53 protein-coding genes (1 of these 53 running past the window's edge) are annotated in these 57,671 nt (G+C 59.1%); 24 read left to right on the top strand and 29 right to left on the bottom strand.

All coding sequences use genetic code 11. The features are described from left to right. The 3 genes from ACA051_RS00265 to ACA051_RS00255 form a co-directional block, all read left to right on the top strand. A protein-coding gene (locus ACA051_RS00265; protein ID WP_497306746.1) for a diguanylate cyclase crosses the window boundary here: on the top strand, positions 1-1,742 show its 3' portion. Its footprint begins 289 nt before the window's first position; 1,742 of the gene's 2,031 nt are visible here — the last part of the coding sequence; its start codon lies off the left edge, out of view; it ends in the stop codon at positions 1,740-1,742. 103 nt (positions 1,743-1,845) lie between these two features. Then, a complete protein-coding gene (locus tag ACA051_RS00260; protein ID WP_497306745.1) occupies positions 1,846-2,625 on the top strand; it encodes an N-acetylmuramoyl-L-alanine amidase in 780 nt (259 codons plus the stop codon). Between the two features lie 75 nt (positions 2,626-2,700). Beyond that, complete coding sequence (locus ACA051_RS00255; protein ID WP_497306744.1) at positions 2,701-4,314, top strand: EAL domain-containing protein; 1,614 nt, start codon at positions 2,701-2,703, stop codon at positions 4,312-4,314. 15 nt (positions 4,315-4,329) lie between these two features. Here the strand turns inward: ACA051_RS00255 and ACA051_RS00250 are convergent, their stop codons facing one another. Next, a complete protein-coding gene (locus ACA051_RS00250) occupies positions 4,330-6,117 on the bottom strand; it encodes an ATP-binding protein (RefSeq protein WP_497306743.1) in 1,788 nt (595 codons plus the stop codon). 7 nt (positions 6,118-6,124) lie between these two features. Then, on the bottom strand, positions 6,125-7,471 hold the full coding sequence (algB, locus tag ACA051_RS00245; protein WP_497306742.1) for a sigma-54-dependent response regulator transcription factor AlgB: 1,347 nt from the start codon (positions 7,469-7,471) through the stop codon (positions 6,125-6,127). 441 nt (positions 7,472-7,912) lie between these two features. On the opposite strand from algB, the gene ACA051_RS00240 reads away from it, so the two are divergent. From ACA051_RS00240 to ACA051_RS00220, 5 genes are all read left to right on the top strand, one after another. Continuing rightward, the gene (locus ACA051_RS00240) at positions 7,913-8,200 is read left to right on the top strand and encodes a hypothetical protein (protein WP_497373038.1); all 288 of its coding nucleotides are present in this window, start codon (positions 7,913-7,915) and stop codon (positions 8,198-8,200) included. 82 nt (positions 8,201-8,282) lie between these two features. Then, entirely contained in the window at positions 8,283-8,447 is a 165-nt protein-coding gene (locus tag ACA051_RS00235) for a DUF1328 domain-containing protein (RefSeq protein ID WP_003177151.1), read from the top strand. A gap of 2 nt (positions 8,448-8,449) precedes the next feature. Beyond that, positions 8,450-8,914 (top strand): inhibitor of vertebrate lysozyme family protein, encoded by a 465-nt coding sequence (locus ACA051_RS00230; RefSeq protein ID WP_497306739.1) that lies wholly within the window; start codon positions 8,450-8,452, stop codon positions 8,912-8,914. A gap of 698 nt (positions 8,915-9,612) precedes the next feature. Continuing rightward, positions 9,613-10,944, top strand: coding sequence for a glutamate/aspartate:proton symporter GltP (gltP, locus tag ACA051_RS00225; RefSeq protein ID WP_219094745.1), 1,332 nt, complete (start codon positions 9,613-9,615; stop codon positions 10,942-10,944). 195 nt (positions 10,945-11,139) lie between these two features. Beyond that, a complete protein-coding gene (locus ACA051_RS00220; RefSeq protein WP_497306737.1) occupies positions 11,140-12,369 on the top strand; it encodes a nucleoside recognition domain-containing protein in 1,230 nt (409 codons plus the stop codon). Positions 12,370-12,486: 117 nt separating this feature from the next. On the opposite strand, the gene ACA051_RS00215 is transcribed toward ACA051_RS00220, so the two are convergent. From ACA051_RS00215 to ACA051_RS00165, 11 genes are all read right to left on the bottom strand, one after another. Next, positions 12,487-13,113, bottom strand: coding sequence for an ABC-type transport auxiliary lipoprotein family protein (locus ACA051_RS00215; protein WP_497373036.1), 627 nt, complete (start codon positions 13,111-13,113; stop codon positions 12,487-12,489). Beyond that, positions 13,110-14,048: an MlaD family protein gene (locus ACA051_RS00210; RefSeq protein WP_497373034.1), complete on the bottom strand. Its 939-nt coding sequence runs from the start codon at positions 14,046-14,048 to the stop codon at positions 13,110-13,112. Before ACA051_RS00210 ends, ACA051_RS00215 begins: the two co-directional genes overlap by 4 nt. 1 nt (position 14,049) lies before the next feature. After that, positions 14,050-14,853 (bottom strand): ABC transporter ATP-binding protein, encoded by an 804-nt coding sequence (locus ACA051_RS00205; protein WP_427701164.1) that lies wholly within the window; start codon positions 14,851-14,853, stop codon positions 14,050-14,052. After that, entirely contained in the window at positions 14,850-15,998 is a 1,149-nt protein-coding gene (locus ACA051_RS00200) for an ABC transporter permease (protein WP_497306730.1), read from the bottom strand. The genes ACA051_RS00205 and ACA051_RS00200 overlap by 4 nt, the downstream gene beginning before the upstream one ends. A gap of 55 nt (positions 15,999-16,053) precedes the next feature. Then, complete coding sequence (locus ACA051_RS00195) at positions 16,054-17,082, bottom strand: DUF5924 family protein (protein WP_497306728.1); 1,029 nt, start codon at positions 17,080-17,082, stop codon at positions 16,054-16,056. A gap of 256 nt (positions 17,083-17,338) precedes the next feature. Then, positions 17,339-18,721, bottom strand: a complete 1,383-nt coding sequence (locus tag ACA051_RS00190) for a M16 family metallopeptidase (protein ID WP_497373032.1) — start codon at positions 18,719-18,721, stop codon at positions 17,339-17,341. Positions 18,722-18,898: 177 nt separating this feature from the next. Beyond that, a complete protein-coding gene (locus tag ACA051_RS00185; RefSeq protein WP_497306727.1) occupies positions 18,899-20,557 on the bottom strand; it encodes a Na/Pi cotransporter family protein in 1,659 nt (552 codons plus the stop codon). 284 nt (positions 20,558-20,841) lie between these two features. Continuing rightward, positions 20,842-21,468 carry a hypothetical protein gene (locus tag ACA051_RS00180; RefSeq protein ID WP_497373030.1) on the bottom strand — a complete coding sequence of 209 codons (627 nt, stop codon included), beginning with the start codon at positions 21,466-21,468 and terminating at the stop codon, positions 20,842-20,844. 29 nt (positions 21,469-21,497) lie between these two features. Then, positions 21,498-22,127, bottom strand: a complete 630-nt coding sequence (locus ACA051_RS00175; RefSeq protein WP_497373028.1) for a hypothetical protein — start codon at positions 22,125-22,127, stop codon at positions 21,498-21,500. Continuing rightward, entirely contained in the window at positions 22,127-23,284 is a 1,158-nt protein-coding gene (locus ACA051_RS00170) for a DUF2515 family protein (RefSeq protein ID WP_497373026.1), read from the bottom strand. The genes ACA051_RS00175 and ACA051_RS00170 overlap by 1 nt, the downstream gene beginning before the upstream one ends. A 19-nt stretch (positions 23,285-23,303) precedes the next feature. Continuing rightward, on the bottom strand, positions 23,304-23,801 hold the full coding sequence (locus tag ACA051_RS00165) for a PAAR domain-containing protein (protein WP_497373024.1): 498 nt from the start codon (positions 23,799-23,801) through the stop codon (positions 23,304-23,306). 465 nt (positions 23,802-24,266) lie between these two features. On the opposite strand from ACA051_RS00165, the gene ACA051_RS00160 reads away from it, so the two are divergent. Continuing rightward, positions 24,267-24,548, top strand: a complete 282-nt coding sequence (locus tag ACA051_RS00160; RefSeq protein WP_403105202.1) for a DUF6124 family protein — start codon at positions 24,267-24,269, stop codon at positions 24,546-24,548. 149 nt (positions 24,549-24,697) lie between these two features. On the opposite strand, the gene ACA051_RS00155 is transcribed toward ACA051_RS00160, so the two are convergent. Both ACA051_RS00155 and ACA051_RS00150 read right to left on the bottom strand, forming a co-directional pair. Beyond that, positions 24,698-25,465 carry a TerC family protein gene (locus ACA051_RS00155; RefSeq protein WP_131059072.1) on the bottom strand — a complete coding sequence of 256 codons (768 nt, stop codon included), beginning with the start codon at positions 25,463-25,465 and terminating at the stop codon, positions 24,698-24,700. An 85-nt stretch (positions 25,466-25,550) separates the two neighbouring features. Further along, positions 25,551-26,858 (bottom strand): CitMHS family transporter, encoded by a 1,308-nt coding sequence (locus ACA051_RS00150; protein WP_497306722.1) that lies wholly within the window; start codon positions 26,856-26,858, stop codon positions 25,551-25,553. 419 nt (positions 26,859-27,277) lie between these two features. Between ACA051_RS00150 and ACA051_RS00145 the strand changes: the two genes are divergently transcribed. Continuing rightward, the gene (locus ACA051_RS00145; protein ID WP_497373022.1) at positions 27,278-27,679 is read left to right on the top strand and encodes a GFA family protein; all 402 of its coding nucleotides are present in this window, start codon (positions 27,278-27,280) and stop codon (positions 27,677-27,679) included. On the opposite strand, the gene ACA051_RS00140 is transcribed toward ACA051_RS00145, so the two are convergent. Further along, positions 27,680-28,006, bottom strand: coding sequence for a DOPA 4,5-dioxygenase family protein (locus tag ACA051_RS00140; protein ID WP_497306720.1), 327 nt, complete (start codon positions 28,004-28,006; stop codon positions 27,680-27,682). An 85-nt stretch (positions 28,007-28,091) separates the two neighbouring features. Between ACA051_RS00140 and ACA051_RS00135 the strand changes: the two genes are divergently transcribed. Next, positions 28,092-28,769: an NAD(P)-dependent oxidoreductase gene (locus ACA051_RS00135; RefSeq protein WP_497373020.1), complete on the top strand. Its 678-nt coding sequence runs from the start codon at positions 28,092-28,094 to the stop codon at positions 28,767-28,769. Here the strand turns inward: ACA051_RS00135 and ACA051_RS00130 are convergent. Next, positions 28,756-29,706 carry a choline sulfate utilization transcriptional regulator gene (locus ACA051_RS00130; protein WP_497306717.1) on the bottom strand — a complete coding sequence of 317 codons (951 nt, stop codon included), beginning with the start codon at positions 29,704-29,706 and terminating at the stop codon, positions 28,756-28,758. The two genes, ACA051_RS00135 and ACA051_RS00130, sit on opposite strands and share 14 nt — an antisense overlap. Before the next feature lie 114 nt (positions 29,707-29,820). Between ACA051_RS00130 and betC the strand changes: the two genes are divergently transcribed. The 3 genes from betC (at position 29,821) to ACA051_RS00115 (ending at position 33,948) form a co-directional block, all read left to right on the top strand. Continuing rightward, entirely contained in the window at positions 29,821-31,335 is a 1,515-nt protein-coding gene (betC, locus tag ACA051_RS00125; protein ID WP_497373018.1) for a choline-sulfatase, read from the top strand. 16 nt (positions 31,336-31,351) lie between these two features. After that, on the top strand, positions 31,352-32,272 hold the full coding sequence (gene choX, locus ACA051_RS00120) for a choline ABC transporter substrate-binding protein (protein ID WP_497373016.1): 921 nt from the start codon (positions 31,352-31,354) through the stop codon (positions 32,270-32,272). Positions 32,273-32,379: 107 nt separating this feature from the next. Then, the gene (locus tag ACA051_RS00115) at positions 32,380-33,948 is read left to right on the top strand and encodes a SulP family inorganic anion transporter (RefSeq protein ID WP_497373014.1); all 1,569 of its coding nucleotides are present in this window, start codon (positions 32,380-32,382) and stop codon (positions 33,946-33,948) included. A 128-nt stretch (positions 33,949-34,076) separates the two neighbouring features. Here the strand turns inward: ACA051_RS00115 and aroE are convergent, their stop codons facing one another. Continuing rightward, entirely contained in the window at positions 34,077-34,898 is an 822-nt protein-coding gene (aroE, locus tag ACA051_RS00110; RefSeq protein ID WP_497306710.1) for a shikimate dehydrogenase, read from the bottom strand. A 13-nt stretch (positions 34,899-34,911) separates the two neighbouring features. Continuing rightward, positions 34,912-35,826 (bottom strand): oxygen-dependent coproporphyrinogen oxidase, encoded by a 915-nt coding sequence (gene hemF, locus ACA051_RS00105; RefSeq protein ID WP_497306708.1) that lies wholly within the window; start codon positions 35,824-35,826, stop codon positions 34,912-34,914. A 164-nt stretch (positions 35,827-35,990) separates the two neighbouring features. Between hemF and ACA051_RS00100 the strand changes: the two genes are divergently transcribed. Then, positions 35,991-36,968: an NADPH:quinone reductase gene (locus ACA051_RS00100; protein ID WP_497373012.1), complete on the top strand. Its 978-nt coding sequence runs from the start codon at positions 35,991-35,993 to the stop codon at positions 36,966-36,968. A gap of 127 nt (positions 36,969-37,095) precedes the next feature. Here the strand turns inward: ACA051_RS00100 and tsaC are convergent, their stop codons facing one another. From tsaC to ACA051_RS00085, 3 genes are all read right to left on the bottom strand, one after another. Beyond that, the gene (tsaC, locus tag ACA051_RS00095) at positions 37,096-37,653 is read right to left on the bottom strand and encodes an L-threonylcarbamoyladenylate synthase type 1 TsaC (protein ID WP_497306704.1); all 558 of its coding nucleotides are present in this window, start codon (positions 37,651-37,653) and stop codon (positions 37,096-37,098) included. Between the two features lie 54 nt (positions 37,654-37,707). Further along, on the bottom strand, positions 37,708-38,811 hold the full coding sequence (dprA, locus tag ACA051_RS00090; RefSeq protein WP_497306703.1) for a DNA-processing protein DprA: 1,104 nt from the start codon (positions 38,809-38,811) through the stop codon (positions 37,708-37,710). 80 nt (positions 38,812-38,891) lie between these two features. Further along, complete coding sequence (locus tag ACA051_RS00085; RefSeq protein WP_497306702.1) at positions 38,892-39,917, bottom strand: LysM peptidoglycan-binding domain-containing protein; 1,026 nt, start codon at positions 39,915-39,917, stop codon at positions 38,892-38,894. Positions 39,918-40,087: 170 nt separating this feature from the next. Between ACA051_RS00085 and def the strand changes: the two genes are divergently transcribed. From def to ACA051_RS00060, 5 genes are all read left to right on the top strand, one after another. Further along, positions 40,088-40,594, top strand: coding sequence for a peptide deformylase (gene def, locus ACA051_RS00080; protein WP_046056612.1), 507 nt, complete (start codon positions 40,088-40,090; stop codon positions 40,592-40,594). A gap of 57 nt (positions 40,595-40,651) precedes the next feature. Beyond that, positions 40,652-41,611: a methionyl-tRNA formyltransferase gene (gene fmt, locus ACA051_RS00075; RefSeq protein WP_497306700.1), complete on the top strand. Its 960-nt coding sequence runs from the start codon at positions 40,652-40,654 to the stop codon at positions 41,609-41,611. Next, a complete protein-coding gene (gene rsmB / locus ACA051_RS00070) occupies positions 41,608-42,918 on the top strand; it encodes a 16S rRNA (cytosine(967)-C(5))-methyltransferase RsmB (protein ID WP_497373010.1) in 1,311 nt (436 codons plus the stop codon). Before fmt ends, rsmB begins: the two co-directional genes overlap by 4 nt. Before the next feature lie 22 nt (positions 42,919-42,940). After that, complete coding sequence (gene trkA / locus ACA051_RS00065) at positions 42,941-44,314, top strand: Trk system potassium transporter TrkA (protein WP_497306697.1); 1,374 nt, start codon at positions 42,941-42,943, stop codon at positions 44,312-44,314. 179 nt (positions 44,315-44,493) lie between these two features. Beyond that, positions 44,494-44,808 carry a tetratricopeptide repeat protein gene (locus ACA051_RS00060; RefSeq protein WP_497306695.1) on the top strand — a complete coding sequence of 105 codons (315 nt, stop codon included), beginning with the start codon at positions 44,494-44,496 and terminating at the stop codon, positions 44,806-44,808. Here ACA051_RS00060 and ACA051_RS00055 read toward each other — a convergent pair whose 3' ends face one another. The 3 genes from ACA051_RS00055 to tag all read right to left on the bottom strand — a co-directional run bounded on the left by ACA051_RS00055 (position 44,809) and on the right by tag (position 46,702). Beyond that, positions 44,809-45,048 carry a PilZ domain-containing protein gene (locus ACA051_RS00055; RefSeq protein ID WP_497306693.1) on the bottom strand — a complete coding sequence of 80 codons (240 nt, stop codon included), beginning with the start codon at positions 45,046-45,048 and terminating at the stop codon, positions 44,809-44,811. Positions 45,049-45,216: 168 nt separating this feature from the next. Then, positions 45,217-46,104, bottom strand: coding sequence for a lysophospholipid acyltransferase (locus ACA051_RS00050; protein ID WP_497373008.1), 888 nt, complete (start codon positions 46,102-46,104; stop codon positions 45,217-45,219). Positions 46,105-46,144: 40 nt separating this feature from the next. Further along, a complete protein-coding gene (tag, locus tag ACA051_RS00045) occupies positions 46,145-46,702 on the bottom strand; it encodes a DNA-3-methyladenine glycosylase I (RefSeq protein WP_497373006.1) in 558 nt (185 codons plus the stop codon). Between the two features lie 81 nt (positions 46,703-46,783). On the opposite strand from tag, the gene glyQ reads away from it, so the two are divergent. From glyQ to ACA051_RS00025, 4 genes are all read left to right on the top strand, one after another. Continuing rightward, positions 46,784-47,737, top strand: a complete 954-nt coding sequence (gene glyQ / locus ACA051_RS00040) for a glycine--tRNA ligase subunit alpha (protein ID WP_008155694.1) — start codon at positions 46,784-46,786, stop codon at positions 47,735-47,737. Beyond that, the gene (gene glyS, locus ACA051_RS00035; RefSeq protein ID WP_497373004.1) at positions 47,734-49,788 is read left to right on the top strand and encodes a glycine--tRNA ligase subunit beta; all 2,055 of its coding nucleotides are present in this window, start codon (positions 47,734-47,736) and stop codon (positions 49,786-49,788) included. The genes glyQ and glyS overlap by 4 nt, the downstream gene beginning before the upstream one ends. A 6-nt stretch (positions 49,789-49,794) precedes the next feature. Next, positions 49,795-50,328 (top strand): D-glycero-beta-D-manno-heptose 1,7-bisphosphate 7-phosphatase, encoded by a 534-nt coding sequence (gene gmhB, locus ACA051_RS00030; RefSeq protein ID WP_497373002.1) that lies wholly within the window; start codon positions 49,795-49,797, stop codon positions 50,326-50,328. A gap of 82 nt (positions 50,329-50,410) precedes the next feature. Further along, positions 50,411-51,190, top strand: coding sequence for a lysophospholipid acyltransferase family protein (locus tag ACA051_RS00025; RefSeq protein ID WP_497306685.1), 780 nt, complete (start codon positions 50,411-50,413; stop codon positions 51,188-51,190). A 264-nt stretch (positions 51,191-51,454) separates the two neighbouring features. Here ACA051_RS00025 and gyrB read toward each other — a convergent pair whose 3' ends face one another. Genes gyrB through dnaA form a run of 4 tightly spaced genes read right to left on the bottom strand, consistent with a single transcriptional unit; the run spans position 51,455 to position 57,671 of the window. Continuing rightward, on the bottom strand, positions 51,455-53,878 hold the full coding sequence (gene gyrB / locus ACA051_RS00020; RefSeq protein ID WP_497306683.1) for a DNA topoisomerase (ATP-hydrolyzing) subunit B: 2,424 nt from the start codon (positions 53,876-53,878) through the stop codon (positions 51,455-51,457). A gap of 5 nt (positions 53,879-53,883) precedes the next feature. Next, a complete protein-coding gene (gene recF / locus ACA051_RS00015) occupies positions 53,884-54,987 on the bottom strand; it encodes a DNA replication/repair protein RecF (RefSeq protein WP_497306681.1) in 1,104 nt (367 codons plus the stop codon). Between the two features lie 20 nt (positions 54,988-55,007). Continuing rightward, on the bottom strand, positions 55,008-56,111 hold the full coding sequence (gene dnaN, locus ACA051_RS00010; RefSeq protein WP_008155702.1) for a DNA polymerase III subunit beta: 1,104 nt from the start codon (positions 56,109-56,111) through the stop codon (positions 55,008-55,010). A gap of 39 nt (positions 56,112-56,150) precedes the next feature. Continuing rightward, entirely contained in the window at positions 56,151-57,671 is a 1,521-nt protein-coding gene (gene dnaA / locus ACA051_RS00005) for a chromosomal replication initiator protein DnaA (protein ID WP_497306679.1), read from the bottom strand.

The raw sequence follows: 57,671 nt of genomic DNA, 5'->3' as shown, positions 1-57,671 counted from the left end.
GCGCCGCACTGACTGCGCTGGTGACTCAGCTGCAAACACTGCCACTGCCCCGCGAAGTCAGCCGTCCACTGAAGAACTTTGCCAAACAACTGGACAGCCGAGTCAGCCAGGCACGTGAGATTCCGCTGCTACTCAGCGAATTGAGTGGCCTGCAAGGCAAAGCCTTACGCCAACTGGATACCCCGGCAGAACCTGATCGCCCCGGTTTTCTGCAGCGACTGTTTGGTAATCGGGAAGCGGATGAGGCCGCGCCGCAGATCGCCGCTCCTGCGGTGCAAACGGCTATCGCGCAGACTGTCGAACCGATTGCCGCACCGCTTGCCGAGACCCCGCCGGTACCAGCTGATCTCGCACCCACGATCGAGCAGCCGCCAGTCGTACAGCCAACGGTAATCGACGTCCAACCTGCCGCTGCAATCCCTGAATCACTGGAAATACACGCAACGGAACCTGCTCCGGAAGTGGTGGCGTTTGTCCCGCCCGTGCTTCAGCCAGAGACTGCATCTGCGCAACCTGTAGAGCCACCGACACAGCCGAATATCGAACAACTGGCAGAACCAGCGCTTCCGGACATTACGCCAGCCGAGCAAGTGCCACAGGCAGTCAACCCGGATGAACTGACCCCGGTGACCATTGAGGCGGAGCATCTCGCGCCCGTGGATAGTCTCTACGCCCTGCCCGACTCACCCGAGCCGTCCTACAGTTCTGTCGCCAAGCACATCGAAGACACGCTCCTGGGCCTGCTCGACGACCTGACGTTGCCCGAACGCCACCGACCGCAAGCCGAAGCGATGCGTGATCGCCTGCAAAACGGGTTGAACTGGTACGAACTGATCCCGATCCTCGATGATCTGGCGACTTTGATGCTGGCGATCACCGACAGCGGTCAACACGAATTCGAAGCTTACCTGCAGCAACTCAACGAACGTCTCGAATCGTTCCAGAGCAACTTGCAAGCAGCCAGCGACGGCCATGCCGACAACCGCTCTGCTGCGCGCGAGATGGATACGCAGATCCGCGAGCAAGTCGATGGCCTCCAGAGCAGCATGCAGGAAGCGGCGGACCTGGACGACCTCAAGCACGTCCTGGAGAACCACCTCGAAGGCCTGCTCGGCACCATGGATCAACACCAGAAGCAGCGCGACGAGCGCGAGCAGGAAGTTGCGGCTCGGTTGCAAAGCCTGGCCGAACGCGTGGCGCACATGGAACAGGAAGCGCTGGGATACCGCGAACACCTTGAAGAACAACGGCAGAAAGCCCTGATCGATCCCCTCACCAGCCTGCCCAATCGAGCGGCCTGGAGTGAACGGCTGGAACACGAAGTCCGCCAATGGCAGCAACACGGCAACACCCTGTTGCTGGCGATGCTCGACCTCGACCACTTCAAACGCATCAACGATAACTACGGTCACCTGGCAGGTGACAAAGTGCTGAAAATCATTGCCAGCGTGCTGCGCAAACGCCTGCGCGGGACGGATTTCATTGCGCGGTTCGGCGGCGAGGAATTTGTCCTGTTGATGCCCGCCACACCATTGGCAAGCGGCGCCAAATTGCTGGAATCCTTGCGTGCCTCCATCGAAGCATGCCCTTTCCACTTCAAGGGTGAGCGAGTGACCATCACCATTTCCATGGGTGTGACGGCATTTAAAGCCGGCGAACATAGCGATTGGGTGCTGAAAAGAGCCGATCAGGCGCTGTACCGTGCGAAAAATGCCGGTCGCAATCGAGTTGAGGCTGGCTGACAGCCAATTGTTCCATTTCATTTAAAACAGCGCTTTTGCCTTCTGCGCGCAAGTCAGTACGTTACACTGTTGCATTACTGTCTTGCGTGTATTGCCTCCTGCCATGAAATGTCTTGCTCTCATTGTGTCGCTGCTCCTGTTGACCGGTTGTGCCAGCGGTCCACGGATCGATACCAGCCACCCTTCAGCCAATCACGACAGTCGTATTCAGTTCGTGGTGGTGCATTACACCTCCGCCTCCCTCGAGCGCTCGCTGCAGTTGCTGACCCACGGCGAGGTCAGCAGTCACTACCTGATCGGTGACGACAAAGGCGCCACCATCTATAAGCTGATGGATGAAAATCTTCGGTCCTGGCACGCAGGCGAAAGCGAATGGCAAGGCCGGACCTGGCTGAACTCCAGCTCCATCGGCATCGAGATCGTCAATCCTGGCTTCAAAGACACGCCGACGGGCCGCCTTTGGTATCCCTACAGCGAAGATCAGGTTCAGTCGCTGATCTTTCTGCTCAAGGACATCAGCAAGCGTTACAACATCAACCCTCGTTCCATCATTGGCCATAGCGATATTGCGCCGTTGCGCAAGCTCGATCCCGGCCCGTTGTTTCCCTGGAAGCGCCTGGCTGACGAAGGCATAGGCGTCTGGCCAAACGAGCAGGCCGTCGCACGCCAGCAAGCCCAGTTCGCAACAGAACTGCCGAGCATCAGCTGGTATCAGGGACAGCTAGCCCGACTGGGTTATGCCACGCCACAAACGGGCGAGCTTGATGTTGCCACGCGCCATGTACTGGCGGCCTTTCAAATGCATTTCCGTCCCACCCGATTCGATGGCACCCCTGACGCTCAGACGGCGGCGCTCCTGCAAGTTTTGAATCAGACAAAATAATGACGCCCGCCCGACGGTAAGGGCTTTTTCTCAATCAGCAGCTATAACTCATTGGTAATTCTTCGGATATCCATAATGGCTGTAGCTCGAGAGACGCTCCGTAGTTGGTTCTATCGCCCTTGGTTTTTGGCGATGCTCGCTGCTGCCTTGAGCGCCACGCTATTGATGGCCGCCAGCCTGTTTCTGGCGATGCATCAAGTCGAGCAAAGGGAAAGCCAGGAAATGAATGCCCAGGGCGAGCGCTTTCTCGCCCGTCTGGAGCAGATGTTCGGACAGCTGCGCGAAAGCCTCGACGATCTGGAAGCCCAACCCCTGCGTGGCTGCGATGATGAAATGATCGCAACCTTGCAACAGGTCAGCTTCAATTACCGATTCGTTTATGAAGCTGCCTACATGGATGCCTCTCGGATTTGCTCGAATCGCCCTCGCCAGGAAGGGCTGTCGCTGAGTCGACCACCGGACATCAAGGGCCCCACCTACAGCTACTGGCTGAACACCACCACCGAACCCGATGAAAACCGTGCTGCGCTGATGCTGGGACGCGGCAACTTTCGGGTCGCAACCTCTCGCGGCCATTTGACCGACATGGTCGATCTGTCCCCGGGCAGTAGCCTGCTGGTGGTGCTCTCCCATGGCACTCGTGCGATTCCTGTCCTCGGTGCTGCACAGGTCTGGCCACCCACGGAGTTCTGGCCCCTGGAAAGCCGAGATGCGCTGCAGGTGACACAAACCCGCTTGATTTACCGCATGCCCACCAACAATCCCGAGTACCAATTAGTGCTGATCAACCCACGCACGAACATGCATGTGCCGGCCGTGTGGTGGTGGCTGCTGCCGGCCAGTCTGGCGCTGGGTGTCCTGGTCGGTTTCATGGTGTTTCTGCTGGTGCGCCAGCGTCAGTCACTGGACGCGGAACTGAACGGCGCCATTCGACGTGGCGAACTACAGGTGTTGTATCAGCCGATCTTCGATCTCGACAGCCGCAACTGTGTCGGAGCCGAAGCCTTGCTGCGCTGGCGAAGGCCGGATGGCACGCTGACCAGCCCTGACCTGTTTATCCCGATGGCGGAAAACACCGGCCAGATCCGCCAGATGACAGACTTCGTATTGCAGCGACTTCTCGAACAACTGGGGCAACTGCTACGCGCCAATCCGCAGTTGTACATCTCCGTCAACCTTGCAGCTTGCGACGTCATGGTGCCGCGTATCGGCCAGGTGATGGCACGCCTGCTGACCTTGCACCGGGTCGCGGCAAAGCAGATTGCCTTTGAGGTGACTGAGCGGGGCTTGATCGATGTGGTGGTGGCCAGGGAAAACCTGCAAGCCTTGCGCGATGTCGGGCATCAGGTGCTGATCGATGATTTCGGCACGGGCTATTGCAGCCTCGCCTACCTGCAAACCCTGCCGGTGGACTGCCTGAAAATCGACAAGGCGTTTATTGATGCGCTGGGCCATGATGCCGCCAGCAGCGGCGTGGCACCGCACATCATTCACATGGCCCACGCCCTGCAACTCAGGGTGATTGCGGAGGGCATAGAACATGAAGCCCAAGCGGTGTTTCTGAGCAGCGAAGGGGTCAAGTATGGTCAGGGTTGGCTGTTCGCCCATGCACTGAGCGCCGTGCAGTTCATCGAACTGATTACCCGTGGTCGCCGACTGAGCAATCGACGCCTGGATGATGAAGCCTGAGCAGACTGCTGCGGTCTACACCGCCAGCGCCATGTAGAACTGCGTGCCCTGCCCCGGCCGCGAATAAACGCCCATCCGCCCGCCATGCAACTGCACGATTTCCTTGCACAACGCCAAACCAAGCCCGGCACCGCCCTTTTTGCGGCCGACCTGGACGAAGGGTTCGAAGATCCGCCCCTGCTGACCGTAGGCAATGCCCTCACCGTTGTCCTCCACGCTGATAATCACTCGCTCACCATGGCGCCGCGCCTGCAAACGTATCAGTCCATCCTGGGGGGTATGACGCAAAGCGTTATCGATCAGGTTATCGAGCACCCGATCCAATTGCGCCTGGTCGGCCTGCAATCTGGGTAATGGCCCCTGCACTTCCACCAGCAGCGCGATACCCTGCTGCGCCGCAGACCCGGCAAAGCGTGCCTGAGCCTGCGCCAGTAACTCTTCGATGGAACAAGGCGCCAGCGTGAGTTTCTGCAACCCGTTTTGGTAGCGCGAGAAATTCAGCAGGTCGTTGATCAACTGCATCAAACGCTGCATTTCTTCATTCACGGTGTCCAGCAAATCGGCTTCGCGGGAGTCTTCAGGAAATTTCGCCCGTTCGCGGAACAGACCGAAAGCCATGTGCATGCCGGTCACCGGGGTGCGCAACTCATGGGAGGCGCGCAAGACAAACTCGCTGCGCACCCGTTCGAATGCACGTTGTTCTGTGACGTCATGCAGCACCATCACGGCGCCAAGAATGTGGCCCTGCGTATGGCTGACCGGGGTCAAGCTGTAGGTCAGCAACCTCGACTCGCCGTCGACCTCAACGCTCAGGTCTTCTGGCGCCCGCTCCAGAGTCCCGCCGCGCAGCACCAGCTGCAGCTGCTCATCCAGTTCGGGACGATCGAGCGCTGTGCCCAGCCCTTGACCGAGTCGATCGGTTTCCCAACCCAGCTGACGCTGGGCCACGGGGTTGAGGTGTTCCAGATGGCCTTCGCGGTCGATCATCAACAACCCATCGTCGATGCTGTCGAGTACCGCTTGCAAACGCTGCTGACCGGCGAGCAGCTCGTCGATGTTCATCGCCTGATGCTCACGCAGCGCCTGCGCCATGAGGCCGAAGCGCTTGGTCAACTGGTTCATTTCCTCGGCGGAGGAAACCGGCAGGGTCACTTCGAAATTACCTTGGCCGATGTTGTCAGCGGCCTGGACCAACGCTTCGATCGGAGCGCCAAACCGGCGGGCGATTCCATGAGCGGTCACGAACCCGATGATCAGCACCGCCAGCCCCACCAACCCGAGCAGCCCGGCAACCAGCAAAGCGCGTTCCCGGGCCTGGCGCTCGGTGTTGTTGATGTTATCCAGTGCGCGCTTTTGTTCAGTAAGCAGACCGCTGCGAAGGGTGTTGAATTTTTCCGTCAACGCCTCGCTACCGCCCAATACAGGCTTCGGCACTTTTGTCTGATCGTAGGCTTGAAGAAAGTCGAGGTAGTCAGCCTTGGCCTGTTTGAAACCGTAGCCGCCGTTGCCGGATTGCTGAAGGGTGATGCCTTCTTCAAGCAACTCGAGGTAGTTTTTCCTGGCGGTCTCGAACGCTGCGGGATCGGGCTTTTCGTTGATCATGATCATGAGCTGATCGCCCAAGGTCTGACGCAATTTCAACCCCAGGTCCAGCGTGACAAAGTTGTTGCGAACCAACACTTCCTGGGTGCCGGCCATCTGCATCACGCTGACCAGCCCGAGCAAGAGCCCGAGCAGCGCCACGGTGATCAGTGCCGAAATACTCAGAAACAGCCGAGTACGCAGCTTCATCGCCAGTTTCATTGCAGGCTCACAGGTTGTACTGCTTGCGTTTGCGGTAGAGGGTCGAGGCATCAATGCCGAGTGTCTTGGCCGCCTGATCCAGCGTATCCGCGGTGGCGAGGACGGCACCGATGTGGGCTTTCTCCAACTCATCCAGGCTCAACGCCGCGCCAATACGCGGTGCATTGTGGGTCGGGGTCTCGGCCATGCCCAGGTGACTGATCTCGACCCGTTCCTGAGGACAGATAATGCTCGCCCGCTCCACCACGTTGCGCAATTCGCGAATGTTGCCGGGCCAGCGGTAACCCAGCAACGCTTCGCGAGCCTCGTCGCTGAAGCCCCGTGCCGGACGCGCATACTCCTTGACGAAGCGAGCCAGGAAACGGTCGGCCAGGTTCAGAATGTCTTCCCGGCGCTCGCGCAGTGGCGGCAAGTGCAAGGTGATGACGTTCAGACGGTAGAGCAGGTCTTCACGGAAACGACCGTCGCGCACCATGTCTTCGAGGTTCAGGTTGGTCGCCGCGAGGATGCGCACATCGGCGCGGCGGGTCACCGGATCACCCACTCGCTCGTATTCCTTGTCCTGGATGAAACGCAGCAACTTGGGTTGCAACGTCAATGGAAAATCGCCGATCTCGTCGAGAAACAAGGTACCGCCGTCCGCCTGATTGACACGTCCCAAGGTGCTTTCGCTGGCACCGGTGAATGCGCCTCGGCTATGGCCGAAGAGTTCACTTTCCATTAATTCAGCGGTCAGGGATGGACAGTTGATGGTGACGCAGGATTTCTTCTGGCGTTTGCTCCAACCGTGAATGGCTTGGGACAGCTCACCTTTACCGGTACCGGATTCGCCGAGAATCAGAATGTTGGCGTCAGTGCTGGAGACCTGGCGTGCGGTTTCCAGTACCACTTTCATGGCAGGGCTATGGGAATCCAGACCGTCCTTGGGTTTACGCACTTCGCCTTCAAGGGCTTCCAGCCGCGCCGATAGCTGCCGAACTTCCAGCTGTTTGGCGGTGGCCAGACGCAACTGGTCGGGGCTGCAAGGTTTGACGAGGTAGTCGGCGGCACCGGCCTGGATCGCATCCACGGCGGTGTCGACAGCCGAGTGAGCGGTGACGATCACCACCCGCATCCAGGGTGCCTGAATGCGCATCTGGGCCAGCACATCCAGGCCATTGTCTTCACCCAGGCGCAGATCGAGGAAGCACAGATCGAACACCTGACGTTGCAGCAACGCATCGGCCTGCGCTGCACTGTTCGCGGTGGCGACGCTATAGCCTTCATCTTCGAGGCAATAACGGAAGGTTCGCAGAATGGCGGACTCGTCATCCACCAGCAGAATGCGGCCTTGATGCTCAGTGGCTGATTCCATGTTCCTGCGCTCCTTTGATGAATGATCTTGGTTAGTCCCGGAAAAATCGGGCAAGTTGCATGGTTGATTCTGATCCATTCCAGCCATGGCAGGGTAGCTCTCTACTCACCCATTAGCTAATGGGCTGATTTTTATGGTTTTTTACAAAAAAAACCGCTGTTAAGACGAATACCCACGTCCCTTTCTGACATCCGCGCCCTCCTCTCAATTCAAAAATAATCCAAGTTGCCGGAAATCGATCGTGCAATACGCACGACCCTGCGCGGCCCATCGTGCAGGATGCGTCCACCCTAATTTTCAGGATTAAACTAACTTATTGATTTAAAACTATTTTTTCATAATAAAAAGCTGGCATGCAGGCTGCAATAGTCTGGGTAATCAGGGCCACTTGTATCCGACGCCCACTAACAAGATCACCACCAGAGTGGGAGGAGTTTCAGGATGAATCGCCAACGTGTCGCCCCATTGCGCATCTCGCCTTTGAATCTTCAACAAGGCCTGTTTGGCGTTCTGGCGCTGCTGATCACGCTGATCGCAGGCCAGCAGTTCCTGCTTTGGCAACAGAGCCAGCAACCAGAGGTTCCGCACGTGTCGATTCAACATCCAACCCAGACCCATTTCAGCGCCGTCAGCAGCAGCCAGGCTGACCTCGCCCCGATGCGAATGATGGACGTCGATCAGGCTCAGCCTGCGGATGATATGCCTCGTCAGGAACGTTGGGTGTTCTGAGCAAACGAACTTGGCGCGCTCGATGCGCCGGGAAAAGCACCACTAGCAACATCTCTAATATAGAAGCGTAAGGAGAATCACCATGTTGAGCTGGGCAATCACATTCTTGATCATTGCCATCATTGCCGCAGTACTGGGCTTCGGTGGTATCGCGGGCACCGCCACGGGTATCGCCAAGATTCTCTTTGTCGTGTTCCTGGTGATGTTCATTGCTTCCTTCTTCTTTGGCCGTCGCGGTCGAGGCTGAATATGAGCGTTTTGTTAAAGACACTGGCAGCCGCCCTGCTTCTGGGCGGTAGTGCCATGGCGATGGCGGCCAATGACGGCCAGACGCGGGCCAGCGAATTGTTGAATTCGGACCCGCAGTACCGTGAAACGTGGACTAAAGTCGTTAAAAAGGAAGAACGACTGCCGGAATGGGTGATGAACCTGTCTGGCGATGCCGAGCAAATGAATGCTGTTGAAGAGGATGACGACAAGTACCTGGTCGGGCCGCTTTGCGAAACGCAACCGACGTGCCTGAACAAGCGCTTGATCGTGGCTTTCAGCTTCGACAAAAAGGACGCCTACGCCATGCTGGTCGAAGTACCTGCAGGATTGCCGGCCGACAAGTCGCCAACGCGACATGCCGACTACCGCTTCCTCGGGAAACCGGACCCAGGCATGCAGGATCTGTTGATGGAACAACTCAAGAAAGATCCGAACTGGTACTGAGTTTGAAACACGAAAGGAGCAGCATCGCTTCTTTCCAGTGCGCTACCCGAGGAAGGTAGACGCATGACCAAGGGGTCGGGACGTTCTGACTGTTTCAGGGTCGGAGTGACCTACGGGCACATGGAGTGTCTGCGCAAGGGCCGGGTCAGGTAATAAAGCTGCGACGCAAGTTCGCCAGCCCATAGCGGCTCGACGGACTTGCGAAGAGCTTCAACGTGCAAAGCGTTGATTTAGAGCACTGCGCTCATTCCCCTCTGCTGCATATCCCCCGCCAAACCGTTTCGCGGTGTTTCTTCACGACCGTATATCGAGAAACCTCCGACTTTCGGCAGAAGAGTTTTCGCTGCCAAACGTAGGTTTTTTCCGAAATTTCGTCATGAATTCAACTGTTTAAAAAACAACCAAGCACCTCTGAAATGGCCGGTTCACGGCACTTATGCCTGCCGAAATGTCGTATTCGAACCGGTTGGGACGCGAGTTTCAATTAAAAAAGCTCATGCCGATTCGGCATAGGGTAGGCGTTTACGGCATTAGACGTCGCTTCCTTGCATCGGAATAGTTGCGCCTTTTTTCGCCTGCAGAGAGCCGTAATAAAGCGCTCAGGGGCACCTTATACGGGGGCAGATGCACAGACTTTTTCGCCACGAGCGTTCCAGTTCTTGCATTCGCCTGAGTCAAACGCAAGTAAGGGTAAAGATATGAAGAAGGCAAAGCTCAGCCTCGCCTGGCAGATCCTCATCGGTCTGGTTCTGGGGATAGCAATCGGTGCGCTGCTCAACCATTTCAGTGCCGAAAAAGCCTGGTGGATCAGCAACGTCCTGCAACCGGCAGGCGATATCTTTATCCGTCTGATCAAGATGATCGTGATCCCGATCGTCATCTCCTCGTTGATCGTCGGCATCGCAGGCGTAGGCGACGCGAAGAAACTCGGGCGTATCGGCCTCAAGACCATCATTTACTTCGAGATCGTCACCACCATCGCCATCGTGGTCGGTCTGGTGCTGGCCAACGTGTTCCATCCGGGCACCGGCATCGACATGAGCACCCTGGGTACCGTGGATATTTCCAAGTACCAGGCGACGGCGGCCGAGGTTCAGCATGAACACGCGTTCATCGAAACCATCCTCAACCTGATCCCGTCGAACATCTTCGCGGCCATGGCCCGCGGCGAAATGCTGCCGATCATCTTCTTCTCCGTGTTGTTCGGCCTCGGCCTGTCGAGCCTGCAATCGGACCTGCGCGAGCCGCTGGTGAAGATGTTCCAGGGCGTATCCGAGAGCATGTTCAAAGTCACCCACATGATCATGAACTACGCCCCGATCGGCGTGTTCGCACTGATCGCGGTGACCGTGGCCAACTTCGGCTTCGCCTCTCTGGTGCCACTGGCCAAACTGGTGATCCTGGTTTACGTCGCCATCGCCTTCTTCGCCTTTGTGGTGCTGGGCCTGATTGCTCGCCTGTTCGGCTTCTCGGTGATCAAGCTGATGCGCATCTTCAAGGATGAGCTGGTCCTGGCCTACTCCACCGCCAGTTCCGAAACCGTGCTGCCGCGCGTGATCGAGAAGATGGAAGCCTACGGCGCGCCGAAAGCCATTTGCAGCTTCGTGGTGCCGACCGGTTACTCGTTCAACCTCGACGGCTCGACCCTGTACCAGAGCATCGCGGCGATCTTCATTGCCCAGCTGTACGGCATCGACCTGTCGATCAGCCAGCAATTACTGCTGGTGCTGACCCTGATGGTCACCTCCAAAGGCATCGCCGGCGTACCGGGCGTGTCCTTTGTGGTGCTGCTGGCCACCTTGGGCAGCGTGGGTATTCCGCTCGAAGGCCTGGCGTTCATCGCCGGTGTCGACCGCATCATGGACATGGCGCGTACCGCTTTGAACGTGATCGGCAATGCCCTGGCCGTACTGGTCATCTCCCGTTGGGAAGGCATGTACGACGACGCCAAGGGCCAACGCTACTGGAACTCGCTGCCGCACTGGCGCAGCAAGGAAAAGCTGCCGGCGGGCGAGATTTCCAGCAACTGACACAAACCTCTGTAGTAGCCGGCTTGCTGGCGATGAACGATAACGCGGTTTGCCAGATACACCGCGGTGTGGCAATCGCCAGCAAGCCGGCTCCTACAGATGCGTGGCGTATATATGAACCCCGGAGAAATCCGGGGTTTGTCGTTTCTGCACACCCCGCTATCATTCGCGGCATTCTTCGGGGGGATTTGACTGATGCTCAATGGCCTGTGGCTTGGCTTTTTCATCGTGGCTGCCGTTTCGGCGCTGGCGCAATGGCTGATCGGCGGTAACGCCGGGATCTTCGCGGCGATGGTGGAAAGCATTTTCGCCATGGCCAAGTTGTCGGTCGAAGTCATGGTCCTGCTGTTCGGCACCCTGACCCTCTGGCTGGGCTTTCTGCGAATTGCCGAGAAAGCCGGGATCGTCGAATGGCTGGCCAAGGCGCTGGGCCCGCTGTTTCTGCGGCTGATGCCCGAAGTCCCGGCAGGTCACCCGGCCATCGGCCTGATCACACTCAACTTTGCCGCCAACGGCCTGGGCCTGGACAACGCCGCCACGCCGATTGGCCTTAAAGCCATGAAGTCGCTGCAAGAGCTCAACCCCAGCGACACCATCGCCAGCAACGCGCAGATCCTGTTCCTGGTCCTCAACGCCTCCTCCCTGACCCTGCTGCCGGTGACGATCTTCATGTACCGCGCCCAGCAAGGTGCGCCTGATCCGACGCTGGTGTTTCTGCCCATCCTCCTAGCAACAAGCTGCTCGACAGTAGTGGGCCTGCTGTCGGTGGCGTTCATGCAACGTCTGCGGCTGTGGGACCCCGTGGTGCTCGCGTATCTGATTCCCGGTGCCCTGGCCCTCGGTGGCTTCATGGCGCTGCTGGCGACGCTCTCGGCGACCGCTCTGGCCGGCTTGTCATCGATCCTCGGCAACCTGACGCTGTTCGGGTTGATCATGCTGTTTCTGGTCATCGGCGCCTTGCGCAAAGTGAAGGTCTACGAAGCGTTCGTCGAAGGCGCCAAGGAAGGCTTCGACGTGGCCAAGAACCTGCTGCCATATCTGGTGGCGATGCTTTGCGCCGTCGGCGTACTGCGCGCGTCCGGGGCACTGGATTTTGGTCTGGACGGGATTCGGCACCTGGTGGAGTGGGCCGGTTGGGACACGCGCTTCGTCGACGCACTGCCGACGGCGATGGTCAAACCATTCTCCGGCAGCGCCGCGCGGGCGATGCTGATCGAGACCATGAAGACGTCTGGCGTGGACAGTTTCCCGGCGCTGGTGGCGGCGACGATCCAGGGCAGTACGGAAACGACGTTCTATGTGCTGGCGGTGTACTTCGGCGCGGTGGGCATCCAGCGGGCGCGGCATGCGGTGGGGTGTGCGTTGCTGGCGGAGCTTGCCGGCGTTCTCGGCGCGATCGGCGTTTGCTACTGGTTCTTCGGTTAACGCAAAACCCTGTGGGAGCGGGCTTGCTCGCGAATGCGGTGTGTCATTCAACATTGATGTCGACTGATACACCGCATTCGCGAGCAAGCCCGCTCCCACAGGGGATCTGCATAAGCCTCAAGGGCGAGGTGGCGGCGCACCTTTCTGGCCTTGCTCTACCGCCCAACTCACCACCTGCGCCGTCAACTGATCGCTCGCCTGGCCAAACCCGGCCACCACCGCCGGCACTTTCACATCGCTCAATGGCTGACGCACTTCAAAGCGGCGGCTGGCGAGGATGCTCTGGTCATACCCGCGCACCAGCAAGGCATCCAGCCGCACGACCACGCTGGCAGCGGTGCCTTGGTACTCCGTCTGAAAGGCTTGCAGACTTCCGCCCAATTCCAGATCCGCCTGAAAGTTGCTGTCATCCGTGCTCAGCAACGGCACCCGGCCGTCCCGCTGGAAACCATCCAGCAGTCGATTACGCAGCAACACCGGCGCCGGATCGCTCCAGCGCGAGGCGGCGTAGCTGCTGATCAGATCACCCTGCGGGATCACGGCGATTTTCGGGCTGTTCAACGCTTCGCTGGCCTGCGGCTTGGTCAGGCGCAGCGACCAGTGTTGCGGCGCTCCGTGACTGGCCGAAACGCTGCTCTGGGCCGACGGCAAGCGATAGACATCGGACGGCTCGGACTTGGGCAAAATCGAGCAGGAGCTGACCAACGTGAAGCTGGCGAGGAGGGCGAGGGTCGCAAGCTTCATGGTGTGAACTCCTTGTTCTTGTCATTGCCCAGCAAGTAACCGCTGGGGTTGGCTTCCAGGCGTTGGGAGATGGTCCGCAACGACGTCAGGGTGTCGCGCAGTTCACGCACAGCGGGGGCCAGGCCGTTGAGGCCTTGCATGCCGCTGTTCAGAGAGTCCTGATTGGTCGTGAGCAATTTATTGATGGTGGCGCTGCTTTGTTCCAGCGATTTCATCGCCTGCTCGGCGCTACCGAACATCTGCTTGCCCTGATCATTGAGCAGGCCGTTGGCGTTGCGCATCAGCGCCGATGTCTGCTCCAGCATGACGCCAGCCTGCTTGCCGACGGACGCCAGTTGCTGCATCGCCTGACGAATATCACCGCGCTGGTCGGCGATGGTGCCGGTGGTTTGTTCCAGATGTTCCAGCGTCTTGCTGATGCGCTCGACGTTCTCCGTGGAAAACATCAGGTTGGCGTTATGCATCAGCGTGTTAACACCGGCCATCAAGTCACCGCTGTCATTCAACAAGCGAGCGATAGGCGAGGGCGAAGCGATAATCACCGGCAGATAACCGTCCTTGCCCTTGAGCGTCGGACTTTGCGGAGTACCACCACTGAGCTGGATGATCGAGGTGCCGGTAATCCCGGTCAGCGCCAGGATGGCCCGGGTGTCTTCCTTGATCGGTGTATCGCCGCCCAGACGAATTCGCGCCAGCACCCGGCGCGGGTCTTTCGGGTCCAGGCGCAACGTCACCACGTCGCCGACCTTGATCCCGCTGTACTGCACGGCGCTGCCCTTGGACAAGCCACTGACCGCCTCGTTAAAGACGACTTCGTAATCCTTGAACTCGGTGTCGACGCTGGACTTGGCCAGCCACAGACCGAAGAGCAGGGCGCCCGCCACCACAATCACGGTGAACAGGCCGATCAATACATGATGGGCTCGGGTTTCCATGTCAGACCTCTTTCAACTGTTGAGCGGCGGTCAGCGCCGCGCGGCCGCGAGGGCCATGGAAGTATTCGTGAATCCACGGATCGTCGGTTTCCGAGACCTTGTCGATGGCGTCCGCCACCAGCACCTTTTTCTGCGCCAGCACCGCCACGCGGTCGGTGATGGTGTAGAGCGTGTCGAGGTCATGGGTCACCAGAAACACACTCAGGCCCAAGGCATCGCGCAGCGTCAGGATCAATTGATCAAAGGCGGCGGCGCCAATCGGGTCGAGGCCGGCGGTGGGCTCGTCGAGGAACAGGATGTCCGGGTCCAGCGCCAGTGCCCGGGCCAGCGCCGCGCGCTTGATCATGCCGCCGGACAGCGAAGCAGGGTATTTATCCGCCGCCGACAGCGGCAGCCCGGCCAGGGCCAGTTTTACCGCCGCCAGATGCTCGGCATCTTCACGGCTCAGGCCGGCGTGTTCGATCAAGGGTAGGGCGACGTTCTCGGTCACGGTCAGCGAAGAGAACAGCGCGCCTTTCTGGAACAGCACGCCGAAACGCCGTTCGACCATCGAGCGTTCGTGTTCGGACAGCGTCGGCAGGTTCTTGCCGAAGACCTTCACCACACCCTCGCTGGGCTGGCGCAAGCCGACGATGCTGCGCAGCAACACCGATTTCCCGCTGCCGGAACCGCCGACTACGGCGAGGATTTCGCCCTTGTACAAGTCCAGATCGAGGTTCTCGTGCACGCTCTGGCTGCCGAAGCGATTGCACAGCCCACGGACTTCGATCACCGCCTCGGAGGGCGCTCGGGGTAAACGACTCACCAGCCCATCTCCATGAAAAACAGCGCGGCCACGGCGTCGAGCACGATCACCACGAAAATCGACTGCACCACGCTCGACGTGGTGTGCGCGCCCACGGACTCCGCGCTGCCACTGACCTTGAAGCCTTCGAGGCAACCGATAGCAGCGATCAGGAACGCGAAGATCGGCGCTTTGACGATCCCCACCAGAAAGTGTTGAACGCCGATATCGGTTTGCAGCAGCGACAGGAACATCGCCGGCGAGATACCCAGCGACACGGCGCAGACCACGCCGCCGCCGATGATCCCCGAAATCATGGCCAGGAAAGTCAGCATCGGCAACGCCACCAGCAACGCCAGCACCCGCGGCACCACCAGCAATTCCATCGGGTCGAGGCCCAGGGTTCGGATGGCGTCGATTTCTTCGTTAGCCTTCATCGAGCCGATCTGTGCGGTGAACGCACTGGCGGTGCGGCCGGCCATCAGGATCGCAGTCAGCAAAACGCCGAACTCACGCAGGAAGGAGAACGCCACCAGGTCCACGGTAAAAATACTCGCGCCGAAACTCGCCAACACCGTCGCCCCGAGAAACGCCACCACCGCACCGACCAGAAAGGTCAGCAGAGCGACGATGGGCGCGGCGTCGAGGCCAGTCTGTTCGATGTGCGCAACCATGGGCGTGATGCGCCAGCGCTTGGGGCGAAACAGCCCGCGAGCGATGGTTTCGAGGATCAGGCCGACGAAGCCCAACAGTTGCAGGGTGTCCTGCCAGACGGCGTCGACTGCGCGGCCAATGCGGGTCAGCAGTTGAATGCCGACGCTGATTTCCGGTTCCTTGATCGGCACGCAGAAGTCGCTGAGCGAGCAATAAACCGTCTGCAACAAGGCACGGTCGGCAGGGGACAACGTGCAATCGGGATGCTCGGCGGATCGGCCCAAACGCTCGGACCCGAGCAATTCCACCAGCAGCGACGCACCGGCCGTGTCGAGCGCACCGAGGCCATTGAGATCGATGTGCGTGCTGTCGTCGTATTGGCCGCGAAGTTTTTCGCTCAGGTGCTTGAGATCGGCGTAATGGGCAAGCGTCCAGTCACCCGTGACCCGCAGGTGTGCAGGGGAGTGAGAGGCGTCTAGCTGGGCGTTTCCGGCCATTGTGCTGCTGGTCATAAGCTCCGTGCTTGTTCGGCAATTTACGCAGAGCTACGTAATAGCACGAACCGGATTACTTTTCTTTGATCGGTGTGCTGTCCGTGATCTTGAAGCGCAGCACGCCGATAACCTGACCGTCTTCGGTCAGCACACGGACCTGCCATTTGCCAGCCGGGTTGCCCGGGAAGTTCTGCTTGTGGGTCCAGGCGCGGTAGCCTTCCTTGCGCCCGCCGTGGATGTCCAACGGGATGCGATCGACCTCTTTGCCGTTGAACTGCCAGACGTGATAAATCCGCTCATCCAGGCCGCGCGGCGCGTTGATTGCGGTGTAGGCGTACAACCCGTCACCACGGATCTGCTCGGCGCTGACTTCTTCCAGACTCTTGCCGGGTGTGCGGTCCTGCATTTGCGTGCTGATCGCCACGTCGGTCATCCACAGGGTGGCCGGTGGCACCCACGAACGCAGGACCCAGCCGAGTGCACCGATGCCCAGCGTGATACTCAGGATCGCCAACGCGTTGCGCACGGTGCGGATCGGGAAGATTGACGCCAGGCTCGGAAACGACAGCAAAACAGCGGTGCCCAGCGCCAGTTTGAAGCTCTGCGAAGTGGTCAGGTGCAGGATGACGGGCAGGGCGGTGAGCAGCGCGGCGAACAGCGTCAGCGTGTGCAACGCCAGGAACGCCCAGCGCCGGGGCGCCAACCATTTGTAGTAGAGCGGGTCGATGATGGAAATCAGCGCAGCCGCGCACAGCAACCCGGTGAAGAACAACTGGCTGCTGTTCCAGGTCGTGGTGATGAAAAAGAACGGCAGGACGAAAAACAGGCTTTCCTGGTGGATCATCTGCGTGGCGTAACGCAGCAAAGGCTGGGGAATTTCGCGCTTGAAGAGCCTGGCGAACAATTTGGTCAGGCTGTTTTCAAGCATCAGCCAGATCCAGCTGAGCACCATGATGGTGGTGATCCATGTCGCCAGGCCTTGCTGACGATCAACCAGAACGAAGCTGCCGACCCCGGAGATAAAACCACCGAGCGCAATGACCCCTGGATAGCGCTTCATCAATTCCAGGATGCGCTGGACGTACAGGGTCAGAGTAGGCATTCGGCGGTTCGCAATAGTCGTGGGGAAAATCCTCGACAGAGTACCGCCCGAGCGGGGGGCGTGGCGAGGGGGATACGTCCGTTTGCCCTATACAACATTGTGGCGAGGGAGCTTGCTCCCGCTGGGGTGCGAAGCGCCCCCAAACCCGCACACTGCGTGTCATCAGGTAGATCGCAAGCACCGGTTTTACGACTGCTGCGCAGCCGAGCGGGAGCAAGCTCCCTCGCCACAAAAGCCCGGCTACCAGGGCGGCCAGTTAACGGCGGCGATGGATTCGCCAAGCTAAAACTCCGAGGACAATCAGGCCAAACACCCCGGCCATCGCCCACATCAACTGGTCATAACTCATCAGCGGCTTCTCGATCCGCACATACCCCGGTTGAACGAGCAACTCGCGCATGGCCTTGTTCGCTTCCGCCAGGGTCACGCCTTGCAGTTCCTTGGCCGGGTCGGCGAAACGCCCGTCCTGGTAGTCCCCAAGCGCGCTCCAGTAGTAATCGGCCAGCGCGCTGTTGCCTTGCACGGCCCAGGCCTGGCGGGCGATGGCGGCCTGTTTGAGGCGGTTGAAGGTGTCTGCGTCGAGACCGTCCTTGAGCAAGTCGGCCTTCAAATCCTCCAGCACCTGCTGGGCCTTAGGCACGTCGTCGCGCTCAAGGTCGGCGTTCAGGCTCATGAAGCCGACCCCGCCAAACACCTCGCGCTCGGCCGAGGGGCCGTAGGACAGGCCGTGGCCGTGGCCCAGGCGCAATTGGCGATAGAGCGCCCAGTCCAGATAGTCCTTGAGCAGGTCGAAGGTTTCGTCGTGCTGATCCTGCAGCACCGGTTCCGGCACCAGCCAATGCAACTTGGCCCCGCCGCCGACGAAACCATCGCTCAGCGTTCGTTCGTGGGCGGCACTGGCCTGGATTTCCGGCAAGGGCAGGTGATCGGTAGGCTCGACCGCTTCAAGTGCGCCATACGTGCGCTCCAGATACGCAGGTAACAACTTGTCGAGCTCGCCGACCACGATCAGCGTCATGTTATTGGGCGCGTACCAGGACATGCGCACCGTCTCCAGTTGCTCGCGGGTCAGATAATCGACCTCGGCCCGCTCCGGGCATTTAAGGCCCAGTTCAATCGCCAGTTGATTGCTCGCCGTGTGGCCCAGATCCTGACGATCCAGCCAGCGTTGCAGGTGCGAGTAGTGGCCGCCGTCTTCGCGCTCGACCACTTGCTTGGCCGCGTTGATCGCGTTGTCGTCGATGCGGGTCTGCGTCAGCAGTGCCAGCAGCAGGTCGAGCACCTTGCGCTGGTTTTTCGCCGGGGCTTCGATGACGAACGTGGTGTCGGCGTTGCTGGTGAAAGCGTTCCACTCACCGCCCAAGGCCTGCATCCGCTCTTCCAGCCCACCTTCGCCGGTGGCATCGATGCCGCTGAACAGCAAGTGTTCGAGCAGATGCGGCAGCTCCTTGTCGGCGCAGCTGAAATCATCCAGGCCCACGCCAACCACCAGACGAATCGCCACATGCCCGCGCTCGGTGCCCGGTTTGAGCAGCAATTGCAGACCGTTGGGCAGCGTATAGCCCTCGACCTGGAAGCGATCCAGGGCAAATGAAGGGAATGAGCCGAGCAACAGACAGGCGAACAGCAGACAACGCATAGCAAGCTTCCAGGCAACCAATCGGAGATCCATGTCGTCCTTCAGGCCGCCTTCGCGAGCAAGCCCGCTCCCACAGGTGATTTGTGGCGCTCACAAAAACAATGTGGGAGCGGGCTTGCTCGCGAAGACGGTCTTGAGGCTGAACCAATGTAACTGACTGACCCCACCGCCAGACGTTCAAGGCGAATGCGTGATGTCAGCCATATCGTCGACCGCCAGTGCACCGGTGTCCGACGTTTCCAGCACCACATAAGCGCTGCTGCAAAACAGCGAATTCAAACGTTTCATGTCGGCAATCAGCTCCAGGTGCAGTGAACTGGTCTCGATACTCTGCACAATCTTACGTTGCAAGCGGCTGACATGAGCATGGGCCAGGCGGCGTTCCTGTGCGCGAAAGCGACGTTTCTCACGCAGCAACTGGCGGGCACTTTCCTTGTCGGCACTGAGAAACACCGACAAGCCCAGACGCAGGTTAGAGATCAACTGGCTGTGCAACCCGGCCAATTCTTCCAGCCCGACGTCGGAAAAAGACCGGCGTTGCGAAGTTTTCTGCTGCTGCACCTTGCGCAGCATGTGTTCAATCAAGTCGCTGGCGAGTTTGAGATTGATCGCCAGTTCGATGATTTCCGCCCAACGCCGGCTGTCCTGCTCGCTCAGGTCTTCGCGGGGCATTTGCGCCAGATAGAGCTTGATGGCGCTGTAGAGCGCTTCGACATCATCCGTCAGTTTGCGCATTTCCTGGGTGATGGCGGATTGTTTGCCGCGCAGCACGTCGAGCATCGCTTCGAGCATGTTGTCGATCAGATCGCCCATGCGCAGGGTTTCTCGCGCGGCGTTGGCCAGTGCCAGGCTGGGGGTGACCAATGCCGTGGGATCAAGATGCCTCGGTTTGGCGGTGCCGTTGACCTGCGGGCGCTCCGGCAACACCCATGCGCAAAACCTGGCCATCGGACCAACGCTGGGCAACAGGATCAGGCAGCGCGCGGTGTTGTAGAGCAGGTGAAAGCCGATGACCATTTCCTGAGGGCTGAAGTCAAGACTGTCGATCCAGTGCACCAGCGGGTCCAGCACCGGAATGATCAGCAGCAGGCCGATCAACTTGTACAGAAGGCTGCCGAGCGCGACCTGACGGCCGGCGGCGTTTTGCATGCTGGTGCTCAGGAACGCGAGGATGCCACTGCCGATGTTGGCACCAATCACCAGGCCGATCGCCACTGGCAGACTGATCACACCAGCGCCAGCCAGGGTCGCGGTCAGCAGGACGGCGGCCAGGCTGGAGTAGGAAATCATCGCGAACGACGCGCCGACCAGGGCATCCAGCAGAATGTCGCCGGTCAACGAGGCGAAAATCACCTTCACTCCCTGGGCCTGGGTGATCGGCGCGGCGGATTCGACGATCAGTTGCAGCGCCAGGATGATCAGCCCCAGACCGATGCTGACGCGGCCCATCTGTCCAACCCGGGTCTGTTTGCGCGACAGGAAGAAAATCACCCCAAGAAAGATCAGCAGCGGCGACAGCCACGACAAATCGAGCGTCAGCACCCGCGCCATCAGCGCGGTACCGACATCGGCCCCGAGCATGGTTGCCAGGGCCGGGGTCAACGCCATCAGGCCCTGACCGACAAAAGAAGTGACGAGCATGGCGGTGGCATTGCTGCTCTGAACCATCGCGGTGACGACGATCCCCGAGATGAACGCGAGCCAGCGTTTGGACATATTCTGGCCGATCACATGGCGCAGATTGGAACCGTAGACCCGCAGGATGCCGGTTCGGACGATATGCGTGCCCCAGATCAACAAGGCCACGGCAGATAACAAATTGAGCAGGGTGAGCATGCAGGCCCCCTGTGGTGGTAGCGCCCCAAAGGGGCAAATTGACGGTGCCGCGCGACGTTCTACGTTCTGTACTTAAGCTGTAGTTGGCTAACGGTCTGGGCGCCAGCATCGCATAGCTAAAGAAGTGATTGAAACAAAACTGTCATGAAAACAGATTGATGCAGAAATGAAGAAGGGACCCGAAGGTTTCAGCCGGACAGTTGAAAAGATGCGCGAACACAACCCCTGTGACGAGGGAGCTTGCTCCCGCTGGGCTGCGCAGCAGTCCTAAGATCATTGGTAGTTCAATCGCTAAAGAAATCGTCGCCTAGCCCTACGTCGATCAAATATTTGGCTGTCTCGGGGTTTCGTTCAGCGCAGCGGGCATAACATTTGATGTGAAGGATCAAACTGTATTTGTGCGGAATCAACAAGATGACGCCGTCGACTTGATCAAAGAGTTTCGCCTGAAGCCGCGCCTTATCCCCCTTGGTTTCTATTTTTAGCCAGTCGTTACCCTCCACAGGCTCTGGAGTCCACCCGAGCTGATTGAAATTTTGTTGTAACCTTTCAAGGAGTGCTACCGCTTGCTCGAACGGCAAGGTTTCCAGCATCGGCGAAGTAGTTAGGGTGATCGCTTTGAATTTGGACCAACTGATCGCACCGAACGTGGTAGCGGGCAGCGTAAAACCATAGTCGGGATCATCAAGTCTGATGACGACTGGATGGCTGATCCAGGTAGAGCTCGGATGAGGTGGATCTTTAGCGTCGTTAGGATCCCCAGGATAAATTGCCGTATTGCCATAAACAGGGAATGTCGAGTCTTGTGCGACTTCTCTGTATGGCTTCCCGATATGAACGCTCAAAAAATCAACTGGGTGGTGAAAAGAAGTCAGACAAATGAACAGCGTAAAAAATGCTGCTCTTTGCAAACACCGACGCCGCCTTCTGGCGCGACTCATCATTCGCTGTAGTAATCCGAACCGACACTGACATCTATCAGATACTTCGCGGTTTTCGGGTCGCGCTCATCACAGCGGGCGTAGCATTTGACGTTAAGCGCAAGACCATATTTGTGCGGAACCAGAAGCATCACAACAACAACTTGGTCGAATAACAGGTTCTGCAATGCCTTTCTCTCGACCTCGTCACTTAATCCCAACCAAGCGTGGCTTTCATTATCCCGCGGGACCCATCCAGAATTTTTTAACATCTCCTGCAACTGGAAAATTAAGGGCGTTAATTGATCGTAGGGTAGAGCATCCAACATCGGAGAAGTGGTGAGAGTCGATACTTTCCCCTCACGGTAACCCACTGCGCCGAACTTAGTTTGCGGCAAAGTGAAGCCATGCTGCGGGTCATCAAAATGGATAACCACTGGACTGCTGATCCAAGTTGAGTCTACTTCAGGCGGCTCACTTGGATATATTGCAGTTTTAGCTTTGACTGGAAACGTGGAGTCTCGCGCTACATCTTCATAGGGTTTTCCTACACGAACGGAAATCGTATCTACGGCTATCCAATCGAGAACGATATAAATAATCAAGAATATGGAGATCAGAGCCAGAAGACTCCAAAGCAACTTACGCATCACTTTACTCCTCCGCCGCTAGCAATTTCCGAAATGGATGCCTTTAGTTGAGCATGGGCGGTTGGATTTTTTAACAAAGTGTCAAATTGTGTTGCCGCTCGCAATACAAACTCCATTCGCTGATCCTTGTCTGCTAAATCCGCAATTGGGTTACGGCTAAAAGCAACTTTCCGACCATCTGGTACTTTACATTGACTTGCGAGAGTTAACTGTATCTCCTCAGGCAGTCCCGAAAACAGGCCAGTAACAACCGACACCACGTCACCCGCTTGAGTACCTCGCATTAATAGTGCGAAATGTTCTACGTCATACATTGCAGGTTGAAGGATATTTAACTGTTCATGCCGAGCCATCGCTCTGACGCTGCCGCTAACATCGCCCTTATCAATAGAGGCGAACGTATCGGAAATCTCCAGACGGGCAGTGCCAAAGTCGACTTTATCCGCAATAGGCCAGAGCACTTCTTTACTCAGGCTGCTGCGGTCAGGCAAACACTTCTCCATCTCTTTAAATCCACGCACCATAAAAAAACGGTGCAGTGGGTAAACATCCAAGAACAGAGCAGTGTTTCCAAGCGCCAGCATTTGGTGAACGTATTTCAATTCTTCCTGGAGCAATGCAATTGCATCGCCAGAGAGTGGATCACTCGTAAGGGGGACCGAATTCTGCTGCTTTGCCTGGTTCCATTTATTCCAGAGTTCAGGGTCCGAACGCCATTTGTTGACCACCATATGTTCATACAAATCTTTGGGCTGGCTATCTTTGAGCGTCCGGTAGGCCTTTTTTTCGGCTTCAATTCGTTGCTCCAAAGTAGTGGCATGCAACAACCCACATCCCACCTGCTTCGAAGCAAACGCCGCCAACCCCGCCCACTGAAACCGGTTATCCGCCAGCCACAACTGTGCATAGGCCGCGTTGATCTTGCGGTTGCGCACTTGCGGGTCGGCAATCAACACGCCGCCCGGTGCGACCCACTCTTCGGCTTCTTTCTGAAACCTGCGCCACAGGCAGTTACAGGTCAGCAACGGCACTTCGACGCGGGTTTTCGGGTTGGGGCCGGCCTTGGTGGTTTCGCGCTTGCAAGCGGGGAGTTCGCAGGTGCTGTCCCAGAGTTTCTTCATGTCCAGGTCGTCTGGGGCCATGCATTGTCCAGTCATTTCATTCTTCCTTGAGGCGTCAGACAGTCCAGCGGACTACGGCGAGGTCGGGCTGTAGGGTGGCGACACTTTGGGTCATGCCCTCTGCGTTGGTCTGGCCTTTGACGATGCGGCCTTCGGCGGTTTCGATTTCGTAGTCTTGTTGGGCAATGGGTTCGCCATTGCCGGCGCTGACGGCTTTGAATTCGACCAAGGGCTGACCGATGATCGGCAGGGGCGGAATGAATGGCGTGGGGGTATGAGAGCTGCCGATGATGACGTTGCCGGAGCCGCCAATTACCACACCGCCATGGCTGGTGGTGCTATCGAGCGTCATGGCGTTCAGGCCGTTGATGAACACGGTTGAAGAAAATCCGCCGTTCAGGGCCTGGCCGCAGGTGCATTTGTCGCTGACCCGAGCGGCCGCAAGGCCGTTGAAGAACACATCGGGAGACCCGCTGGCAATCGGGTTGGTGCCGTGACCGGGGAGGGGACAGGTGGTGGGGTCCGTGAGGCGTGCAGCCGGTTTTCCTGACATATGCATTCCTTGTCATGTCGTTTGAAGCGAGCGGGGGACGCTAACCACCAGAGCTGGATGCGTCAACCTTTGGAGAAAAGCGGTTGGAAAGCATTCGGCTGTTTTGACGTGATTCACGCGTTTTTTCAGTGCGTGTTTAAAGACACCCGGCGTTACTTCTCGGAGGCTACAACACCTTGCGTCGTTGCCTACGGCTACGCCAGAATCCGCCGGCTTGTGCGCCTTGACCCTGCTATCTATCGTTTATCCATCGCTAAAAACAGCGATCGGGTTTGGTAGCCCGGAGTCTGGCGCATAGCCACTTTTTGCGGACGCTTTTTCAGGTCGTAGCTTATGGTGGCCATGCGCAGGGTCCCTTCGGGGGCGCCGGTTCCAGTACTCCGGTCTACCAACCTGTGTATGGCCGCCACCTTCGTTTGGTAGCGAGAGTGAAGGCTCCATGTAACCGGTACTGGAGTTCTATCTATGTTCAAGGCAACACCCAACCCACCGGACACCGACCCGGTCCCCCACGACTTCCCACCACGCAAACCCAGCACGATCTTCTTCATAGACCCAAAGGTCGATAACGAAACCCTGCTCGCTCACGCCTGCGAGTCGTTGGCGTCGGCCAGTGTCATGGCCAGTGATTTCGCCGCACGAATGGAAGGCACGCATCGCAATACCCTGCTGGGGATTCAGCAAAACATCATGTTGGGGGAGTTGGCGGTGAATCGAGTGCTGGATAACCTCGATCCGCCTGGGTAATCACTGAGCAAAAAAATGTGGGAGTGAGCCTGCTCGCGATAGCGGCCTCTCAGTCAACATCGATGTTGAATGTAATGGCCCCATCGCGAGCAAGCTCGCTCCCACAGGTTTTGTGCACTGACTGACACCAGCCAGTGCACAGGTTCGGGTTACTGCCCCGGAATGTCCTTGCGCAGTTTCACCGGATCTTGCTGTTTGCGTTTTTTCGCGATCGCAGTGCGCATCTTGATGTTGATCGCTTCCACCGCCAGCGAGAACGCCATGGCGAAGTAGACGTAGCCTTTTGGCAAATGCACTTCGAAGGACTCGGCAATCAACACAGTACCGACCAGCAACAGGAACGACAGCGCCAGCATTTTCAGCGACGGGTGCTTGTCGATGAATTCGCTGATGGTGCCAGCCGCCAGCATCATCACCAGTACGGCGACGATGATCGCAGCGACCATGACCGGCACATGGGAAACCATACCCACGGCGGTGATCACCGAATCCAGGGAGAACACGATGTCGATAATCGCAATCTGGATGATGGTGTACAGGAAGCTGCCACCCTTGGCGGTCGGTTCCTCGTGGGTCTCATCCTCGCCTTCCAGTGCGTGATACATCTCTTGCGAGCTCTTCCACAGCAGGAACAGACCACCGAAGAACAGGATCAGGTCTCGCCCGGAAATACCCTGGCCGAACATTTCGAACAGGTCGGCGGTGAGGCGCATGACCCAGGTGATCGACAGCAACAACAGGATCCGCGTGACCATGGCCAGCGCCAGGCCGAAGATCCGGGTTCGCTGCTGCATGTGTTTGGGCATGCGGCTGACCAGGATCGAAATCATGATGATGTTATCGATACCCAGGACGATTTCCAGGGCGGTCAGGGTAAAGAAGGCAACCCAGATTTCAGGGTTGGTCAGCCATTCCATGTGTATTCCTTTGAGCGAGTGTTAAACCAGAACGGGCCCGGGCTTCAAACAGCGAAGCCTGGACCCGTTGTGGTGAGTCTTGGGCTTATAGAGTGCTGAACAGCGGAAAGATCCCCATCAGCAATGCTGCAACCAGTATGCACATGCACACCAGCACTGCCCATTTCAGGGTGAAGCGCTGATGGTCACCGAAATCGATACCGGCCAGGGCCACCAACAAGTAAGTCGATGGTACCAGCGGGCTCAACAGGTGGACGGGCTGACCGACGATCGAGGCACGTGCCATTTCAACCGCGGTTATACCGTAATGACTGGCTGCTTCGGCAAGTACTGGTAACACGCCGTAATAAAATGCGTCGTTCGACATGAAGAACGTGAACGGCATGCTCACCAGCGCGGTAATCACGGCCAGGTACGGGCCGAGGAAATCAGGGATCACCGCCAGCAGGCTTTTCGACATGGCATCGACCATGCCGGTGCCCGACAGGATACCGGTGAAGATGCCCGCTGCGAAGATCAAACCGACCACCGCCAGTACGCTACCGGCGTGAGCCGCGACGCGATCCTTCTGCTGTTGCAGGCAAGGATAGTTGACGATCATGGCAATACTGAACGCCACCATGAACAACACGGGCAGCGGCAACAGGCCGGCAATCAGGGTGCACATCAGGCCCAGGGTCAGGGCGCCGTTGAACCAGATCAGTTTTGGACGACGGGCATCCGGGAACTGCGAAACGCTGATTTCACTGTGGTCGACTTCATCGCCCACCAGGTGCAGCTCACCCAGACGTGCACGTTCACGTTTGCCGTAGAAGTAAGCAATCAAGAGGATTGCCACCACACCGGCCGCCATCGCTGGAATCATTGGTACGAAGATGTCCGACGGGTCTACGTGCAGTGCACTGGCCGCACGGGCAGTCGGGCCGCCCCACGGGGTCATGTTCATCACGCCACCGGCGAGGATGATCAGGCCGGCCATGATCCGCGGGCTCATGCCGATGCGGCTGTAGAGCGGCAGCATGGCGGCCACGCAGATCATATAAGTGGTCGCGCCGTCACCATCGAGGGAAACGACGAGCGCCAGTACGGCGGTGCCGACCGACACTTTCAGCGGGTCGCCCTTGACCAGTTTGAGGATCTTGCGCACGGCCGGGTCGAACAGGCCGGAGTCGATCATCAGGGCGAAATACAGAATGGCAAACATCAGCATCACGCCGGTCGGCGCAAGCTTGGTGATGCCTTCGAGCATCATCGGGCCGATCTTCGGCGCGAAACCACCGAACAGGGCGAAGACGATAGGAATGATGATCAGGGCGATCAGCGCGGACAGGCGCTTGGTCATGATCAGGAACATGAACGTGATGACCATGGCGAAGCCAAGGAAAGTCAGCATGGGAATACTCCAGGCGTAGCGCGGCTAGGGAATGGGCGAACCGGGTGAGGTCAGCGCAGAACGGGAAGCACGAGGCCTACGGGCGGAGTTGCAGCGAAGCGGCGGGTAGCAAAGGACATCAGGATCACCATTGTTGTTGTTAAATGGGCTGTGCGAGCGATAAAACACTGGCATTGGCCGACCGGTCTTTTGCCGGCAGTGGGGGCGATCCTAATCGGGGAAGCTTTCAGCCAGCTTTCGCTGGTGAAAGCATTGACCGGATGTGTGACCGGTCGTCGGACTGGGGCACGGAGTTAAACCGAGTTGAGGCCATCGCGAGCAGGCTCGCTCCCACACGGGATCTTCAATGGCCACAGACCTACTGTGGGAGCGGGCTTGCTCGCGAAGGCGTCAGTAACTGCGCATCAGGAGGAAAGGTCATGAGCGACACTCACACCGGCGGCTGCCATTGCGGACAACTGCGCTATCAATTCAGCGGACCTTTGCACGATATCGCCCACTGCCATTGCTCGATCTGCCGGCGGGTCAGCGGCGGGATCGTGACGACCTGGATCACCGTGCCCGCGTCCGCCTTTAAATGGCTGAAAGGGACGCCAGCGCAGTACGAATCTTCGACAACTTGCGTGCGCTATTTCTGCCCGAACTGCGGGGCGCAACTGGCGCTGATGACGCACCTCAGCCCCGAGAGCATCGACGTGACCATCGCCACCCTCGATCACCCAGAGCAGGCCCCGGCCGAGCGGCACATCTGGACGGACAGCCAATTGCCCTGGCTGCACCTGGACGAGCACTTGCCGGGTGAAGCCGAAGAAATCCTCTGATCAAAAAACAGACAGATCCAGCGGCCGGATCGCGCCCATCCAGATCGCGTGCTCGGTGTGGTCCAGCAAATCGTCGCCGGTGTCCGGGTGCAGGAACACCACCAACCCCTTGCGGTTGAGCGCCAGCCACGGCAGCACGTCGCCGATCAGTTCCGGCCCGAACGCCAGTTGGCAACTCCAGTCCGGGTGCGGACCCACGGGGCGTTCGTGCACGCGGCCCATTTTCAGCGGGAACACCTGCGCGGCGTGCTCACACAGCGCTCGCGCCTGATCAATGCTGCTGGCATCGAAATAGACATGGGCGTGGTAACCCTTGATCTGTTGCATCTGAAACCCTCAAAAACCCAGTCGAACCCTCACCGATTCCTACAGGTCACACGACATATACGTAGGAAAACAAGGAATCGCAGCCATGAAAAATGCCGAAACCCCGGTGGTGAAAGTGGTGCTTTATGGTGCCATGAGTAGCCTCGGCAGTGCGCTGATGGCTGAAATGCTACGGCGCCAACATGAAGTGATCGCAATTCTGGATGACCTGACGGCGCTCCCACCGCGCCCAGGACTGCGCACCAAGACCGGCGATCTGTTCGAGCCTGAACGCGTCAAACAAAGCGTGGCGGGCAGTTCGGCGGTTATTTGTCTACTGGACGCACCGGGGCTGCCATTCAACAGCGAGACGGTGGAAAAAACCATCGTGCCAGGCCCGGTCGAGCAAGTGTTGGCAGTGGATGCGCTGATCGCGGGCATGCAGGCGGCCGGCATTGCCCGGTTGTTCCTGGTGGGGGATTTCGCCGAACTCGACGAAACGGAGGCGCAAGCGCTGGATCTCCTCCAGCGGCATGCCGCCGAGGAAATCCTTGATGCGCTGCAAAGCAGTGCCTTGCACTGGACTCTGGTGAACGCGCCGCGCGGCGTGCCGGGGCTGACGATCGAACATTTCAGCCATGTGAGCAGCAGCCTTGAACCGGGTCTGGCCGAACCGCTTGAACGGTTGAACCGCGTGGCGGTGGGGATTGCCGATGAGCTGCAGCTCAATCTTCACGTTCGCGAGCATGTGACCTTCGTTTCGACCGCCCCTACACCGCGATAGACGGCAGCGGTAAACCATTCAGCGATTGGGCGCTGCTGGCCTGCTCGGCCATCAGCCAGTCCACAAACTGTTGGATCAATACCCCACGCCGTTTTCGCTGGGGCAGAACCACGTAATAGCCGAGCCTGGAAATCACTGTGTCCACAATCGGTCGACACAACAAACCCTGCACCAGCAAGTTATCCACAAGGTGCCGCCAGCCGATCGCCACACCCTGGCCACCAATCGCCGCTTGAATCAGCAACGTGTAATTGTCGAAGCGCAATTGGCCGGGGGCCGGGGCCGATGTGATCCCCAACTCGCGAAAGACGCCGCTCCAGTCGAACCAGTTGCTGCTGTTTTCGCCGCGCAGGTGCAGCAGCGGAAATTCCAGCAATGACTGGGCCGACAAGGGCAGGGGACGATCCTTCAACAGCAGCGGGCTGCACACCGGAAACACTTCTTCGCTGAACAGCCAATGGCTTTCGCCCTGTTTGAACCGGCCATCCCCAAACAACACCGCCACATCAATATCTGTGCGCAGCATGTTGTGATTGCGCTCGCTGGTGACCAGGCTGACGTCGACTTGGGGATTGGCTTGATGAAAGCGGTGCAATCGGGGCATCAGCCAATACGCGGCAAAGGCGAAATCCGTGGCCACCTGCAAGACCTCATGTTGATGCTGTGCGCTGATCGCGCTCAATCCGGCATCGATGTTCTGCAAACCGAGCTGAACCTGCTCGAAAAGTATGGTCCCCGCCTCAGTCAACTCGATGCCGCGATAAATACGATCAAACAGCCGCGCCGTGAGTTGTTCTTCCAGGCGTTTGATCTGCTGGCTGACGGCGGGCTGCGTGGTGCCCAGCTCTACCGCTGCGGCGGTAAAACTGCGATGACGGGCCGCCGCTTCAAACGCTCGCAGCAGGTCCAGCGACAAATTTCCAAGGGCGTCATACATAAGCGGTGCTTATCCTAGTCATTGCCGTGCATGGGCTTTACCACAAAGTGCATGGACTCCATCCTCGATCGCAGCACTCTCGCATAAATATTCACTATGGAATGCCGCGATCACATGAAGCGCCAGAATATTCTTTTCATCATGGCCGATCAGATGGCCGCGCCAATGTTGCCGTTCTACGGTCCCTCGCCCATCAAATTACCTAATCTCTCCCGCCTCGCCGCCGAAGGCGTGGTGTTCGACGCCGCTTATTGCAACAGCCCGCTGTGCGCGCCGTCGCGTTTTACCCTGGTCAGCGGTCAGTTGCCGAGCAAGATCGGCGCCTACGACAACGCGGCCGATTTCCCCGCCGATGTACCCACCTATGCCCACTACCTGCGTCGCCTCGGCTACCGCACCGCGCTGTCGGGCAAGATGCATTTCTGTGGCCCGGATCAGCTCCACGGCTATGAAGAGCGCCTGACCAGCGACATTTACCCGGCCGATTACGGCTGGTCGGTGAACTGGGATGAGCCGGACGTGCGTCCGACCTGGTTCCACAACATGTCTTCGGTGCTGCAGGCAGGGCCGTGCGTGCGCACCAATCAGCTGGATTTCGACGAAGAGGTGGTGTTCAAGGCCCAGCAATACCTGTTCGATCACATCCGCGAGGAGGGCGATCAGCCGTTCTGCCTGACCGTGTCGATGACGCACCCACACGATCCGTACACCATTCCCAAGGCTTTTTGGGACATGTACGACGATGCCGACATCCCGCTGCCGCAAACCCCGGCGCAAATCGATCTCGACCCGCACTCCCAGCGTTTGCTCAAGGTATATGACCTGTGGGACAAGCCGCTGCCTGTGGATAAGATCCGCGATGCGCGTCGCGCCTATTTCGGTGCGTGCAGCTATATCGACAGCAACGTCGGCAAACTCCTGCAAACACTCGAAGATACCGGGCTGATCGACGACACCATCATTGTCTTCTCCGGCGACCACGGCGACATGCTTGGCGAGCGTGGCCTCTGGTACAAAATGCACTGGTTTGAAATGGCCGCCCGCGTACCGCTGTTGATAAGTGCACCGGGACAATTCGGGGCCGGGCGAGTGAGTGCAGCCGTTTCCACCGCTGACCTGTTGCCCACCTTCGTCGAACTGGCCGGCGGATCGCTGGAGCCGGGCCTGCCGCTTGACGGTCGTTCGCTGGTCTCGCACCTGCAAGGGCAGGGCGGTCACGACGAAGTCTTCGGCGAATACATGGCCGAAGGCACTATCAGTCCTTTGATGATGATCCGCCGCGGTGCTTACAAACTCATCTATAGCGAAGACGACCCTTGCCTACTCTTCGACGTACACAACGACCCGCGCGAACAGGAAGAACTCAGCCAATCGCCGCAACATCGGCCGCTGTTCGAGGAATTTCTGGCTGAAGCACGGGCCAAATGGGACATTCCGGCGATCCACCAACAGGTGCTCGCGAGCCAGCGTCGCCGGCGTTTCGTCGCCGAGGCGCTGACCATCGGCAAGCTAAAGAGCTGGGATCACCAGCCGCTGGTGGACGCCAGTCAGCAGTACATGCGCAACCACATCGACCTCGACGATCTGGAACGTAAAGCACGTTATCCACAACCCTGCCAAAACCAATAATGTTAAGGGGAAGTCCATGCAAAAGTTATCCACAGTACTGACGGTCGGGCTACTGGCTCTGGGCAGTGCATCGGCCTTTGCCGATCAGAGCTGCGACACGGTGAAAATGGCCGATCCGGGCTGGAGCGACATCGCTGCGACCAACGCCATTACCGGGTTTCTGCTGGAGGGCATGGGCTACAAGGCCAAGGTCGACACCCTCGCGGTACCGATCACCTTTGGCGGGTTGAAGGATGGCCAGGTCGACGTGTTCCTGGGGAACTGGATGCCGGCGCAGCAGGGCTTCTACGATAAATTCGTCGCCACGGGTGATGTCACACAACTGGCGAAGAACCTCGACGGCACCGAATTCACGCTGGCAGTCCCGGATTACGTTTGGGACGCGGGTGTGCATAACTTTTCCGACCTGAATAAATACGCCGACAAGTTCGACAAGAAGATCTACGGCATCGGCTCGGGCGCCCCGGCGAACATCTCGTTGCAAGAGATCATCAAGAAGAACGACTTCGACATGGGCCAGTGGAAACTGGTCGAGTCCAGCGAACAGGCCATGCTGGCCGAAGTGTCCCGCGCGGTGAAGAAACAGAAGTTCGTGACCTTCCTCGGCTGGACGCCGCACCCGATGAACGTGCAGTTGAAAATGCATTACCTGAAAGGCGGCGAGAAGTATTTCGGTGACACCGGCAGCGTTCATACACTCACCCGCAAAGGTTATGCACAGGCCTGTCCGAACGTCGGCAAGCTGCTCACCAACCTGAGTTTCACCCAGGAGATGGAGAACAGCATCATGGCCGAGGTGGTGAACAAAAAAGTCAGCAATGCCGATGCGGCCAAGGCGTGGATCAAGGCCAATCCCGCCGTGCTGGATAAATGGCTGGATGGCGTGAAGACCGTGGATGGGAAAGATGCGTTGCCGGCAGTAAAAGCCAAGCTGTAAGGGTTACCTGTGGCGAGGGAGCTTGCTCCCCAGCGGGAGCAAGCTCCCTCGCCACAATGTTCACCTCGTCCTGATACCCTTGCGCAAAACCCCACCCGAGAGGACCCATGGCCTTCCCCAGCCGCCATTCACTCTTTCCCTTCCTTTCCTGGTTGCCCCGGCAAACCCGCGCCAGCGTTGGGCGTGACCTGATCGTTGGCCTCAGCGGCGCAATTCTTGCGCTGCCGCAATCCATTGCCTACGCCCTGATCGCCGGACTTCCGCCGGAATACGGCCTGTACGCCGCGATCATTCCGGTGCTGATCGCTTGCCTCTGGGGTTCGTCGTGGCATCTGATCTGTGGCCCTACGGCGGCGATTTCCATCGTCCTATATGCCAGCGTCAGTCCTCTGGCCGTTCCCGCGTCAGGGGACTACGTCACCCTGATCCTGCTTCTGACGCTGCTCGCCGGCATTTTCCAGTGGCTGCTCGGTTTGCTGCGCTTTGGCGCCCTGGTGAATTTCGTTTCTCACTCGGTGGTGCTGGGCTTCACCCTCGGCGCAGCGGTGGTGATTGCCATCGGCCAGTTGCCGAACCTGCTGGGGCTGGACCTGCCCAATCAGTCCACCGCGCTGGACAGCTTTTTGATGGTGTTCAAACACCTCGGTGAAGTGGATAAACCTTCGCTGGTGCTGGGGCTGGCCACCGTCGGGGTAGGCGTGATCCTGAAATTACTGCTGCCACGTTGGCCAACACTCTTGATCACCTTGGCGCTGGGCGGACTGCTGGTGTGGTTCTGGCCCTCGATGTTTGGCCATGTGAAGTTGGTCAGCGCGTTTGTCGGGCGGCTGCCGCCCTTCAGTCCGCTGCCGCTGGATCTGGACCTGATCCTGCGCCTGCTGCCCAGCGCCGTGGCGGTGGGGATGCTCGGACTGGTGACGAGTCTGTCGATTGCCCGTTCCTTGTCGGCTCGCTCTCAGCAATTGCTCGACGCCAATCAGGAAGTGCGCGCCCAGGGTTTTTCGAACATGGTCGGGGCGTTTTTCTCCGGCTCGCTGTCAGCGGGTTCCTTCACCCGCTCGGGCCTGAGCTACGAGGCGGGGGCCTGCTCACCGTTGGCCGGGGTATTTTCAGCGCTGTGGGTGGCGCTGTTCGCCATCTTCGGCGCGGCGTTGATCGCGCACATTCCGATCCCGGCCATGGCGGGCAGCATTCTGCTGATAGCCTGGGGATTGGTGGATCATCGGGGCATTCGCGCACTGTTGCGGGTCAGTCGCGCCGAGTTCCTGGTCATGGCGCTGACCTGCGTGGCCACGCTGCTGCTGGAGTTGCAGACAGCCATCTATGCCGGGGTCTTGGCGTCCTTGTTCTTCTACCTCAAACGTACTTCGCAACCGCGAGTCCAGCATTGGCGCGAAGGCGATGAAGACATTCTGCGGGTTGGCGGTTCGATCTTTTTCGGCGCCAGCCATTACCTGCAAGTGCGCCTGCAACGGATGCACGGCGTGCGGGTGGTGATCGAGGCGCAGCAGATCAACTTTATCGACTATTCAGGTGTGGAAATGCTGCATCAGGAAGCGCGACGGCTGCTCAAACAGGATCGCAGCCTGACCTTGCGCCGGGCGCGGCCGCAGGTGGTGGAGGAGTTGCGCAAGCTTGAAGGTGCGGAGAAATGCCCGATCCGGTTTGAGGACTGAAACACCACTCTGATGACGAACGCATAACCTGTGGCGAGGGAGCTTGCTCCCGCTGGGTTGCGAAGCAGCCCTGAAAATCTGCGGGCGCTTCGCACCCGAGCGGGAGCAAGCTCCCTCGCCACAAAGAACTACAGCGCCAGTTGGCGGCGCAGTTCGGCCAGCACCGGCGCCGTGTCCGGGCGCACGCCGCGCCACAGGAAGAACGCTTCTGCCGCTTGTTCAGCGAGCATCCCCAATCCATCCATCGACACCGCCGCACCGTGCTCACTGGCCCAGCGGCAGAATGAGGTCGGCTCCTTGCTGTACATCATGTCATAGCACACGGTCTTGCCCGGTTCGATCAGGCTGCTGGCAATCGGTGGTACATCGCCCGACAAACTCGCGGACGTCGCGTTGATGATCAGGTCCACCGACTCCTTCAACCAATCGAAACTACTGGCTGACACCGGCCCCAGATCCGCAAACAATTCCGCCAGCAACTCGGCTTTCTCAACCGTGCGGTTGGCGATAATGACCGAAGCGGGTTGCTCGGCCAGCAACGGTTCCAGCGCACCGCGTACAGCGCCGCCAGCACCGAGCAGCAGGATGCGTTTGCCTTTGAGACTGAAACCGGCGTTGACCGTCAGGTCCCGCACCAGCCCGGCGCCGTCGGTGTTGTCGCCCAGCAGGCTGCCATCAGCGAGTTTGCTCAGGGTGTTCACCGCGCCGGCCCGCTGCGCACGTTCCGTCAGGCTGTCGGCCAGGCGATAAGCCTCTTCCTTGAACGGCACCGTTACATTCGCCCCGCGACCTTCGAGGAAAAACCCCTTGGCGAAGTCGGAAAAGTCGTCGAGTGGTGCCAGCGAGGTGCTGTAGTCCAGTTGCTGAGCAGTCTGCTCGGCAAACAAGCGGTGGATCAGCGGCGACTTGCTGTGGCCAATCGGGTTACCGAATACGACGTAACGGTCCATCAGAACTCCTCGTTCAGGCCTTGGCCAACCAATCGCGGTCTTGCAGGAAGTATTCGGTGAGGCGGGCTTCTTCGCTGCCCGGCTCCGCCTTCCAGTCGTAGCCCCAGCGGACTTGCGGGGGCAGGGACATGAGGATCGACTCAGTACGCCCGCCCGATTGCAGACCGAACAACGTGCCACGATCGTAAACCAGGTTGAACTCGACGTAGCGGCCACGGCGGAATTCCTGGAATTCGCGCTGCTTGGCGGTGAACGCATCATTCTTGCGACGCTGCACGATCGGCAAGTACGCATCGATGTAGGCATCACCGATGGCGCGCATGAATGCGAAGCTGGTGTCGAAGTCCCACTCGTTCAAGTCATCGAAGAACAAGCCGCCGATGCCCCGTGGTTCATGGCGATGCTTAATATGGAAGTAGCTGTCGCACCAGGCCTTGTAGCGCGGATAGACGTCCGGACCGAACGGCGCACAGGCCTGCTCGGCGACGCGGTGCCAGTGCACGCAGTCTTCTTCATTGCCGTAATAAGGGGTCAGGTCGAAACCGCCGCCGAACCACCAGACCGGTTCTTCGCCTTCTTTTTCAGCGATGAAAAAGCGCACGTTGGCGTGGGAAGTCGGCACCTGCGGGTTGTGTGGGTGAATCACCAGCGACACGCCCAGGGCTTCGAAGCCACGACCGGCCAACTCGGGCCGATGGGCGCTGGCGGACGGTGGGAGCCCGCTGCCAAAGACGTGGGAAAAGTTGACGCCGCCCTTTTCGATGACCGCGCCGTTTTCGATCACGCGCGTGCGACCGCCACCGCCGGCAGGCCGGGTCCAGGCGTCTTCGACGAATGTCGTGCCACCGTCTTCAGCTTCAAGGGCTGCGCAAATACGGTCTTGCAGGTCGAGCAGGTAGGCTTTTACGGCCTCGGTGCGGGTCGTCATGTCATCACCTTGAATCGGGCAAAGCTACGCGGCGCTCCATCGGAGCAGGGGCCGGCGCAAATGGGCGCGTAGCATAACATCGCAGATGGGCCTGCCGCAGTTGACGAAGGTCAAGCTTAGGAGTCCGATAGGGAGCTTGGCAAAATGACCTAAGGAGAGTTCTGATGGCAAAGCGTATCCAGTTCCGCGCCCATGGCGGCCCCGAAGTGCTCGAGTATGTCGATTACCAACCCGCCGAGCCCGGGCCCCAGCAGGTTCGCGTGACCAACAAGGCGATCGGCCTGAACTTCATCGACACTTATTACCGCAGTGGTCTCTATCCGCTGCCCGCCCTGCCATCGGGCCTGGGCTCGGAAGGTGCGGGCGTGGTCGAGGCCATCGGCAGCGAAGTGACCCGGTTCAAGGTCGGCGATCGTGTGGCTTACGGCAGCGGCCCGCTGGGCGCCTACAGCGAGGTTCACGTTTTGCCGGAGGCCAACCTGGTGCACTTGCCGGATGCAATCAGTTTCGAACAGGCCGCCGGTGTGATGCTCAAGGGCCTGACCGTGCAGTACCTGTTGCGTCAGACGTATGAACTCAAGGGCGGCGAAACCATCCTGTTCCATGCCGCCGCGGGCGGTGTCGGATCCCTGGCCTGCCAATGGGCCAAGGCCTTGGGGGTGAAGCTGATCGGCACGGTCAGCTCGCCAGAGAAAGCCGCACTGGCCAAAGCCAACGGCGCTTGGGCAACGATTGACTACAGCCACGAAAACGTCGCACAACGGGTGCTGGAATTGACTGACGGCAAAAAAGTCCCGGTGGTGTACGACGGCGTCGGCAAGGACACCTGGTTGACGTCACTCGATAGTGTGTCACCACGGGGCCTGGTGGTGAGCTTCGGCAATGCGTCCGGCGCAGTGGACGGGGTGAACCTGGGGATTTTGTCGGCGAAGGGCTCGCTGTACGTGACCCGGCCGACGTTGGCGACCTACGCCAACAATGCCGAGAGCCTGCAGCGTATGGCGGATGAGCTGTTTGAGATGATTATCAGCGGGAAGCTGACGGTGGACATCAGTCAGAAGTATCCATTGGCTGATGCGGCGAAGGCGCAGACCGAGTTGTCGGCGCGGCGTACTACTGGCTCGACGGTTCTGCTGCCTTAACATCAAACTGTGGCGAGGGAGCTTGCTCCCGCTGGGCCGCGAAGCGGCCCCTCATATCTTTAAAAGAACGGGACTGCTGCACAGTCCAGCGGGAGCAAGCTCCCTCGCCACAGGTGTTACTGCGGGATTAATCCGGGCGAATGACGTTCCCGGTCGCCACATCGCGGATCACGCTCGGATTCCTGCGCCCACCCAGATTCCCGCCCAACACCAGATCCACCTGCCCACGGAAATACTGCTCGACGCGAAGCCGGGTCCGCGCCGCCGGCCGGCCCTGAGGGTTAGCCGAGGTCGACACCAACGGCCCCACCATCGCACACAAATCCCGCACCTGCGGGTGGTCGCTAACGCGTAGTGCCACCGTTTCATGCACGCCGGTAATCCACTGCGGCAACAGATTCTGATGCGGCACCAGCCAGGTATTCGGCCCCGGCCACGTGCTGGCCATGCGGTCCATCCACAGTTCCGGGAAGTCTTCGAACAGGAAGTCGAACTGACGAATATTGTCGGCCACCAGAATCAGGCCCTTCTCCACAGAGCGGCCCTTGATCATCAACAGACGATACACCGCCTCTTCGTCCCACGGATCGCAACCCAGGCCCCAGACCGCTTCGGTTGGATAGGCAATCACTGCCCCTGCGCGAACGGCTTGTGCGGCTTGTTGCACGCGCCAACTGTTGACCATGAAAAACTCTCCGGAATAAGGCTCTGCGCAGTTTACCGATCTTCCTTATAAAACCTAGCTCACCCGCGCAAACCAGCGTCCGCTTTCGCACACCGCCCGGCCGTCCATTTCCAGCTCCGTCAGCGCTGCCAGCACTTTGGACAAGGCCCAGCCACTGCTGACCGACAACGCTTCGCTGGTGTGGGGCGCGGCGTGAAGCAACATGAGCAGTGGATGAGTGGGTGCTTGCAGCGTCTCTGTGGATAACGGCAGCCGCTGCCAACCGCGCAAGGCTTCGAGGATATGCTCAATGGTTTCCACCAGCATCGCCCCGTCGCGGATCAACTGGTGACACCCCTTGGCGCCAGGGTGATGGATCGACCCTGGAATCGCGTACACCTCGCGCCCCTGTTCCGCCGCCAGCCTCGCCGTGATCAATGAACCACTCGCAACACTCGCCTCGACCACCAGCACACCGAGGGATAAACCGCTGATGATTCGGTTGCGCCGAGGGAAGTTGCCGGCGCTGGGACCGGCGTCCAGGGGGAACTCGGAAAGCACCGCGCTGCCCGACGCGATCATGGCGTCCGCCAGCCGCCGATTGCGCTGTGGATAAAACTTTTCAAGTCCCGTGCCAAGTACCCCGACCGTTCGCCCACCTACGTCCAGTGCAGCTTGATGTGCGGCCGCATCGATGCCCAGCGCCAGACCGCTGGTGATGACGAAACCGGCGCCGGCAAGACTGCGCGAAAATGCCGCTGCGGTATCCATGCCCGGTCGCGAAGCGCGACGACTGCCGACCATCGCCAATTGCGGTTGTTCCAGAATGTCGGGATCGCCAGCCACAAATAACAGCGGTGGTGCATCGCTGATTTCCGCCAGCAGCGCGGGGTACTCCGGCTGGTCCCACATCAGTAAATGCTGGCCCGGACGCTCTAGCCAGGCCAATGCGTGGGCCGCGCCATCGCGCACTTCATTGGCGCGCCGTGCTTCGGCGCACGCCAGCGGCAAGCCCAGCGAACGCCAGGCGCTGGCGGGCGCGCTGATGGCTTTGGACGCCGAGCCGAAGGCTTCGAGCAGTTTCTTAAAACGCGCCGGACCAAGTTCCGGCAAACGATGCAGACGTAAACGAGCTTCCAGTTCCGCAGGGGAAACCGGTGTGACGGTAGACAGCGACATGGATCATCCTTGATCGTTATGAGCCCCGTTCAAACGGGAATAAGCTGTGGATAACTCTGTTGGTAACTTGTGGAGCAGGCTTAAGGATTTCGCACCTTGTCCATGACCGCCAGCGAGCGCGATGCGTTGAGCACCAGCCCGTAACTGAGCTTGTCGTAGGTGCGGAACACCATCAGCAAACCGGCTCGCTCATCGGGGATTTTCAGTGGCTGGCCGGTGATCCGGTCGCGCACGGTTTCACCGGTCTTCATCACCACCAGCACGTTGCCTTCGGCCAGGCCATCGCGCTGACCTTTGTTCAGGGTCACGACATCCAGCGCGCCAATCTGGGTAACCCCGCGCGGCACATCGATGATCAAGCCATTAATTTCTGTTTTTGGCGCACTGGGCATGAAGGTCGAGTTGATCGAGCGTTCCTCGCCACTGAACAAACGGTCGCCAAGACGCACTTCCTGAGTCGTACGTTGCAGTGCCAGGGTGGCGACGTCGCCCTCGGTGGCAATGATTTCGCCGCCGCCAATGTCATCGGCGTTGATCCCCAAAAACTCCATGCTCTGCGGATCGGTGTAGACCTTGCCCTGGCGGAAGATCCCATAGACCGGCTGGTTCGGGTCGAAATGGCCACGGGCGAAAATGCGGTCACCGGTGCCGCTGAGCACGCGTTCGGCATCCCCGGCGACGATGTAGGGCGCCTTGTCGAAGTCCTCGACCTTGTCGACGATGCGGTTGCTCAACAAAAAGCTGTTGATCGATTGCAGCGGAATGCTCGGGATCGCATCAGCCACCGACGAACTGCGCACCCGTGGCGAGAGCTTGATGGTGCCGCGTGAAACCCCACGATTGAGGGTCAGTCGCGGCTGTCCGTTGACATAGACCAGCGACAGCGAGTCGCCGGGGTAGATGAGATTAGGGTTTTCAATCTGTGGATTGGCCTGCCACAGCTCCGGCCACTTCCACGGCTCGCGGAGGAATTTTCCCGAAATGTCCCAGAGTGTGTCACCCGCCGCCACCGTGTATTGCTGTGGAAAACCTTCCTTGAGTTGCACTTGCCCATGCGCCAAACCGGCCGAGGCCAGAAGGAGCAAGGCGAGTAGTGATTTCCTCATGCGGTGAATCCCTTTATTATGTGCGTTCGCGTGAAACGCCAGAGCCCTCGTGGCTCGCTCCTGACTCTTTGAGAAAAGAAAAGGAGCTACGCTTCACAACGGTAGCCTGCATCTTCGGACCTGCCAGGCCATCGACCCGACTTTACCTCACACGTGCAGCAATTAAGCTTATGGCCATTTTAGACATCCTCGAATTTCCCGATTCGCGCCTGCGCACTATCGCCAAACCCGTGGCCGTAGTGGACGACGAAGTGCGTCAGTTGGTCGACGACATGTTTGAAACAATGTATGAAGCGCCAGGCATCGGCCTCGCCGCGACCCAGGTCAACGTGCACAAACGTATCGTCGTGATGGACCTCTCCGAAGACCGCAGCGAACCACGGGTGTTCATCAACCCCGAGTTCGAAACCCTGACCGACGAGATGGAGCAGTATCAGGAAGGCTGCCTCTCAGTGCCGGGCTTCTACGAAAACGTCGATCGCCCACAGAAGGTCAAAATCAAGGCCCTGGACCGCGACGGCCAGCCTTACGAACTGATCGCCGAAGGCCTGCTCGCCGTGTGCATCCAGCACGAATGCGACCACCTGAACGGCAAATTGTTCGTCGACTACCTGTCCAATCTCAAACGCGACCGAATCAAGAAGAAACTGGAAAAGCTCCATCGCCAGAACGCTTGATGCCCTTCTTTCAAAGGCTTGCTGCGGCAAGCCTTTTTCTTTTCAGAGATTGCTCCCATGACTGAGCCACTGCGCATCGTCTTTGCCGGCACCCCGGAATTCGCCGCCGAACACCTCAAGGCCCTGCTCGCCAGCCCTTACGAAGTCGTCGCGGTTTACACCCAGCCGGACCGTCCGGCGGGCCGTGGGCAAAAGTTGATGCCGAGCCCGGTCAAGCAACTCGCGCTGGAAAACAACATCCCGGTGTTGCAGCCGCCGACGCTGCGCAACGAAGAAGCCCAGGCTGAATTGGCCGCACTCAAGCCGGACTTGCTGGTGGTGGTCGCCTATGGCTTGATCCTGCCGCAAGTGGTGCTGGATATTCCGCGCCTGGGTTGCATCAACAGCCACGCTTCGTTGCTGCCACGCTGGCGCGGGGCGGCGCCGATCCAGCGTGCCGTCGAAGCCGGCGACAGCGAAAGCGGCGTGACCGTGATGCGCATGGAGCTGGGCCTCGACACCGGGCCGATGCTGCTGAAAGTCACCACGCCGATCACCGCCGAAGACACCGGCGGCAGCCTCCACGACCGTCTCGCCGAAATGGGCCCACCGGCCGTGATTCAAGCGATAGCCGGCCTCGCCGCCGGAACGCTGGAAGGCGAAGTGCAGGACGACAGTCTTGCCACCTACGCGCACAAATTGAACAAAGACGAAGCACGCATCGATTGGAGCCGTCCGGCGGTTGAGCTGGAACATCTGGTCCGCGCCTTCAACCCGTGGCCGATCACGCACAGCACGCTGAACGGCGAAGCACTGAAAGTGCTGGCCGCGAGCCTCGCCGAAGGGCAGGGCGCACCGGGGCAAATCCTCAGCGCCAGCAAGGACGGCTTGATCGTCGCCTGCGGTGAGCAAGCCCTGTGTCTGACTCGTCTGCAATTGCCCGGCGGCAAGGCGCTGAACTTCAGCGACTTGTTCAACAGCCGTCGTGAGAAATTCGCCCTCGGCACCGTGCTCGGTCAAGCGGTGGACGCTCAATGAACCCGCGTCTTGCCGCCGCCAAGGCACTTGCCGCTGTTCTTAACGGAAAAGCCTCCCTCAACAGTTCGCTGCCGACACAGATGGACAAGGTCGAAGACCGTGACCGCGGCTTCACCCAGGACCTGGCGTTCGGCACCGCACGCTGGCAGCCACGTTTGTCGGCGCTGGCGGCCAAGTTGCTGCAGAAGCCGTTCAAGGCAGCGGACGCCGATGTCGAGGCGCTGCTGCTGGTCGGTCTTTATCAACTGCTCTACACCCGTGTTCCGGCCCACGCCGCCATCGGTGAAACCGTCGGTTGCGCCGACAAGCTGAAAAAGCCCTGGGCCAAGGCCTTGCTCAACGCCGTGCTGCGCCGCGCCCAACGTGAAAGCGAAGCACTACTGGCGGAGCTGGAACACGATCCGGTGGTGCGCACCGCGCATCCGCGCTGGCTGCAAAAATCCCTCAAGGCTTTCTGGCCTGAGCAGTGGGAAGCCATTTGCGCGGCAAACAACACTCACCCGCCGATGATTTTGCGGGTCAACCGCCGCCACCACTCTCGCGACGCTTACCTTGGGCTGCTGACTGAGGCCGGCATCGCCGCCACGCCATGCGTCTACAGTCAGGACGGCATCATCCTGGAAGCCGCCGCCGACGTGCGCAGCTTGCCGGGTTTCGCCGAAGGCTGGATCAGCGTGCAGGACGAAGCGGCGCAACTGGCCGCCGACCTGCTCGACCTCGCGCCGGGCCAACGGGTACTGGATGCGTGCTGTGCGCCGGGCGGCAAGACCTGCCACATCCTCGAAGCCGAGCCAAAACTGGCTGGCGTCGTGGCGGTGGATCTGGAAGCCAAGCGCCTGGTTCGAGTGCGCGAGAACCTTGCACGCCTGGGCTTGAGCGCAGAACTGATCGCCGCCGACGGCCGCGACACCGCGACCTGGTGGGATGGCAAACCTTTCCAGCGCATTTTGCTGGATGCGCCATGTTCGGCGACTGGCGTGATCCGTCGTCACCCCGACATCAAGCTGACTCGCCAACCGGATGACATTGCTGCACTGGCGATGCTTCAGGGCGAACTGCTGGACGCCATGTGGATAACTCTGGAGGTCGGCGGGATTCTGCTTTACGCCACCTGCTCCGCGCTGCCGACCGAGAACACCGAAGTCATCGAAGCCTTCCTCGCTCGCACACCGGGTGCGCGTGAACTGGACCTCGCCACGGCGGCCGGCATCAAGCAACCTCATGGTCGCCAGTTGCTGGCCCAGGAAGGCGGCCACGACGGGTTCTACTACGCCAAGCTGATCAAGATCGCCGCCGCACGCGGTTAACCGGTTTTAAGGGAGTAACTGGATGAAAATCATCATCCTCGGCGCAGGGCAGGTCGGCGGTTCGCTGGCAGAACATCTGGCCAGCGAGGCCAACGACATTACCGTGGTCGACACCGACGGCGAACGCCTGCGCAACCTCGGCGATCGACTGGACATCCGCACCGTGCAGGGCCGCGGCTCGCTGCCGACAGTGTTGCGTCAGGCCGGCGCAGACGATGCGGACATGCTGGTGGCGGTGACCAACAGCGACGAAACCAACATGGTGGCCTGTCAGGTCGCCCACACCCTGTTCCACACCCCGACCAAGATCGCCCGGGTCCGCGAAGCGGCGTACCTGACGCGCTCCGAGCTGTTCGATAACGAAGCGATTCCGGTGGACGTGCTGATCAGCCCGGAACAAGTGGTGACCAATTACATCAAGCGCCTGATCCAGCATCCGGGTGCGTTGCAGGTGATTGACTTCGCCGAAGGCAAAGCGCAACTGGTGGCGGTGAAGGCGTACTACGGCGGACCGCTGGTGGGGCAGCAACTGCGTCAGTTGCGTGAACACATGCCCAACGTTGAAACCCGGGTTGCAGCGATTTTCCGCCGTGACCGGCCGATCCTGCCCCAGGGCGATACGGTGATAGAGGCCGACGACGAAGTGTTTTTCATCGCTGCCAAGGCGAATATTCGCGCGGTGATGAGCGAAATGCGCCGCCTCGATGAGAGCTACAAGCGCATCGTCATCGCCGGTGGCGGGCAGATCGGTGAGCGCTTGGCCGAAGCGATCGAAAGCCGTTATCAAGTGAAGATCATCGAGATGAACCCGGCCCGCTGCCGCCATCTCTCGGACACCCTCGACAGCACCGTGGTGTTGCAGGGCAGTGCCTCGGATCGCGACTTGCTGATGGAGGAGAATATTGCCGACGCGGATATCTTCCTGGCCCTGACAAACGATGACGAAGCCAACATCATGTCCTCGTTGCTGGCCAAGCGCCTGGGCGCGAAGAAGGTGATGACGATCATCAACAACCCGGCTTACGTTGATTTGATCCAGGGCGGCGATATCGACATCGCCATCAGCCCACAACTGGCAACGATCGGCACGCTGCTGGCCCACGTGCGGCGGGGCGATATCGTCAGCGTGCACTCATTGCGCCGCGGCGCGGCGGAAGCCATCGAGGCGATTGCCCACGGTGATGAGAGGTCGAGCAAGGTCATCGGCAAGGCCATCGAGAACATCGGTTTGCCGCCGGGGACGACGATTGGCGCGATCATTCGTGATGAAGAAGTGATCATTGCGCATGACAACACGGTGATCGCGGCGGGCGACCATGTGATTTTGTTCCTTGTGGATAAGAAGCATATTCGGGATGTGGAGAAGCTGTTCCATGTGGGTTTGAGCTTTTTCTGATCCAGAAAATGCGGTAGACGGTCTGGCCTCATCGCGAGCAGGCTCGCTCCCACAGGGGTTCTCGGGCGTACACAATTTTTGTGTCCACTGAAGATCTAATGTGGGAGCGAGCCTGCTCGCGATGGCGATCTAACTGAAACGGATCCATCCCCTGACACACCTCAACAAGGACTCCACCCATGCTCGAATCCCTGGAAAAAATGCTCGCCAAGGGTGTGGATAACTCATTGTTGCGCTTCGGCCTGGGCAAGGGTTATCTGGATCTTGGGGAAAACGCCAAGGCCGCCGAGCATTTCCAGCGCTGCGTCGAATTCGATCCGAAGTATTCGGCCGCCTGGAAGCTCTTAGGCAAAGCCCATCTGGCGCTGGCCGACTTTCCCGCGGCGCGTCAGGCGTGGGAGCAGGGCCTGGAAGCCGCTCGCGCCCATGGCGACAAGCAGGCAGAAAAGGAAATGACGGTGTTTCTGAAGAAGCTTGAGCGGCAGACGCACTGATCAGAGATAGCGCAGGCCGATGCCATCGGCGTCGACCAGCACCACTTCCATGCGCACGCGCGGCGCTCCTGTGGGCAAGTCTTGCACCTGCCCGTACACGACCGCGCCTTTAGGCAACGACGACAAGCCCGGATGCTTGACGTAAACGCCCGTGGTTGAAAGGTTGCGGGTCTGGCCGAGGCATTCACCGACGCTTTCGTGAGTGATCTTGATGCGAAACGACTTGCGGTGTTCGGACATCTTTTGCGCCCTTGCTGAACGTGGGTTGTGGATAACGCAAACCTGTAGGAGCAAGGCTTGCCCGCGAAGGCGATATCCCATCCAACATCAATGTTGAAGGTGATGGCCTCTTCGCGGGCAAGCCTCGCTCCTACAAGGTCAGGTTATCCACAGATCGTGCCATTTATGTCAGTACCAACGCTCTTCACCCGGTGGCCGCTTCTTGAAGCGCTTCATGCTCCACATGTACTGGCTCGGATAGGCCCGCACATACCGTTCGACCACCTGGCTCATGGCCGCGCACGACGTTTCGGTATTGGTGCTGTACATAGCCTCGGGCGCGGCTTCCAGGATCACTTTGTAACCTGAACCGTCCGGCAGCCGCAGGGCATGCAGGAACACGCCGACCGCTTTACCGCCGGCGAGCATGTTCGGGACAAACTTGCTGGTCAGGGCCTGAGTAGCGAAGAACGGTACGAAAATCCCAGCGGATTCCGACGGTTCCGGGTCAGCGGGGATGCCCACTGCACCACCTTTGCGCACTTCCTTGATCACGCTAAGGATGCCTTCCTTGGTGGAAGCGGCCACGCGATTGCCCAATTGCACGCGCTGTTTGCGCAGCAAATCATCCACAGCCTTCAGTTTCGGTGGACGATAAAAAATGATCGGTTTGCACTGGTTGCAATAGAAGTGGTTCAACACTTCCCAGTTGCCCAGGTGGCTGGTGATGCCGACGACACCTTTGCCGGAGGCGAGGGCATCCTTCAACACATCGAGGCCCTCGACTTCACGCACCAGGTCGATGGAACGCTGGGCCGGCCAGATCCAGGCGCAGGCGCTTTCGGTCAGGGACTTGCCGATGTCTTTCAGGCTCTGGCCGACAAGTTGCTCGCGTTCAGCCGGGTCCATTTGCGGAAAGCACTTGGCCAGGTTGATCCGCACCACATCGCGGGAACGGCTTGGGGTTTTCCACATCACCCAGCCAATGGCCGAGCCCACTGCTTGCACTGCCCGCCACGGGAGCAGGGCAAACAGCCGCAGAGCGCCTACCAGCAAGGCGCCTTTAAACTTATCCACAGGTCACTCCTGATCTTGTGCGGTGCGCGAGGCGGCCATTCTAACCGCCGTTGGTGAGCTGAGCGTAGCGGTCGCAGTCTTGCGTGTGGTCCATGACCATGCCCGAGGCCTGCATCAACGCGTAGCAAATGGTCGGACCGACGAACGTGAAGCCGGCCTTTTTCAGGCCTTTGCTCATCTCGACCGCGACCGGCGTGACCGCCGGCACCTCGGTGCGATCCTTGAAATGATTGATCACAGGCTTGCCGCCGACGAAGGACCAGAGAAACACTACCGGGTCCTCCAGCGCCAGCCAGGCCTGGGCGTTTCGGCGGGCCGCATTGAGTTTGAGGCGATTGCGAATGATGCCCGGATCGAGCATCAATTCATCGATTTCCGCGTCGCTCATCTGCGCCACCCGTTGCACGTCGAAGCCGAACAATACCTCGCGATATCGCTCACGTTTACGCAGCACGGTGATCCAGGAAAGGCCGGCCTGGAACCCTTCGAGCAAAAGCAACTCGAACAAACCCTGCGCATCGCGTAGCGGCGTACCCCACTCCTGATCGTGATAAGCCATGTACAGCGGATCTTCGGAACACCAAAAGCAGCGTGGCATAAGGCTCCAGGGGGCGTGCGCAGGACCGAATCGGGTATACTCCCGCTCTTTAAATCGCAGCCCAAGAAACAGGTGAATTTCGTGAGCCAGCCTACGCCAGCCGTGCGTACCTTCCAAGACTTGATCCTCGCCCTCCAGCAATACTGGGCCGAGCAAGGTTGTGTGGTACTTCAGCCCTACGATATGGAAGTAGGCGCCGGCACTTTCCACACCGCTACATTCCTGCGCGCCATTGGCCCGGAAACCTGGAACGCCGCTTATGTGCAGCCCAGTCGTCGCCCGACTGACGGCCGCTACGGCGAAAACCCGAACCGTCTGCAGCACTACTACCAGTTTCAGGTAGTCCTGAAGCCGAACCCGGACAACTTCCAGGAACTGTACCTGGGCTCCCTCAAGCACGTTGGCCTGGACCCGTTGGTCCACGACATTCGCTTCGTCGAAGACAACTGGGAATCGCCGACACTGGGCGCCTGGGGTCTGGGCTGGGAAGTCTGGCTCAACGGCATGGAAGTGACGCAGTTCACTTACTTCCAGCAAGCGGGCGGCATCGAGTGCTACCCGGTGACCGGCGAGATCACTTACGGTCTGGAGCGTCTGGCCATGTACCTGCAAGGCGTGGACTCGGTCTACGACCTGGTCTGGGCTGACGGTCCGATGGGGAAAGTGACCTACGGCGACGTGTTCCACCAGAACGAAGTGGAGCAATCCACCTATAACTTCGAACACGCGAACGTCGAGAAGCTGTTCGAACTGTTCGATTTCTACGAAAGCGAAGCCAAGCGCCTGATCGAACTCGACCAGCCGCTGCCGTTGCCGAGCTACGAAATGGTATTGAAGGCGTCGCACACCTTCAACCTGCTGGATGCGCGCCGGGCGATTTCGGTGACCGCGCGTCAGCAATACATCCTGCGTGTTCGCACCCTGGCGCGTTCCGTTGCGCAAGCCTACCTGCTGGCTCGCGCCAAGCTGGGCTTCCCGATGGCGACCCCGGACCTGCGTGACGAAGTACTGGCCAAGCTGGAGGCTGCACAATGAGTGCTCAAGATTTTCTGGTTGAACTGGGCACCGAAGAACTGCCACCCAAAGCCCTGAACACCCTGGCCGACGCGTTCCTGGCCGGTATCGACAAGGGCCTGCAAGCTGCGGGCCTGAACTACGAAACCAAAACCGTCTACGCCGCGCCGCGTCGTCTGGCTGTACTGATCACCGCATTGTCGACCCAGCAGCCCGATCGCAGCATCAACCTCGACGGCCCGCCACGTCAGGCCGCGTTCGATGCCGAAGGCAACCCGACTCAAGCGGCCCTGGGCTTCGCCAAGAAGTGCGGCGTCGATCTGAGCGAAATCGATCAGAGCGGCCCGAAACTGCGTTACAGCCAAAGCATCGCCGGCAAACCGACCGCGAGCCTGCTGCCGACCATCGTTGAAGATTCGCTGAACGACCTGCCGATCCCGAAGCGCATGCGTTGGGGGGCTCGCAAAGAAGAATTCGTTCGCCCGACTCAGTGGCTGGTAATGCTGCTGGGTGACCAGGTCATCGATTGCACGATCCTCGCCCAGAAGTCCGGCCGTGATTCCCGTGGTCACCGCTTCCATCACCCGGAAAGCGTGCGCATCACCTCGCCGGCCAATTACCTGACCGACCTGCGTGCCGCCTACGTGCTTGCCGACGCCAATGAGCGCCGCGAGCTGATCAGCAAGCGCACCGAAGAGCTGGCGACGATGCAGGAAGGTACTGCCATCGTTCCACCTGCCTTGCTCGACGAAGTGACCGCGCTGGTTGAATGGCCAGTGCCGCTGGTGTGCTCGTTCGAAGAGCGTTTTCTCGACGTGCCGCAAGAAGCCCTGATCACCACCATGCAGGACAACCAGAAGTACTTCTGCCTGCTGGACGCCGACGGCAAGTTGCTGCCACGTTTCATTACCGTGGCCAACATCGAAAGCAAAGACCCGCAGCAGATCATCGCCGGTAACGAGAAAGTGGTTCGCCCACGCCTGACCGACGCCGAGTTCTTCTTCAAGCAAGACAAGAAGCAGAAACTCGAAGACTTCAACCTGCGCCTGCAGAACGTGGTGTTTCAGGAAAAACTCGGCAGCGTCTACGACAAGGCCGAGCGCGTTTCCAAACTCGCCGCGTTCATCGCGCAACGTATTGGCGGCAACGCTGCGTGGGCTTTCCGTGCCGGCCTGCTGTCCAAGTGCGACCTGGCGACCGAGATGGTCGGGGAGTTCCCGGAGATGCAAGGCGTCGCCGGTTACTACTACGCCCTCAACGACGGCGAGCCGGAAGAAGTCGCACTGGCGCTGAACGAGCAGTACATGCCGCGCGGTGCCGGCGCTGAACTGCCTACCACCCTGACCGGCGCGGCCGTGGCCATCGCTGACAAGCTCGACACCCTGGTCGGTATCTTCGGCATCGGCATGTTGCCTACCGGTAGCAAAGACCCGTATGCCCTGCGTCGTGCTGCACTCGGCGTGTTGCGCATCCTGATCGACAAGAAGCTCGACCTCGACCTGAACGACGCCGTAGCATTTGCGGTGAATGCGTTCGGTGCCAAGGTCAAGGCTGCCGGCCTGAACGATTCGGTGCTCGAGTTCATCTTCGACCGTCTGCGTGCCCGTTACGAAGACGAAGGCGTTGATGTCGGGACTTACCTGTCCGTGCGTGCTCTGAAGCCGGGTTCGGCGCTGGACTTCGACCAGCGCGTACAAGCCGTAGAAGCGTTCCGCAAATTGCCGGAAGCCGCCGCCCTGGCCGCAGTGAACAAGCGTGTTTCGAACTTGCTGAGCAAGGTGGAAGGCTCTATTCCTTCGGTCGTAGAAGCCAAGTACTTCGACAACGCCAACGAGTTCTCCTTGTACTCGGCGATCCAGCAGGCTGACCAGGCTGTGCAGCCAATGGCCGCTGCACGTCAGTACAGCGAATCGCTGGCACGTCTGGCTGCATTGCGCGAGCCGGTTGATGCGTTTTTCGAGGCCGTGATGGTCAATGCGGACGACGCCAAGGTCCGCGCCAACCGTTATGCGTTGCTGGCACGTCTGCGTGGACTGTTCCTCGGCGTCGCCGACATTTCGATGCTGGGGTAAGACTGTTTGAAACTGCTGATTCTCGATCGGGACGGGGTGATCAATTACGACTCCGACGCTTACATCAAGTCGGTGGAGGAGTGGATTCCGCTCCCCGGCTCGATCGAAGCCATCGCGCAGTTGAGCAAGGCCGGCTGGACGGTGGCGGTCGCTACCAACCAGTCGGGCATCGCTCGCGGCTATTACGACCTCGCGACCCTGGACGCCATGCACGAGCGCTTGCGCACGCTGGTGGCGGAGCAGGGGGGCGAGGTCGGGCTGATCGTCTATTGCCCGCACGGGCCGGACGACGGCTGCGATTGCCGCAAGCCAAAACCCGGGATGTTGAAAACCATCGCCGCTCATTACAACGTGTCGCTGACTAATCTATGGTTCGTTGGCGACAGTCTCGGTGACCTGGAAGCCGCCAAAGCCGTCGATTCTCAGCCAGTTTTAGTAAAGACCGGGAAAGGCGAAAAGACTCAGGGCAAAACCCTGCCGGTAGGCACCTTGATTTTTGACGATCTGGCGGCGATTGCCGCAGAACTTATCCACAATTAGAGTGCTTCGATTGTTCCTGACCAAGGATTGATCGGGAGTGCGCTTTATATAGACGGGCAGAGCCCGCACGGTAAACGTCACCATGTCGATACTGCAGGCCATCAGAACCTTCCTCTTTTACCTGCTGCTGGGCACCAGCTCCTTGCTTTGGTGCAGCCTGAGCTTTTTTATCGCGCCGTTTCTGCCGTTCAAGGCGCGTTATCGTTTTATCAATGTCTACTGGTGCCGTTGCGCCTTGTGGCTGAGCAAAGTCTTTCTGGGCATCAGCTACGAAGTGAAGGGCGCTGAGAACGTGCCGGACCAGCCTTGCGTGATTCAATCGAACCACCAGAGCACCTGGGAGACCTTCTTTCTCTCAGCCTACTTCGAGCCGTTGAGCCAGGTGCTCAAGCGCTCATTACTGTTTGTGCCGTTCTTCGGCTGGGCCATGGCCATGCTGCGACCGATCGCCATCGACCGCGACAATCCGAAAGCCGCGCTCAAGCATGTGGCGAAGAAAGGCGATGAATTGCTGAAGGATGGCGTCTGGGTGCTGATCTTCCCCGAAGGGACACGCGTTCCGTATGGCACCATCGGCAAGTTCTCACGCGGTGGCACCGCGTTGGCGGTCAACGCCGCACTTCCCGTGCTGCCAATTGCGCACAATGCCGGCAGGTTCTGGCCGAAAACCGGTTGGGCGAAGAAGCAGGGCGTCATCACCGTGATCATCGGAGAACCGATGTACGCCGTGGGCAGTGGGCCGCGCGCCATTGCCGATCTGAACGACCGGGTGCAGAGCTGGAACGAGCAGATGCAGCGGGAAATGGGTTCTCTGCCAGCCGCCCCTGCGGCCCCCTCGGCCAACGATCAGGTCGCTGTCTGAGATTCTGTGGATAACCTGTGTACCGTTTTACCGAAAATTAACGTTTTATGATCGTATCTTTATGATTTATATACATATTTCTTAATCTCATAAAACTCGGGAAATGGTGCATAAGTTTTTTTTGGGCGCAAAAAAACCGGCTGATATAGCCGGTTTTTTTATGCCCGCGATTTGCGATGCTTTTTGTCTCTGCGCTCATTTTTAAATGATAAAAAAAGCCAACGCTGGGCGTTGGCCTTTTTCGGTTGGCAGTTTGCTGCTGGATCAGAAGTCCAGGTTGGATACTGCCAAGGCATTGCTTTCGATGAAGTCACGACGAGGTTCGACCGCATCACCCATCAGGGTGTTGAAGATCTGATCTGCGCCAATGGCGTCTTCGATGGTCACTTTGAGCATCCGGCGCTGGCTTGGGTCCATGGTGGTTTCCCACAGCTGATCCGGGTTCATTTCGCCCAGACCTTTGTATCGCTGGATGGTGTGACGCTTGGTGCTTTCAGCCATCAGCCATTCAAGGGCTTCCTTGAACTCGGTGACCGGCTTCTTGCGCTCGCCACGCTGGATGTACGCACCGTCGTCCAGCAAGGTGCTCAGTTGAGCGCCCAGGGATACAACGGTTTTGTAATCGTTACTGCCGAAGAAGTCGCGGTTGAAGGTGACGTAGTTCGACAGACCGTGGGAGATCAGTTCAACCTCTGGCAGCCAGACGTTACGTTCACGGTCTTCACGCAGGCTGGCTTTGTAGACCAGGCCAGACTTCTCGACAGTGCGCAGACGCACTTCGTACTGGGCCATCCAATCCTGCATCGCTGCGTGATCGGACAATTGCTCCAGGCTAACAGCCGGCAGGTAGATGAAGTGCTCGGTCAGTTCCTGTGGGTACAGACGCGACAGACGCTTGAGGGTCTTCATAACCAGACGGAAGTCAGTCACCAGACGCTCAAGGGCTGGTCCGGAAATACCCGGGGCTTCCTCGTTCAGGTGCAGGCTCGCGTCTTCCAGGGCCGACTGCGTCATGTACTCTTCCATGGCGTCGTCGTCTTTGATGTATTGCTCTTGCTTGCCTTTCTTGACCTTGTACAGCGGTGGCTGCGCGATGTAGATGTAGCCGCGCTCGATCAGCTCCGGCAACTGACGAAAGAAGAAGGTCAGCAGCAGGGTACGGATGTGCGAACCGTCGACGTCAGCATCGGTCATGATGATGATGTTGTGGTAACGCAACTTCGCAATGTTGTACTCATCGCGGCCAATGCCACAGCCCAGCGCGGTGATCAAGGTGCCCACTTCTTGCGAAGAGATCATCTTGTCGAAGCGCGCCTTTTCAACGTTCAGGATCTTGCCCTTGAGAGGCAGGATGGCCTGGGTCCGGCGGTTGCGACCCTGCTTGGCGGAGCCGCCAGCAGAGTCACCTTCCACGAGGTACAGTTCGGACAGGGCAGGGTCTTTTTCCTGGCAGTCAGCCAGTTTGCCCGGCAGACCGGCGATATCCAGCGCGCCTTTACGACGAGTCATCTCACGGGCTTTACGCGCCGCTTCACGAGCACGGGCCGCGTCGATCATCTTACCGACGACCAGTTTGGCTTCGTTCGGATTTTCCAACAGGAAGTCGGAGAAGTACTTGCCCATTTCCTGTTCGACCGCGGTCTTCACTTCGGAAGACACCAGCTTGTCTTTGGTCTGGGAGCTGAACTTCGGATCCGGCACTTTCACCGAAATGATCGCGGTCAGGCCTTCGCGGGCATCGTCACCAGTGGTCGCGACTTTATGTTTCTTCGCCAGACCTTCAGCTTCGATGTAGGTGTTCAAGTTACGCGTTAGTGCGGAGCGGAAACCCACCAAGTGAGTCCCGCCATCACGCTGTGGAATGTTGTTTGTGAAGCACAACAGGTTCTCGTTGAAGCTGTCGTTCCACTGCAGGGCGATTTCCACGCCGATGCCGTCTTCGCGCTGGATGTTGAAGTGGAACACCTGGTTAACCGGAGTCTTGTTGGTGTTCAAGTACTCAACGAACGCTCGCAGGCCACCTTCATATTTGAACAGCTCTTCCTTGCCGCTGCGCTCATCCTTGAGGACGATACCGACACCGGAGTTGAGGAAGGACAGTTCACGAATCCGCTTGGCCAGGATGTCCCAGCTGAAGTGGATATTCTTGAAGGTCAGGTCGGACGGTTTGAAGTGGATCTGGGTGCCGGTGGTTTCGCTCTCACCGACGATTTTCATCGGCTCTTTCGGAACACCGTGAATGTAAGTCTGTTCCCAGATCTTGCCGCTGCGGCGAACGGTCAGGACCAGCTCTTCAGACAGGGCGTTTACCACCGAGACACCTACACCGTGCAAACCGCCGGATACTTTGTAGGAGTTGTCATCGAACTTACCGCCGGCGTGCAGCACGGTCATGATGACCTCGGCTGCCGAAACGCCTTCTTCTTTGTGCACGTCTACCGGGATGCCACGACCGTTGTCGCGAACGGTGATGGACTCATCCGGGTGGATGATGATGCTGATATCGTCGCAATGGCCAGCGAGCGCTTCATCGATGGAGTTGTCGACTACCTCGAAGACCATGTGGTGCAGACCGCTACCATCGTCGGTGTCACCAATGTACATACCGGGACGTTTGCGTACGGCATCCAGGCCTTTCAGCACTTTAATGCTCGTTGAGTCGTAGGTATTCGTATTTTCTTCGCTCAATGCCTTCACTCCCGATGGTCGTGGGTCTGGGTAATACGGCCCTGTTCCACGTGGAACAGAGCGACTGGCGTTTCCGTCTGCCAGCCTTCCCTCAATAATTCATGATCTACACAGGTGATAAAAACCTGGCAGCGTAAGTCTTCCAGCAAGCGGCAAAGCGCGCGACGGTGGTGCTCATCCAGTTCGGACGGCAGGTCATCCACCAGATAAATACACTGGCCGCGTCGGGCCTGGCTCACCAGATGCCCTTGGGCAATCCGCAATGCACAGACCACCAACTTCTGCTGACCACGGGACAAGATGTCCGCGGCGTTATGTGCGCCCAATCTAAGACGCAAATCAGCACGTTGTGGTCCGGCTTGGGTATGACCCATTTGCTGATCCCGCTGAAGGGAGCCGGCGAGCACAGCACTCAGCTCGCGATCCTTGTCCCAGCCGCGGTAATAGCTGAGCGTCAAACCCTCGAGCTCTACCAGTTCGCTCAAGGTCTGTTCAAAGACTGGTTTCAAGGCTTTGATGTAAGCGCGGCGATATTCATCTATTTCAGCGCTGGCTTGGCACAGTTCCCTGTCCCAAACCGCTTGCGAAACGGCGTCAAGTGTACCATGCCGCAGCCAAGAGTTTCTCTGGCGCAGGGCCTTCTGCAAGCGCTGCCAAGTGGACATGAATCGCGGTTCCACGTGGAACACACCCCAGTCGAGAAACTGCCGACGAATCTTCGGTGCGCCTTCCAACAAGCGGAAGCTGTCCGGGTTAATCAACTGAAGCGGCAGGATCTCTGCCAATTGCGCCGCGCTACGGGCATTCTGGCCGTCGATACGAATCTGAAACTCGCCCTGGCGGTCGCGAGATATCCCCAAGGCGCTGTGTCCGCCCTCGGCCAATTCAACCTGCCCAAATACCGTGCATGCCAGTTGCTCGTACTGAATGACGGGCAACAATCGGGTGCTACGAAACGAACGGGCAAGCCCCAGCAGGTGAATGGCTTCCAGAACACTGGTTTTGCCGCTGCCGTTGGCGCCGTAAAGAATATTGATTCGGGAGGAGGGGGAGAAGGTCACCGGGTGCAAATTGCGCACCGCGGTGACCGAGACGCGACTTAAGGACATCTAGCTTCTGCTAAGCATGATTACAGACGCATCGGCATGACAACGTAGGCCGAGTCGTCGTTGTCGGACTCTTGCACCAGCGCACTGCTGTTCGAGTCGGACAGGATCAGGCGAACCTGCTCGGTGGTCATCACGCCCAGCACGTCGAGCAGATAGCTCACGTTGAAGCCGATTTCCAGATTGCCGCCGTTGTACTCAACCCCCACTTCTTCTTCAGCTTCTTCCTGCTCCGGGTTGTTCGCCTGGATTTTCAGCTGACCGTTGGCCAATTGCAGTCGGATACCGCGGTACTTCTCGTTGGACAGGATCGCAGTACGGCTGAATGCTTCACGCAGGGCTTGGCGATCACCGAGTACCAGTTTGTCGCCGCCTTTTGGCAGAACTCGCTCGTAATCAGGGAATTTACCGTCGACCAGTTTTGAAGTGAAGGTGAACTCGCCGGTCGTCGCGCGGATGTGGTGTTGACCCAGCACGATGCTGACGATGCCGTCCGGCTCGGTCAGCAAGCGCGCGAGTTCAAGGATGCCCTTGCGCGGCACGATGACCTGGTGACGATCCGGCTGACCGATATCGGCCTTCATCGAGCACATGGCCAGACGGTGACCGTCGGTGGCCACGGCGCGGATGATGCCTTCGGACACTTCCAGCAACATGCCGTTCAGGTAATAACGCACGTCCTGCTGGGCCATCGCGAAGCTGGTGCGTTCGATCAAACGACGCAGTTTGCTCTGCTCCAGGCTGCAAGTCAGCGAGCCAGGGCCTTCTTCGACCGTAGGGAAATCGTTGGCCGGCAGGGTCGACAGGGTGAAGCGGCTACGGCCGGCCTTCACGACAAGCTTCTGCTCGTCGACCTTGATGTCGATCAGCGCGTCGTTCGGCAAGCTCTTGCATATGTCCATCAGCTTGCGCGCAGGCACGGTGATGGAACCCGGGTCTGCGGGCTCTTCGAGTTGCACACGACCGACCAGCTCGACTTCCAGGTCGGTACCGGTCAGCGACAATTGCTGGCCTTCGACAACCAGCAGCACGTTGGAGAGCACCGGCAAGGTCTGTCGGCGCTCGACGACGCCTGCGACCAGTTGCAGGGGTTTCAACAGGGCTTCGCGTTGAATGGTGAAATGCATGGTCTAGTCCCTTGCCTTAATAAGCTGCGCTGGTGTTCATCAAGTGGTCAGTGTACGCAGCAGGTTCTTGTAGTCCTCGCGGATGTCCGCGTCGGATTCCTTAAGTTCGTTGATCTTGCGGCAGGCGTGCAAAACGGTCGTATGGTCGCGGCCACCAAACACATCGCCGATTTCCGGCAAGCTGTGGTTAGTCAACTCTTTGGACAACGCCATTGCAACCTGACGCGGACGTGCGACCGAGCGTGAACGACGCTTGGACAGCAGGTCGGAGATCTTGATCTTGTAGTACTCGGCGACCGTGCGCTGAATGTTATCCACAGAGACCAGTTTGTCTTGCAGCGCCAACAGGTCTTTCAGGGATTCGCGAATCAACTCGATGGTGATGTCGCGGCCCATGAAGTGCGAGTGTGCGATCACGCGTTTCAGCGCGCCTTCCAGCTCACGGACGTTGGAGCGGATACGCTGGGCAATAAAGAACGCCGCATCGTGTGGCAGATCGACTTTGGCCTGGTCGGCCTTTTTCATCAGGATCGCGACGCGGGTTTCCAGCTCGGGGGGCTCGACGGCGACCGTCAGGCCCCAGCCGAAGCGGGATTTAAGGCGCTCTTCAAGGCCTTCGATTTCTTTCGGGTAGCGGTCACTGGTGAGAATGACCTGCTGGCCACCTTCAAGCAGGGCGTTGAAGGTGTGGAAAAACTCTTCCTGGGACCGCTCTTTGCGGGCGAAGAACTGAATGTCATCGATCAGCAACGCATCCACCGAACGGTAGAAGCGTTTGAACTCGTTGATCGCGTTCAGCTGCAGGGCCTTGACCATGTCGGCAACGAACCGCTCCGAGTGCAGGTACACGACCTTGGCATTCGGGTTCTTCTTTAATAGATGGTTACCCACAGCGTGCATCAAGTGGGTCTTACCCAAGCCGACACCGCCATAAAGGAAGAGCGGGTTGTAACCGTGCTTCGGGTTGTCCGCTACCTGCCAGGCCGCAGCCCGGGCCAATTGGTTGGACTTACCCTCGACGAAGTTTTCGAAGGTGAAGGTGCGGTTCAGGTAACTGGTGTGCTTGAGCGCGCCTTCGACTTGCACCGTGCGCTGCTCGGAGCGAATAGGAGCCTGTTGTGAGCTGGCGCCGGCCATCGGGTCGAAGCTGTCGCGAGACGGCTCTACACTGACCTCGGCTACTTTTTGCGTCGCACGCTTGGTCGGTGTGGTCGCCGGGGCTGGCATCGGAGCGCTGGCAGGCGCTTGAGCGGCCTGAGCCTGGGACGCAGCGGCGGCCAACGGTGCATTCGGTGCCGCACGCGGTGCCGAACTGCGTTTGCTGCCTATTAATAAGGACAGCGCAGGCGCCATGCCATTGGCATGCTCATCCAGCAGCTCAAGGACCCGGCCCAGGTACTTTTCGTTGACCCAGTCGAGAACAAAACGATTCGGTGCGTAGACACGCAACTCGTCGCCTTCGGCTTCGACCTGTAGTGGACGGATCCAAGTGTTGAATTGTTGGGCAGGCAGCTCATCGCGCAAAAGCTCCACGCACTGCTGCCAAAGTTCCACTGACAC

Source organism: Pseudomonas sp. LBUM1669, assembly GCF_059695705.1.
The sequence above is the reverse complement of the archived record's forward strand: the minus strand, read 5'-3'. Positions and strand labels throughout refer to the sequence as shown.

Excerpts from the sequence above, each read along its gene's own strand:
- ACA051_RS00235 (WP_003177151.1), top strand. The coding sequence starts at position 8,283 with ATGTTGAGCTGGGCAATCACATTCTTGATCATTGCCATCATTGCCGCA.
- ACA051_RS00165 (WP_497373024.1), bottom strand. The coding sequence starts at position 23,801 with ATGTCAGGAAAACCGGCTGCACGCCTCACGGACCCCACCACCTGTCCC.
- ACA051_RS00190 (WP_497373032.1), bottom strand. The coding sequence starts at position 18,721 with ATGCGTTGTCTGCTGTTCGCCTGTCTGTTGCTCGGCTCATTCCCTTCA.
- ACA051_RS00100 (WP_497373012.1), top strand. The coding sequence starts at position 35,991 with ATGGCAAAGCGTATCCAGTTCCGCGCCCATGGCGGCCCCGAAGTGCTC.
- ACA051_RS00240 (WP_497373038.1), top strand. The coding sequence starts at position 7,913 with ATGAATCGCCAACGTGTCGCCCCATTGCGCATCTCGCCTTTGAATCTT.
- aroE (WP_497306710.1), bottom strand. The coding sequence starts at position 34,898 with ATGGACCGTTACGTCGTATTCGGTAACCCGATTGGCCACAGCAAGTCG.
- ACA051_RS00200 (WP_497306730.1), bottom strand. The coding sequence starts at position 15,998 with ATGACCAGCAGCACAATGGCCGGAAACGCCCAGCTAGACGCCTCTCAC.
- ACA051_RS00085 (WP_497306702.1), bottom strand. The coding sequence starts at position 39,917 with ATGAGGAAATCACTACTCGCCTTGCTCCTTCTGGCCTCGGCCGGTTTG.
- ACA051_RS00170 (WP_497373026.1), bottom strand. The coding sequence starts at position 23,284 with ATGACTGGACAATGCATGGCCCCAGACGACCTGGACATGAAGAAACTC.
- ACA051_RS00215 (WP_497373036.1), bottom strand. The coding sequence starts at position 13,113 with ATGAAGCTTGCGACCCTCGCCCTCCTCGCCAGCTTCACGTTGGTCAGC.
- ACA051_RS00160 (WP_403105202.1), top strand. The coding sequence starts at position 24,267 with ATGTTCAAGGCAACACCCAACCCACCGGACACCGACCCGGTCCCCCAC.
- ACA051_RS00150 (WP_497306722.1), bottom strand. The coding sequence starts at position 26,858 with ATGCTGACTTTCCTTGGCTTCGCCATGGTCATCACGTTCATGTTCCTG.
- ACA051_RS00055 (WP_497306693.1), bottom strand. The coding sequence starts at position 45,048 with ATGTCCGAACACCGCAAGTCGTTTCGCATCAAGATCACTCACGAAAGC.
- ACA051_RS00135 (WP_497373020.1), top strand. The coding sequence starts at position 28,092 with ATGAAAAATGCCGAAACCCCGGTGGTGAAAGTGGTGCTTTATGGTGCC.
- ACA051_RS00260 (WP_497306745.1), top strand. The coding sequence starts at position 1,846 with ATGAAATGTCTTGCTCTCATTGTGTCGCTGCTCCTGTTGACCGGTTGT.
- ACA051_RS00220 (WP_497306737.1), top strand. The coding sequence starts at position 11,140 with ATGCTCAATGGCCTGTGGCTTGGCTTTTTCATCGTGGCTGCCGTTTCG.
- ACA051_RS00130 (WP_497306717.1), bottom strand. The coding sequence starts at position 29,706 with ATGTATGACGCCCTTGGAAATTTGTCGCTGGACCTGCTGCGAGCGTTT.
- choX (WP_497373016.1), top strand. The coding sequence starts at position 31,352 with ATGCAAAAGTTATCCACAGTACTGACGGTCGGGCTACTGGCTCTGGGC.
- trkA (WP_497306697.1), top strand. The coding sequence starts at position 42,941 with ATGAAAATCATCATCCTCGGCGCAGGGCAGGTCGGCGGTTCGCTGGCA.
- betC (WP_497373018.1), top strand. The coding sequence starts at position 29,821 with ATGAAGCGCCAGAATATTCTTTTCATCATGGCCGATCAGATGGCCGCG.
- ACA051_RS00210 (WP_497373034.1), bottom strand. The coding sequence starts at position 14,048 with ATGGAAACCCGAGCCCATCATGTATTGATCGGCCTGTTCACCGTGATT.
- ACA051_RS00230 (WP_497306739.1), top strand. The coding sequence starts at position 8,450 with ATGAGCGTTTTGTTAAAGACACTGGCAGCCGCCCTGCTTCTGGGCGGT.
- ACA051_RS00255 (WP_497306744.1), top strand. The coding sequence starts at position 2,701 with ATGGCTGTAGCTCGAGAGACGCTCCGTAGTTGGTTCTATCGCCCTTGG.
- hemF (WP_497306708.1), bottom strand. The coding sequence starts at position 35,826 with ATGACGACCCGCACCGAGGCCGTAAAAGCCTACCTGCTCGACCTGCAA.
- ACA051_RS00060 (WP_497306695.1), top strand. The coding sequence starts at position 44,494 with ATGCTCGAATCCCTGGAAAAAATGCTCGCCAAGGGTGTGGATAACTCA.
- ACA051_RS00175 (WP_497373028.1), bottom strand. The coding sequence starts at position 22,127 with ATGCGTAAGTTGCTTTGGAGTCTTCTGGCTCTGATCTCCATATTCTTG.
- recF (WP_497306681.1), bottom strand. The coding sequence starts at position 54,987 with ATGTCCTTAAGTCGCGTCTCGGTCACCGCGGTGCGCAATTTGCACCCG.
- glyS (WP_497373004.1), top strand. The coding sequence starts at position 47,734 with ATGAGTGCTCAAGATTTTCTGGTTGAACTGGGCACCGAAGAACTGCCA.
- dprA (WP_497306703.1), bottom strand. The coding sequence starts at position 38,811 with ATGTCGCTGTCTACCGTCACACCGGTTTCCCCTGCGGAACTGGAAGCT.
- ACA051_RS00250 (WP_497306743.1), bottom strand. The coding sequence starts at position 6,117 with ATGAAACTGGCGATGAAGCTGCGTACTCGGCTGTTTCTGAGTATTTCG.
- ACA051_RS00185 (WP_497306727.1), bottom strand. The coding sequence starts at position 20,557 with ATGCTCACCCTGCTCAATTTGTTATCTGCCGTGGCCTTGTTGATCTGG.
- ACA051_RS00025 (WP_497306685.1), top strand. The coding sequence starts at position 50,411 with ATGTCGATACTGCAGGCCATCAGAACCTTCCTCTTTTACCTGCTGCTG.
- def (WP_046056612.1), top strand. The coding sequence starts at position 40,088 with ATGGCCATTTTAGACATCCTCGAATTTCCCGATTCGCGCCTGCGCACT.
- ACA051_RS00140 (WP_497306720.1), bottom strand. The coding sequence starts at position 28,006 with ATGCAACAGATCAAGGGTTACCACGCCCATGTCTATTTCGATGCCAGC.
- ACA051_RS00115 (WP_497373014.1), top strand. The coding sequence starts at position 32,380 with ATGGCCTTCCCCAGCCGCCATTCACTCTTTCCCTTCCTTTCCTGGTTG.
- ACA051_RS00195 (WP_497306728.1), bottom strand. The coding sequence starts at position 17,082 with ATGCCTACTCTGACCCTGTACGTCCAGCGCATCCTGGAATTGATGAAG.
- tsaC (WP_497306704.1), bottom strand. The coding sequence starts at position 37,653 with ATGGTCAACAGTTGGCGCGTGCAACAAGCCGCACAAGCCGTTCGCGCA.
- dnaN (WP_008155702.1), bottom strand. The coding sequence starts at position 56,111 with ATGCATTTCACCATTCAACGCGAAGCCCTGTTGAAACCCCTGCAACTG.
- fmt (WP_497306700.1), top strand. The coding sequence starts at position 40,652 with ATGACTGAGCCACTGCGCATCGTCTTTGCCGGCACCCCGGAATTCGCC.
- ACA051_RS00155 (WP_131059072.1), bottom strand. The coding sequence starts at position 25,465 with ATGGAATGGCTGACCAACCCTGAAATCTGGGTTGCCTTCTTTACCCTG.
- ACA051_RS00145 (WP_497373022.1), top strand. The coding sequence starts at position 27,278 with ATGAGCGACACTCACACCGGCGGCTGCCATTGCGGACAACTGCGCTAT.
- rsmB (WP_497373010.1), top strand. The coding sequence starts at position 41,608 with ATGAACCCGCGTCTTGCCGCCGCCAAGGCACTTGCCGCTGTTCTTAAC.
- algB (WP_497306742.1), bottom strand. The coding sequence starts at position 7,471 with ATGGAATCAGCCACTGAGCATCAAGGCCGCATTCTGCTGGTGGATGAC.
- tag (WP_497373006.1), bottom strand. The coding sequence starts at position 46,702 with ATGCCACGCTGCTTTTGGTGTTCCGAAGATCCGCTGTACATGGCTTAT.
- gltP (WP_219094745.1), top strand. The coding sequence starts at position 9,613 with ATGAAGAAGGCAAAGCTCAGCCTCGCCTGGCAGATCCTCATCGGTCTG.